This is a genomic window from Streptomyces sp. NPDC127114 (assembly GCF_042677525.1).
Taxonomy (GTDB): Bacteria; Actinomycetota; Actinomycetes; order Streptomycetales; family Streptomycetaceae; genus Streptomyces.
This window is the reverse complement of sequence record NZ_JBHXTJ010000019.1, coordinates 1-57,546: the sequence shown is the minus strand read 5'-3', so window position 1 is coordinate 57,546 and position 57,546 is coordinate 1. Positions and strand designations below refer to the sequence as shown.

Genomic DNA, 57,546 nt, shown 5'->3' with positions numbered 1-57,546 from the left:
GTGCCCTCGCGGGCGGCCATGATGGAGCCGGCCACGTCGCCGTCGGAGATGAACTTGATGCGGGCGCCGGTCTCGCGGATCTCCTTGACGATGCCCTCGTGGCGGGGGCGGTCGAGGATGACCACGGTGACGTCCTCGGCCTGCATGCCCTTGGCCTTGGCGACCCGGCGGATGTTGACCGAGACCGGCGCGTTGATGTCGACGAAGTCGGCGGCCTCCGGGCCGGTGACCAGCTTGTCCATGTAGAAGACCGCGGACGGGTCGAACATGGCGCCACGGTCGGCGGCGGCGAGCACGGCGATCGCGTTCGGCATGCCCTTGGCGTTGAGCGTGGTGCCGTCGATCGGGTCGACCGCGATGTCGACCTCGGCGCCCGTGCCGTCGCCCACGCGCTCCCCGTTGAAGAGCATCGGGGCCTCGTCCTTCTCGCCCTCGCCGATGACGACCACGCCGTTCATCGAGACGGTGGAGATCAGGGTCCGCATCGCGTTCACCGCGGCGCCGTCCGCGCCGATCTTGTCGCCGCGGCCGACCCAGCGGCCGGCGGCCATGGCGGCGGCCTCGGTCACCCGGACGAGTTCCATGGCGAGGTTGCGGTCGGGGGCCTCGGGGGAGACCTCGAGCTCGGGCGGCAAGTGGTGCTCGGTCATCGGAGCGCACCTTTCTGTACGGCGACGGCCGGAAAAAAGAGGGTGCTGCGACTCTATCGTCAGGTCGACAAATTGAGCAGAGGGGCCCACGTATGAGCACGAACCCTTGATGCGACCATAAGGGACGTGGCAGGTATGCGAGGCAGGCAGACGGTACGCGGGATGTTCCAGTCCCTCGCGGTGATCATGGTCGCCGCGGGCGTGATGTATCTCTTCATCCCGCACGACGAGAAGGCGGACCCGGTCCAGGTGAAGGACTACCGGGTCGAGCTGCTGACGGCACAGCGGGCGGCGCCGTACCCGGTGCTGGCCCCCGAGGGCCTGGGCGACGACTGGAGGGCGACGGTCGTCTCGTACCGGCGCGAGGACCACGACGCCTGGAAGCTGGGCTTCCTCGACCCGGACACCCAGTACGTCTCCGTCCAGCAGTCCACCGAGGATCCGAAGAAGTACGTGCCCAAGGTCACCCTGGAGGCCAAGGACACCGGCCGGACCGAGACCGTGGGCGGCCGGGTCTGGCAGCGCTGGGAGGGCTCGAAGTACGACGCCCTGGTGCGCTCCGAGGGCGGCGCGACGACCGTCGTGACGGGCACGGCCTCGTTCGACCGGCTCGCGCAGATGGCGGGCGCGCTGCAGTCGAAGAAGGTCTGACGGTATGGGGAAGGGCCCCCGGTGCGGTGCACCGGGGGCCCTTCCCTGTGGGCTCACGTCATCAGACGGTGGTGATGACCTCGTCGAAGGCCAGACGCGGGGAGCGCGGGAACCAGGCGTCCTCGCCCGGCTTGCCGATGTTCACGACCATCAGCGGGGTGTGGTCGTCGTCCAGGAACTCCTTCTGGACGCCGGCGAAGTCCAGGCCGGTCATCGGGCCGGCGGCCAGGCCGGCGGCGCGCACGCCGACGATGAAGTACGCGGCCTGGAGGGCGGCGTTCAGCAGCGCGGACTGCTCGCGGACCGGGCGCTCGGCGAAGAACATGTCCTTGGCCTGCGGGAAGTGCGGGAGCAGGGCCGGCAGCTCCTCGTGGAACTCGTTGTCCGCGGCGAGGATCGCGACCAGCGGCGCGGCCTGGGTCTTGGCCTGGTTGCCCTCGGCCATGTGCCGGACCAGGCGCTCGCGGGCCTCGGGGGAGCGGACCAGGGTGATGCGCAGCGGGCTCTGGTTGAAGGCGGTCGGGCCGAACTTGACCAGGTCGTAGATCGCCTGGACCTGCTCGTCCGTCACCGGCTCGTCGGTGAACGTGTTGGCGGTACGGGCCTCGCGGAAGAGGAGGTCCTGGGCGGCGGGGTCAAGGGCGAGAGACATGCTGCGTACCTTCCGGACTGCAAGGGGCTCGCTCGCGGGGTTCGAGCGATGTCACGACAGTACGCCCGGAGTAGGTGAAGTTTCAACTACCTGAACCGGATAGTGATCCGCTTCACAGGCAGTGTACGCGCCCCGCGTCACGACCCCCGCCGTGACCTGCCAGGTCACTCGTCGTCGGCGTCCTCCGCCGCCTCGTCGGCGGCCCGCTCGGCCGCCAGAGAGGCGTCGAGACGTGCCCGGGCCCCCTCGAGCCAGCGCCGGCACACCTTGGCCAGCTCCTCGCCGCGCTCCCAGAGCGCCAGCGACTCCTCCAGCGTCGTCCCGCCCGCTTCGAGGCGCCGGACGACCTCGATCAGCTCGTCGCGCGCCTGCTCGTAGCCGAGGGCGGTCTCCGCGTTGCCCGTGCCCGTTGCCATGAATCCAGTCCTCCGTGTTCGCTCTTCGTCTTCGATCAGGCCGGGTCGGGCAGCCGCCGCACCCGGAACTCGCCCGCGGCCACCCGGGCCCGCAGCTCCTCGTCCGCCGCGACCTCCACCGGGTCCCGCACCACCGAGCCGTCCGCCCGCTGGAGCACCGCGTAACCGCGCTCCATCGTCGCGGCGGGGGACAGCGCCCGGACCCGGGCCCGGGTGTGCGAGAGCTCCGAGTCCGCCCGGTCGAGTAGATGCCCCAGGGTCCGCCGGCTGCGCGCGAGCAGCGCCGCCAGCTCGTCCTCGCGCACCTCCACCATCCGCTGCGGATGCTCCATGACCGGCCGCGCCAGCGCGTGCGCCAGACCCCGCTCCTCACGCTCGAGCAGGCCCCGGACGCACCGCAGCGCCCGGTCCCGGAGCCCCCGCACCCGCTCCAGCTCCTCGCCCACGTCCGGGACCACCTTCTTGGCGGCGTCCGTCGGCGTGGACGCCCGCAGGTCCGCGACCAGGTCCAGCAGCGGCGTGTCCGGCTCGTGCCCGATCGCCGACACCACCGGCGTACGGCAGTCGGCGACCGCCCGTACCAGCTGCTCGTCCGAGAACGGCAGCAGGTCCTCGACGCTGCCGCCGCCGCGGGCCACGACGATCACGTCCACGTCCTCGTGCGCGTCCAGCTCCTTCACGGCCTGGATCACCTGCGGCACGGCCCGCACGCCCTGCACCGCCACGTTCCGCACCTCGAAGCGGACGGCCGGCCAGCGCCGCCGCGCGTTCTCCAGCACGTCCCGCTCGGCCGCCGACGCCCGCCCGCAGACCAGCCCGATCAGCTGCGGCAGGAACGGCAGCGGCTTCTTGCGGTCCAGCGCGAAGAGCCCCTCCGCGGCCAGCGACTTCTTCAGCATCTCCAGGCGCGCCAGCAGCTCCCCGATGCCGACCGGCCTGATCTCCGCCGCCCGCAGCGACAGCTGCCCGCGCGGCGCGTACCACTCCGGCTTCGCGTGCACCACCACCCGCGCGCCCTCCGACACGACGTCGGCGACGGCGTCGAAGACCTGGCGGTAGCACGTGACGTTGATCGAGATGTCGTACGAGGGATCCCGCAGCGTCAGGAACACCACCCCGGCGCCGGGGCGCCGCGACAGCTGCGTGATCTGCCCCTCGACCCACACCGCCCCCAGCCGGTCGATCCAGCCCCCGATCAGCCGGGACACCTCGCCGACGGGCAGCGGCGCTTCCGCTGACGTGTTCAGACCCATGCGCCGAGCGTAACGGGCGGGTCGGACACGGGAGGAGCACCGCGACGGGCCCGCACCGTCGCAGGGGCGCCGGACGCGTACCCAGGTCAGGGCGGCCGGCGCACCCGTGTCGGCCGCCGCCGGGGCACCGGCGGGCACGGCTCACCGCGTCCGCCCGCGCCCCCGCCATCACGGCACCGGCCGTCGCATCCCCTGCAGTGCCAGGACCACCAGCCCGATCCCCAGCCAGATCACGCCCACCACCTGCGCCGACGGCGAGGCCTCCACGATCACCGCGACCAGGATCGCCGCGCCCACCACCGGCGCCACCACATGCGGCAGCCAGCGCGGCGGACCGGCCATGCGGCGTACCGCGAACCAGCCCACCACGCTCGCGTGCAGCAGCACGAACGCGGTCAGGGCGCCGATGTCCACCACCGAGACCAGATGGTCGAGACCGTCGTCCTGGCGGGCCGCCCACACCGCCGCGGCCATCGTCACCGTCGCCGACACCAGCAGCGCCACCCGGGGCACGCCCGAGTCGGTGCGCGCCAGCGCGTGCGGCAGCCGGCGGTCGCGGCCCATCGCGAAGAGCAGCCGCCCGCCCGCCGCCTGCCCGGCGAGCGCGGCGAAGGCCGCGCCGATCGCCTTCGACGCCGCCACTAGGTCGTGCAGCCAGTCGCCGACGGCCGTGTCCACCGCGTCGTAGAACGCCGAGCCCTGCGAGGCCGGGTCCGCCGCCAGCTCCGTCGACGAGACGGGCGCGAGCAGCGCCACCAGCCAGGTCTGCGCCACGAACAGCAGGCCCGCGAGCGCCAGACAGAACAGCACCGCCCGCGCCACCTTCGCCGAGCCCCCGGTCACCTCCTCCGCGAACGAGGCGATCGCGTCGAAGCCCAGGTACGACAGGACGGCCACCGACACCGCCCCGATCACGGCCGCCGCCGAGAACCCGGCGTCACTCGTCAGCGGCGACCACCAGTCCCGCGACGCCCCGTCCCGCACGAGCACGACGACCGCCGACACCACGAAGACCAGCAGCACCACGATCTCCATCGCGAGCACCGCGAAGCCGACGCGGGCGGCCGCCCGTACGCCCCACAGGTTCAGCAGCGTCGTCACGACGACCGCGATCCCGGTCCACACCCAGCGGTGCACCTCGGGCACCAGGGCCTCCATCGCGATGCCCGCGAAGAGGTACGCGACCGCCGGGATGAGCAGGTAGTCGAGCATCGCCATCCACCCGGCGACGAAGCCCGGCCCTTCGCCGAGCGCCGTACGGGCGTACGTGAAGACCGAGCCGGCCCGCGGCGCGACCCGCACCATCTGCGCGTAGCTGAAGGCGGTGAACCCCATGGCCACGGTGGCCACCACGTACACGAGTGCGACCGCCCCGTGCGACTTCGCGTCGAGCGTGCCGAAGATGCCGACGGGGGCCATCGGGGCGATGAAGAGCAGCCCGTAGACCACCAGGTCCCGGAAACCCAGACTCCGCCGCAGGCTCTCGTGATCCGGTTCCTCCGGTTCTTCCGGATTCCCCGGTTCCGCCGCCCGCCTCTCCTCAGCCATGGCGTCAGTCTCGGCCACGCCACCGCCGGAACCGCTGACCAAAACGCCGACCGGCGCGGCCTTACGATGGGGACCATGACTGCGACGCCCGCCACCAACCGCCCGAAGCGTGTCCTGCTCGCCGCTCCCCGCGGCTACTGCGCGGGCGTGGACCGTGCCGTGATCGCCGTGGAGAAGGCCCTCGAACAGTACGGCGCCCCGATCTACGTCCGGCACGAGATTGTCCACAACAAGTACGTCGTGCAGACCCTGGAGCGGAAGGGCGCGATCTTCGTCGACCAGGCGACCGAGGTGCCGCCGGGCAACATCGTGATGTTCTCCGCCCACGGCGTCGCCCCGACCGTCCACGAGGAGGCCCGCGTCGGCCGCCTCAAGACCATCGACGCCACCTGCCCGCTGGTCACCAAGGTCCACAAGGAGGCCGTGCGGTTCGCCAACGAGGACTTCGACATCCTCCTCATCGGCCACGAGGGCCACGAGGAGGTCATCGGCACCTCCGGTGAGGCGCCCGACCACATCCAGCTGGTCGACGGCCCCGACGACGTCGCCAAGGTCGAGGTCCGCGACCCGTCCAAGGTCGTCTGGCTCTCCCAGACCACGCTCTCCGTCGACGAGACCATGGAGACCGTGGACGCGCTGAAGGAGAAGTTCCCGCAGCTGATCTCCCCGCCGTCCGACGACATCTGCTACGCCACGCAGAACCGCCAGACCGCCATCAAGGAGCTCGCCACGCAGGCCGAGCTCGTCATCGTGGTCGGCTCCAGGAACTCCTCGAACTCCCAGCGCATGGTCGACGTCGCCAAGCAGGCCGGCGCCCCCGCCGCGTACCTCGTCGACTTCGCCAGCGAGATCGACGAGGCCTGGCTGGAGGGCGTCACCAGCGTCGGCCTCTCCTCCGGCGCCTCCGTCCCGGACGTGCTGGTCCAGGAGGTCCTGGAGTGGCTGTCCGAGCGCGGCTACGCCGACGTCGAGCTGGTCAAGACGGCCGACGAGTCGCTGACCTTCTCGCTGCCGAAGGAGCTCCGCAACCGCGACCTGCGGGCCGAGGCGGCGGCGCTGCTCGAAAAGGAGTAGGGCGGCCCCCGTGCGGTTACGTTGATGTCCATGAACGTCTTCGGAGTGGACATCGGCGGATCGGGCATCAAGGGAGCCCCCGTGGACCTCGAGCGCGGCGACCTCACGGAGCCGCGCCACAAGGTGCTCACCCCCCAGCCCGCGACACCCGACGGTGTCGCGGGCTGTGTCGTGGAAGTCGTCCGGAACTTCGGCTGGACCGGTCCGGTCGGCGTCACCTTTCCCGGTGTGGTCACCGGCTCCACGATCCGCACGGCGGCCAACGTCGACAAGGGCTGGATCGGCGTCGACGCGGGCCGGATGCTCGGCGAACGCCTCGGCGGACTCCCGGTGACCGTCCTCAACGACGCCGACGCGGCCGGCATCGCCGAGATGACCTTCGGGGCCGGGAGGGGCAGGAAGGGCACCGTCATCCTGCTGACCCTCGGCACCGGCATCGGCTCCGCCGTCTTCGTCGACGGAAAGCTCCTGCCCAACACCGAGCTGGGCCACCTGGAGCTCAAGGGCCACGACGCGGAGAAGCGGGCGTCGTCGAAGGCACGCGAGGACGAGGGACTGAGCTGGGAGCACTGGGCGACCCGGCGGCTGCAGAAGTACCTGGCGCACGTGGAGATGCTGTTCTCGCCGGAGCTGTTCATCATCGGCGGCGGCGTCAGCCGCAAGGCGGACAAGTTCCTGCCGCTGATCGAGGGCATCCGGGCCGAGATCGTTCCGGCGGAGCTGCAGAACAACGCGGGCATCGTGGGGGCGGCGATGGCCGCGAAGGCACGGGTCGCCGGGGGCTGAGCCCCGTGGGCGGCGACGGGGTCAGGGGCCGACGCGGTGGTCGGCGGCGGTCGGCCCCTCGGACGTGGACGGGTGGGGCGCCGTCTCGGCCCCCGGCCCCGCCCCTCCCACCGTCGGCTCCGCCCTAGCCCTGCTCGGGGGCCGGGCGGCGGACCGGACGTACGGGGGCTCCGGCGGTGGCGCGCTGGCGGCGGCCCATGTCGCGGACCTTGCGGACGCTGGCGATGAGGCCGGCGACGAGGGTGCCGCCGTACAGCCAGCCGGCGTGGACGGCGAGGGCGGTGACGAGGGCCATGGCCTGGCCGCCGACGCCTCCCGTACCGCCGGAGATGGGCACGACGCCGACGGCGAAGGCGATCGGTACGGAGATCGGCGCGGTGACCAGGTCGGCGGTCCGGACCCAGAGGGCGGTCAGGGCGCTGACGGGCAGGAACAGGAGCCCGAAGACGATGGGGGACCCGTCGAACAGGAGCCAGTCGAGGAAGCCGATCACCAGCATGACGGCGGAGGCGAAGAGGCCGGCGCCCAGTCCGGTGAGCCGGGGGCTGGGCAGCCTGCGCAGGGCGGCGACCACGGGCGGCGCGGCGCGTTCGACGCGGGGCCTGCCCGGGCGGGGCCGGGCGGCGACGCGGTAGACCGCGGCGCCCTCGACCAGCGCGCCGGGCGGCGTCAGAGGGCCCTGCGGCCGGCCCCCGGCGGGGCGGCGGGGCTGCGGCTTGCGTGTCCTGTGCTGCTCCACACCACCAACGTAGGTCGGAAGGGGCCGGGAACCCCCGACGGGACACGCCCTTTGGGTGACCTTGGCGCGAAGAGGGCCGTTCCGGCCGGGTCCGGGCGTAGGCCGTACCACGGGCGCCGGCCCGTAAACTGGGGGATCGCCCCACCTCCACTCCTCCTAGGGAAGTCGCCACCGTGTCGCTCACGATCGGAATCGTCGGCCTGCCGAACGTCGGCAAGTCGACCCTGTTCAACGCCCTGACCAAGAACGACGTGCTGGCGGCCAACTACCCGTTCGCCACGATCGAGCCCAACGTCGGCGTCGTCGGCGTCCCCGACGCCCGTCTGCAGAAGCTCGCCGAGATCTTCGGCTCGCAGCGCGTGCTCCCGGCGACGGTGGACTTCGTCGACATCGCCGGCATCGTGCGCGGCGCGAGCGAGGGCGAGGGCCTGGGCAACAAGTTCCTCGCGAACATCCGCGAGTCGGACGCGATCTGCCAGGTCATCCGGGCCTTCAAGGACGAGAACGTCGTGCACGTCGACGGCAAGGTCTCGCCGAAGGACGACATCGAGACGATCAACACCGAGCTGATCCTCGCCGACCTCCAGACCATCGAGAAGGTCCTCCCGCGCCTGGCCAAGGAGGCCAGGATCAAGAAGGACGTGGCCCCGAAGGTCGCGGCGGTCGAGGCGGCGAAGGAGATCCTGGAGCGCGGCGACACCCTGTTCTCGCAGGGCATCGTCCAGGGCTCGGAGAAGGCGGAGCTCCTCCACGACCTCCACCTGCTCACCACCAAGCCGTTCCTGTACGTCTTCAACGTGGACGAGGACGAGCTGACCGACGACGCCTTCAAGGACGAGCAGCGCGCCCTGGTCGCCCCGGCCGAGGCCATCTTCCTCAACGCCAAGCTGGAGGCGGACCTCGCCGAGCTGGACGAGGAGGACGCCATGGAGCTCCTCCAGTCCGTCGGCGCCGAGGAGCCCGGCCTGGCCACCCTCGCCCGCGTCGGCTTCGACACCCTCGGCCTCCAGACCTACCTGACGGCCGGCCCCAAGGAGTCCCGCGCCTGGACCATCAAGAAGGGCGCGACGGCCCCCGAGGCCGCCGGTGTGATCCACACCGACTTCCAGAAGGGCTTCATCAAGGCCGAGGTCATCTCCTTCGCCGACCTCGTCGCGACCGGCTCGGTCGCCGAGGCCCGCGCGGCCGGCAAGGCCCGCATGGAGGGCAAGGAGTACGTGATGCAGGACGGCGACGTCGTGGAGTTCCGCTTCAACGTGTAGTCGGGAACGTGCGGCACGTCAGGCGTTGAATCACACGCGCACGTCAGAAGGGGTCGGACTCTGTCGAGTCCGACCCCTTCGTCGCCACCGCGCCGGGCGGGTGTGCTGGATGTTCCGACGCGTGGTCAGCAGTGCTCAGTTCGGCCTGCGCCTCGGGGCGGAAGACGCGTGCTGGATGTGCTGGATGTCCTGGATGAACGTGCTCCGCTCACGCGTGCGGGACCGTCGTGGCCAGGATCACCTCGAACTCCTCCAGGCTCCGGGTGGTCACACGGGCCTTGGTCTCGGCCTCTCCGCGGATCGCCGCGACGGCGCCCCGGGACGCCACGAGGGAGTCGCGGTCGGTGTAGAGGGCGCCGACGGCCGCTCTGCCGTGCTCGCGGTCCACGAGGAGGGACATGCCGGCCAGGCCCGGGACCTTCTGGACCTTGGGGAGGGCCGTGTCGCGGAAGGTGCTCACCAGCAGGTCGATATCGCCCGGGGCGACGTCCAGGCGGACCAGGCGGAAGCACGCGCCGGGGCCCAGCTCCTCCGCGCGCCGGGCGACCGGTGCTTCCCAGTTGTCGATCGCGACGGTCTGCGCGAAGGGCGCCATCATCTCGGCCCGGCGCTTGCTCAGCGCCTCGTCGCTCGCCCGTCGGGAGGCCTCGTCCTCCCACCAGGAACCCACCAGGAGCTTGCCGAGCTCGCGGTCGGCGAACAGGCCCATCCCGCGGAAGCCCGGCTGCGCCGACAGCAGCTCGCGCCCCTCGGTCCTGACCGCCTCGGCGACCCCGTCGAGCTTGGCCGGGTCACCTGTCATGTAGATGCTGCGAACGTACATGGCGCCTCTTCCTGCCTTCCGTGTCCCGCCGGTCCGGGCTCGCGTGCTCCCTTCATGCGATGGCCGGGGCGGAGGCGAGGCAACGCGGCGGGGGACATTCAGGTGACCGGGGTGTGCCCGCGCGGGGAGACGACAGCGGGGCGTTAGCCGCACGCAAGCGGGACGGCAAGGGCGGCCGGGAAGGTAGGTGCAGTCGGCATCCAGATGGGTGCCGGCGACCGACCCGCATGCAGACAGACACACCGACCGACCCACACGCCGGCAGATCGGCCGGCGCACAGCCCGGCCGGCCGATCGACCGCTCAGCTCCACGGGGGAACACCACCATGCGTACGAAGCGCACCAACACCGTCCTGGCCGTCACCGCCGCCGCCGTCCTCTCGCTGGGACTGGCCGCCTGCGGCAGCGTCGAGGGCGGGACGCGGGACGAAGGCGCCGCGCACACCTCGCCCTCGGAGACGTCCTCGTCTTCTTCCGCGCCCTCTTCTTCTTCGCCTTCGTCCTCGTCGTCGTCCTCTTCCTCGGCCTCCGCCTCGGGTGCATCCGCCTCCGGCGGGTCCACCTCCGGCGGCGCCGCCAAGAACGCCGCCAAGAACGCCGCCTCGTCCGGTTCCAAGGCCGCGGCCTCCTGCACGTACAAGGACGTGAAGATCACCGCGGCCAAGGCGGACGAGACGCCCACCGAGCACGTCGTGCTCACCGCCACCAACACCTCCGGGCGGGTCTGCCGCCTCGACGGCTACCCGCTGATCGCCTTCGGCGAGATCCAGACGGCGAAGGACGTCCCGGCCGTGGCCAAGAGCAGGCCGGCCGCGCCCGTCGTGCTCGAGCCCGGCGCCCCGGCGTACGCCAACGTGCGGATCGTCCTCGGCGGAGCCCACGAGGACAACAAGGTCGTCACCTCCTTCAACGTGAACCTCTTCACCGGCAGCGCCCCCGCCGAGGGCAGCGTCGTCGTCAAGGCTCCGGCCGGCGGCCTGGCCGTCGACGAGGCGGCCGCGAGGACCGGTTACTGGACTCCGGAACTCCGCAACGGCGCCGACGAGTTCTGATTCAGGCCAGGCGAAGACCGAACCACCGGGCGAAGGCCGAACCACCGCGCGGAGGTCCGGCGTCCTTCCTCGCGTGAAGAAGGACGGAATCGGCTGCCTGGCCGTGCTCGGCGGGTTCGGTGTCGCGCTCGTGGTGTGGGGCCTCGGCGCGACTCCCGCCCTGACCGGCGGGTTCGAGGGCGAGGGACGGGACTTCGGCGTGGTCTGGCTGGAGCTGCCGGCGATGCTGCTCGGCATCCCGGCCCTCGCCCTCGGAGCCTGGGCGCTGTTCCGCCGACGCTCCCCGGCCGTCCTGGCCCTCGTCGTGCTCGCGACGCTGCTCGCAGAGGGGTGGGTGGGTTCACTGTGGCTGGAGGTGCGGGTGCCGGAGATCGGGTACGAACAGGGAGCGGCCGGACCGGTCGCCTGACGAACGGAGCACCCATGTCGTACCCCGAACCCCGCTACCACGGGGAGAGCGGCGAGATCAGTGCCGCTTTCCGGCCCGCCGGTACGCCCCCGGAGTTCGTGTCCCCGGGCGGGACGCGGACCCACTACCTCGCCACCACCGCCTCCACCGGCGGGGAGTTCGGCCTCTACCGGATCGACATGCAGGCCAAGGCCGGCGGGCCGTCGACCCACTTCCACCGCACCATCTCCGAGACCTTCTTCATCCTCGACGGGACGGTCCGGCTGTACGACGGCGAGCGCTGGGTCGACGCGGAGAAGGGCGACTTCCTGTACGTGCCCACTGGCGGCCTGCACGCCTTCCGCAACGACTCCGACGAACCCGCCTCCATGCTGCTGCTGTTCGCGCCGGGCGCGCCCCGCGAGGAGTACTTCGAGAAGGTCTCGACGGTGGCCGGGATGACGGACGAGGAGCGCACGGAGTTCTTCGTCAGGCACGACACCTACTGGACGGACTGACCGCCGGCCGCGGCCGCCAGGCCGGTCTTCGCTCCCGCGCCGCACAGCGGGACGACAGTCGTGCCCGGGCGCTCGGGCGCGGCCCGTACGGCCGCCCAGCAGGCGACGCCGGTCGGCTCCACGTACAGTCCGCGCCGCGCCAGGTCGAGCTGGGCGGCCCGGAGCTGCTCCTCCGTCACCGTGCGGAAGGTTCCGCCGGAGTCCCGTACCGCCCGCAGGATCTGTGCGGCGCGGGGCGGTGCCGGGATCGCGATGCCCTCGGCGAGGGTGGGGCGGACCTCCGCGGGGCCCGGCAGCTTCTCCGCGCCCGCGTGGAAGGCCGCGGCCAGCGGGGAGACCGCCTCGGCCTGGACGGCGACGAGGACCGGCCGGCGGTGGACGAGCCCGTGGCCGTACAGCTCCTCGACCGCGAGGGCCACGCCGAGCAGCAGCGTTCCGTTGCCGACCGGCAGGACGAGGGTGTCGGGCAGCCGGCCGCCGAGCTCCTCCCACAGCTCGTACGCGTACGTCTTCGTGCCGTGCAGGAAGTGCGGGTTGTACACGTGCGAGGCGTAGAAGACGCCGGGCTCGCCGGCCGCGGCGCGCGCCGCCCGTGCGGTGGCCTCGCGGTCGCCGGGGACGAGGACCGTACGGGCGCCGTGGGCGCGGATCTGCTCCAGCTTCTTCGGGGAGGTCCCCTCCGGTACGTAGACGGAGCAGTCGAGACCGGCCCGTGCGCAGTACGCGGCGACGGCCGTGCCCGCGTTGCCGCTGCTGTCGGCGATCACGGTGCGCGGCCCGAGCCGGCGGGCCAGCTCGGCGAGCATCACGGCGCCCCGGTCCTTGAAGGACAACGTCGGCATGAGGAAGTCGAGTTTGGCCGAAACGGTGTCGGTGAGCGGGACCAGCGGTGTACGGCCCTCGCCGAGGGTCACCGGCGGCGCGCCGGCCGCACCGGCCGTCCCCGCCGCCTCCGTCGCGCCGGTCGCGAGCGGCAGTGCCTCCGCGTAACGCCACAAGGAATTCACACGTGGCGGAAGTGACGTGAGTGACCGGAGTGACACCGGAGCGGCGGCGTACGCGAGGTCCCAGGGCCCGTGGCAGCGCGGACAACACCAGGTGAGCGTGGTGTCGGGCGCCTGCGTACGGCACCGGGGGCACACGTAGTCGGTCATGATCCCCAGCATGGCAGTCGTGTGGCGGCGGCGTTACGGGACGCTCGGAACTCTTGTGTGATTCCTATGGATCGGTCAATCTTTCGCTCGGCGGCCGGACATGACGAGCGGCGAGGAGCCTTTGTCGTCTTGTCATGTCCCTGCTAACTGCTTCATCGCTCAACCAAGCTCGACGACCCCCACAGCAACGCACCACCAATGAGGAGGACCCCTCACATGTCCGTGATGCGTGACTCGCGGCGCAGACTCGCCGCTGCCGGCGCCATAGCCGTCGCGGCCCTCGCGCTCGGCTCCCTCTCCGCCCTCCCGGCCAACGCCGCCGGGACCGCCGCCGAAGGCGTCATCCTGAACGCCGGCGCGGAAGGGACCGTCGCCAACAGCTACATCGTCACCCTCCGCGAGTCCGCCGCCCAGGCGGAGACCGCGCAGGGCCGGGCGATCGCGACCAAGTTCGGCGCCAAGATCAAGCGGACGTACACGGCCGCGCTCAACGGCTACTCGGTCGAGCTGTCCGAGGCCCAGGCGAAGAAGCTCGCCGCCGATCCCGCCGTCGAGTCCGTCAGCCAGAACCGCGTCTTCCACGTCGACGGCACCCAGCCCTCCCCGCCGTCCTGGGGCCTCGACCGGATCGACCAGAAGGCCCTCCCGCTCAACCAGAGCTACACCTACCCGGACAGCGCGGGCCAGGGCGTCACGGCGTACATCATCGACACCGGCGTCCGCATCAGCCACAGCGACTTCGGCGGCCGGGCCTTCAACGGCTACGACGCGATCGACAACGACAACACCGCACAGGACGGTCACGGCCACGGCACCCACGTCGCCGGCACCGTCGCGGGCAGCTCGTACGGCGTCGCCAAGAAGGCGAAGATCGTCGGCGTCCGCGTCCTCGACAACTCCGGCTCGGGCACCACCGAGCAGGTCGTCGCGGGCATCGACTGGGTGACGCGGAACGCCGTGAAGCCGGCCGTCGCCAACATGAGCCTCGGCGGGGGCGCCGACTCGGTCCTCGACGACGCGGTGCGCCGCTCCATCGCCTCGGGCGTCACGTACGGGGTCGCCGCGGGCAACGAGAACTCCAACGCCTCCGGCTTCTCCCCGGCGCGTGTCACCGAGGCCATCACGGTCGGCGCCACCACGTCCACCGACGCCCGCGCCAGCTACTCGAACTACGGCAGCGTCCTGGACATCTTCGCCCCGGGATCCTCGATCAAGTCCGCCTGGAACACCGGCGACACCGCCACCAACACCATCTCCGGTACGTCGATGGCGACCCCGCACGTCGTGGGCGCCGCCGCCGTCTACCTGGGCGACAACCCGACGGCCTCCCCGTCGGCGGTCGCCACGGCGCTCGTCAACGCCGCCACCCCGAACGTGGTCACCAGCCCCGGCACCGGCTCCCCGAACCGGCTGCTGTACGTCGGCGGCGGCACGACCACCCCGCCCGGCCCGCGCTTCGAGAACACCGCGGACTACGCGATCAACGACAACGCGACCGTCGAGTCCCCGGTCACCGTCAGCGGAGTCTCCGGCAACGCCCCGTCCGCCCTCCAGGTCCCGGTGAACATCGTCCACACCTACATCGGTGACCTCCAGGTCCAGCTGATCGCACCCGACGGCACGGCGTACACGCTGAAGGCCTTCGGCTCCGGCGGCAGCGCGGACAACATCAACACCACGTACACCGTCAACGCCTCCTCGGAGGTCGCGAACGGCACGTGGAAGCTCCGGGTCACGGACAACGCGAACTACGACACCGGGAAGATCGACTCCTGGGCGCTGCAGTTCTGACGCCCGTGGGGCGGTGACCCGCGTACGTGAGTGAGGAAGCGAGGGGCGGTCGCCGATCGGGCGGCCGCCCCTCCGTCACTCGTCGTCCCCGTCCTCGTCCTCGTCCCCGTCCCACTCCTGGTCCTCGTCCCAGTCCACGTCCTGATGGACGTACGGGACCGGGTCGTGCACCCAGCCCGCGGTGAGGACCAGCCGCGAGGTGCGGTGCACGGTCAGGAAGCCGAAGGGGCGGTCGATGTCGAGGTCGATCCGCCGGACCACGTAGGGCAGACGGACGACAGGCGCGCCGCCCACTATCCCGAAGGCCGTCACGGCGGCCGACTCGAAGCCCTCGGCGCCGAACCGGGCCATCGCCGCCTGCCGGGCCCCCTGGACGCAGAGCGGGGGACGGTCGGCGATGCCCGGGAAGTGGCCGCGGGTCTCGTCCCGTGCGGTGGTGAGGCCGAACAGCTCGTGCAGCTCGGTGAGGTCGTGGTTCGCCTCGACCGCGAACGGCGAGGTCGTCACGGTGAGGAACGAGTCCCGCGAAGTGCTGCGTACGTTGCGGACGGTCAGGCCCGGGCCCGGCTCTCCCGGCGGCAGCAGGTCGCCCGGCACGGCGCGGAACGTGCCCGCCAGGACGTCGAGTCCGGCCTTCAGGACCGTGCCGCCGTCGGCCTCCTCCGGGCCGAGCAGCAGATGGACGTCGACGCCCGTGTCGCCGAGCACCTTCAGGACCGTCAGCGGCCCGGCGTCCGTCTCCGCCACGCCGACCCGGTCGAGCAGCCCGGTCGTGCGGAAGAGCGCCACGAGCTCACGGTCGGCCCAGGGGCCGTGCTCGGGGCGCATGCAGCCCTCGCGGAACGGGCGCAGCCAGGTCGTCCGTACCGCCTGCGCGGAGGCCAGGACCAGCTCCGTGTCCTCGTCGACGAGGACCGGCATCCCCGGTATCAGCCCACCGGTGTGCTTCTCCGCCCAGGCGTCCAGGAGCCGCTTGCTCTCCTCGTCGTCCTCGCCGAGCAGTCCCAGCGTCGCCTCCGGCAGGCCCGCCGCCCAGTCCTCGCGCAGGGCCACGCGCGGCCGGGTCCACAGGCCGACGGCCGAGCCGACGCCGCGCATCCTCCCGAGACCGGCGAGCAGCTCGCGGGCCGCCTCCGCGGCCGGGCCGGCCGGCAGGCCGAGGGCGTCCTCCAGCTCGCCGCGGGCGGGGCCGTCGGCGGCGTCGGCCAGGAAGGCGAGCAGCGGCCAGACGCCGGTCGCCGACAGGACGGTGTCCTCGCCGTCCCGCAGGGCCCCGGCCCAGCGGGCCGTGAGCCGATTGACCGCGCGCACCGTCGAGCCCCGCATGTCGCCCCCGCTTCCCGACCGCGTACGATGCGCGCGGCCGTTCGATTCCTTGGATCCGGGGCCGAGAATCCGATTGTCCGCATGCGCTCGTCTGCGTCTGAATGTCTGCAGCAGACGGCCTGCGACCGGATGGCCGGCAGTCGATCGCCCGCAGCCGGTCCTCGGACCGTGAACCAGATCCCCGCCCCAACAGGAGCACCGTACTCGTGGACCCCGTCCAGCCGCCCCAGGATTCTCCGAGCCCGGAGCAGCCCCCGCCGCCGCCCCGGCAGGGCTGGCCCACGCCTGGTCAGGGGCCCGTGCCCGGCCCGTACGCGGCCGCCCCGGGGCCGTACACCTCCCCGCCGCCCGGCCCGTACGGGCCCTACGGGCCGGGCGGGCCGGGCCTGCCCGGCGCCGGTCCCTACGGGATGCCGCAGCAGACCACGAACGGCCTCGCCGTCGCCTCGCTCGTCTCCGGCGTCGTCTGCTGCCTGCCGCCGCTCGGCCTGGTCCTCGGCCTGATCGCCCTGCCGCAGGCGCGGAAGAAGCAGCAGAAGGGCAAGGGCATGGCCATCGCCGGCATCGTGCTCTCCGCCGTCTCCAGCCTGCTGCTGATCCTCGGCCTCGTGACCGGCGGGATCGGCGAGGCCTGGCGGGGCTTCAAGAAGGGCATGGACGAGGCCGCCGCCGCGCAGTCGCCGTTCTCGCTGCGCAAGGGCGACTGCTTCCGCGTCGACGGCAAGCTGGAGACCTACACCACCGACGTCGACACCGTGCCCTGCACCACGCCGCACGAGGGTGAGGTCACCGGCAGCTTCAAGCTCTCCGGCTTCACCAGGTGGCCGGGCGAGGAGGCGATCGACCGGATCGCCGAGGACCGCTGCGACCGGGCGAACAACGCCTACGCGCTGGACACCTGGGCGGTGCCGGAGGACGCGCTCGTCTACTACTACATTCCCACCAAGTCGAGTTGGCGGGCCGGGGACCGCACCGTGACCTGCGCCTTCGCTACGGAGAAGGAACCCTTCACCGCGTCGCTGCGCAGCGACGAGTCCACCCTCGATCCGCACCAGCTGCACTTCCTGCGGAACATGAACCCGATCGACGACGTCCTCTTCGAGGAGCCCGAGGAGGACGCGGACACCGACCTCGCGGTCAACAAGGCCTGGGCCGGGAAGGTCCACGAGGCCGTCACGTCCGCGAGCAGCGGTCTGCGCGGGCACACCTGGTCCGGCGCCTCCGCCAAGCCGGTCTCCGAGCTGGCCCGGAAGCTGGACGCCGCGGCGCTGAAGTGGAAGAAGCTCGCCTCGGCCAAGGACGCGGACGCCTTCTGGGACGTCTACGAGGAGGCGTACGACGCGCTGTCGACGGACTTCGAGAGCTCGTCGCGCGCCTCGCTCGGGCTGACGAAGACGCTCGAGGACAGCGGCGAGAAGGTCTAGGAAGTCGAGAAGGCCTGACGGCCTGTCGGTTCGCCGGCGGACAGGCCCGTCGGTGCCGGGCCTGTCGGTGCGGGATGGGAGCCGCGCAGGCCTCGGCGGGCATGAACGCCGGGCATTCCGACGGGCGTTCGGTGGCTATACCTGCGGCAGGGGTTTACGTAAAGACAAGTCATCACTTCGGGTGAAACTCTGGCCCATGCTTGCGGCTGTGCACCCTCGGTTGCCAGGCTGTAGCTCACAGTCAACCTGAGGGGAGTGTCCAGTGACGTTCGGTGAGCAGCCGGCCTATCTGCGTGTGGCGAGCGATCTCCGGGAGAAGATCGCCAACGGCTCGCTTCCCCCGCACACCCGTCTCCCCTCGCAGGCGCGCATCCGCGAGGAGTACGGGGTCTCGGACACCGTCGCACTGGAGGCCCGCAAGGTCCTCATGGCCGAGGGGCTGGTCGAGGGGCGCTCGGGTTCGGGGACCTATGTGCGCGAGCGGCCGGTGCCGCGCCGGATCGCCCGCTCCGGCTACCGCCCGGGCTCCGGCGCGAGTCCCTTCCGCCAGGAGCAGGCCGCCGAAGGGGCGCGCGGTACCTGGGAGTCCGGCAGTGAGCAGGAGCCGGCGAGCGCCGAGGTCGCGGCCCGGCTGGGCATCGAGCCGGGGGAGCGGGTGATGCGCACGCGCTACGTCTTCCGGGACGCGGGCGAGCCGATGATGCTCTCCACCTCCTGGGAGCCGCTCGCGGTCACCGGCCGGACCCCGGTGATGCTGCCCGAGGAGGGGCCGCTGGGCGGCTGCGGGGTCGTCGAGCGGATGGCCGCGATCGACGTGGTCGTGGACAACGTGGTGGAGGAGGTCACCGCCCGCCCCGGCCTCGCCGAGGAACTGCTGACCCTGGGCGGGGTGCCCGGCCATGTGGTGATGGTGATCGAGAGGACGTACTACGCCTCGGGCCGCGCGGTCGAGACCGCCGACGTCGTCGTCCCGGCCGACCGCTACAAGGTCGCCTACCACCTGCCGGTGCGGTGACCGAAACTCCGGCGGCCCGACGGGCGCCGGAGGTGGGGGAGTGCGAGGTGCCGGAGGGGGCTCACCTCGTGGTGACGGGGCGTCGGATGCCCTGACGCGGCGGTGCTTCCGCTGCCGCGAGGGCCCGGCGACCGGTGGTTACCGGCCAGATACATACCTCTTTGTGAAAACCCGTATCCGCTGTGTAAAGGTCAGGCGTAAGCTCGGGCATATGCGCAGTGCGGTTTCCAGGAGATCGTCAGACATGGCCGGAGCGGCGGAGGGGGAAGTCCGATGAGCGACAGCGGTCCCGACCTTGCCTGGCTCGTCATACGCCAGGACGACAACGGCAACCGCTACCGCGTCGGCAGATACGCGACCAAGGACGAGGCCCAGAAGGTCGCCGACAGCCTCGACGACCGCGGACACAAGCAGCTCTACTGGGTCGAGCGCATCGGCCAGCCCGCGCTCTGAACGCCGGGGCCCGGGGGCGGGTTAGGCTCCCGGGCATGACCGATCGCAGTGCCGGCCCCGTCGTCGTGGTCGCCGGGGCCCTGTACGACCGGGGGCGGCTGCTGGCCGCGCGCCGCAGCGCCCCCGCCGAACTCGCCGGCCGTTGGGAACTGCCCGGCGGCAAGCTGGAGCCGGGCGAGAGCCCCGAAGAGGCCCTGGTCAGGGAGCTGCGCGAGGAGCTCGGCGTCGAGACCGAGGCCGTCGGGCGCATCCCCGGCGAGTGGCCGCTCAAGCCCGGCTATGTCCTGCGGGTCTGGACCGCCCGCCTGCTCTCCGGCGAGCCCGAGCCGCTGGAGGACCACGACGAGCTGCGCTGGCTGGCCCGTCACGAACTGGACTCCGTCGACTGGCTCGACCAGGACCGCCCCGCAGTCGCCGAGGCGGCCCGCCTTCTTCCGGCGGTCCCCGGCGCCTCTGACCCCTCCGACGCCCCCGAGGAGCCTGTCGAAGGCGCGCGGGGCTGAGTCCTACGCCGTTCGTGCCACCATGCGCCGACGGGCCTACACGGTGCGATATCCCACTCCGAATATCGGGTATGTCGTGATTAACCCCCCGAAATAGGACGTGGGCCTCGTGATCGACACCGAAGGCGACTGTGCCGAGTGGCACTTTCCGGCGGAGGCCAACGCCGTGCGCACGGCCCGTCACGCGGTCCGCGACACCCTCAGGGCGTGGCGGCTCGATCCCCTGATCGGCGACGTGACCGTCCTCCTCGTCAGCGAGCTGGTGACCAACTCGCTCCGCTACGCCTCCGGGCCCATCGGTGTCCGCCTCGTGCGCCTGAACGCCGACGGAACCCGCCCCGGACCCGGGCCCGCGCTCCTGGTCGAAGTCTCCGATCCGCTTCCGGACGAGCCCACCGAGCGGCCCGCCGGACCGGACGACGAAGGCGGCCGGGGACTCCAGCTCGTGGCCTGTTCCGCCCGCCGCTGGGGCACCAAGGCCGGGCACCACGGGAAAACCGTGTGGTTCGAGCTGGCCCTGCCTGGTGAGTAAACAGGGTGGGACGACGATCAGCGGGGCTCGGCCGGAAACGAACGAGACCACCCTGTGATCGTGAACGTCGTGCCGACGGGGGCCATGGTGCTGAATACTGCCGTCATGGCCGGTCCGGTGCGGTGAGCTGGAGGGGACGGTCGCGTGAGCGAGATACCTGAGACGGCGAGCGGTGTCGTGTGGCAGAGCAGCCCGCCCGGGTCGATCTATGACTACATCCGGGTCGCCTCTTTCTCGATAGGCCCCGACGGGCTCGTCGACCAGTGGAGCAGACGGGCCGTCGAGCTCTTCGGCGTGACCGCCGAGGAGGCCAGGGGCAAGGATCCGGTCGACGCCTTCATGCCCGCCGACCTGCGCGAGCGGGGACACCACAGGGTCCGGGAGATCCTCGACGGCAAGGAGTGGACGGGCCTCGTCCCGTTCCGGATCCCCGGCGAGAACCGACCGCACGGCATCGCCGAGATCTACGTCATGCCCAGCGAGACCCAGACGGGCGAGCGGGCCGCGCTGTGCATCGTGGTCGACGTGCGCGCCCTGCGCCGCATCGAGACCGACCTCGCCGCCTCGCAGGCCATTTTCGGCCAATCGCCGTTCGGCTTCCTGCTCTTCGGCACGGACCTCACCGTGAAGCGGGCCAACCGCCGTTTCGCCACGGTCTTCGGCGGCTCCGCCGACGACCACCGCGGCCGGACCGTCCACGACTACCTGGCCAGGCCCGAGGCCGACCGGATGACCGCCGCGCTCCGCAAGGTCCTGGAGACCGGCGAGTCCGTCGCCGACCTCCAGATCGTCGGCGCCGCGCCCGGCTCCAGCGACCGCCGCCACTGGTCGGTCAACCTCTATCGCGTGCACAGCGGCTCGGGGCGCCCCATCGGCGTCGCCGGGCTCGGCATCGACGTCACCCGCCGGCAGAGCGCCGCCCGCGAGGCCGCCAGCGCCCGCCGCAACCTCGCCCTGCTCAACGAGGCCGGCGCCCGCATCGGCAACTCCCTCGACCTGGAGGCCACCGCCAGGGAACTCCTCGACGTCGCCGTGCCCGGCTTCTGCGACCTCGCCGCCGTCGACCTCTACCAGGGGCTGCTCACCGGCGACGAGGCCCCGCCGGGACGCTGGGGCAGCTCCCACGACGTCGGCTACGGCTCGGGCAGTGCCGAACTCCGCCGCGTGGCCGTCGCCAGCGCCGTTTCCCACACCCCCGTACGGGTCGGCAAACCGCGGCCGAGCGAGGACGACGAGCCCACCCGAAGCGCCGGACACGCCGCAGGCGCCGGAAGCGCCGGGCACGCCGGGTCCGCCGGGCACGCCGCGCCTGGCGGATCCGCCGGGCACCCCGGAACCGCCGCGCACTCCGGATCCGCCATGAGCACCGGTTCGGTCACCGCGACCGGCGAGCTCTGTTGCGACGAGAGCCCCATCGAGGTCGGCTCCGTCCACCGCTACGCCTTCAACTCGGCGTGCGCCGGAGCCCTGCGCACCGGCCGGGTGCGCACCGTGCCCGGCGCGGACGGCAGTCTCGTCCAGTCCACGCTCGTGGTGCCGATGGTCGCCCACGACACCGTCGTCGGTCTCGTCCAGTTCTCCCGGGCCAAGGGCAGCGAACCCTTTGGGGAACGCGACCGCGCACTCGCCGTCGAACTCGCCGCCCGCGCCGCCGTCTGCATCGACAACGCCCGCCTCTACCGCCGCGAGCACGAGCGCGCCCTCATCCTCCAGCGCAGCCTGCTGCCCCCGGGCGACCCGGAGGCCGCCGGACTCGACATCGCCTGCCGCTACCTCCCCGGCACCGTCGGCTCCGAGGTCGGCGGCGACTGGTTCGACGTCATCGAACTGCCCGGTCACCGCACCGCGCTCGTCATCGGCGACGTCATGGGCCGCGGCCTGCGCGCCGCCGTCGCCATGGGCGAACTCCGCACCGCCGTGCGCACCCTCGCCCAGCTCGACCTCGAACCCGCCGAGGTCCTCTCCCACCTCGACGAGATCGCCCGCGGCCTCGGCGCCCCGTCCGGGGCCCAGCAGTCCGCCCGCGCCCACAAGGCCCGCGGTCCCGAACTCTCCGAGGTCTACCTCGCCACCTGCGTCTACGCGGTCTACGACCCGGTGACCCGGCGCTGCACCTTCGCCAACGCGGGCCATCTCCCGCCCGTGCTCGTGGAACCGGGCGGCGAGGCCCTGCTCCTCGACGTGCCTCCCGGGATGCCGCTCGGCGTCGGCGGCGAGCCCTTCGAGGAGGTCCAGGTCGACCTGCCCGAGGGCGCGCTCCTCGCGCTCTACACCGACGGTCTCGTCGAGTCCCGCGACCATCCGCTCGACGAGGGGCTGAGCGCCTTCCGCAGCGCCCTGACCGACCCGGGCCGGCCGCTGGAGGACGTCTGCGACCACGTCCTGACCACCCTCGACACCCGCCATGGCGAGGACGACATCGCCCTGCTCATGGCCCGCATCCAGGGGCTCCCCAGCGAGGCGGTCGGCGACTGGCGGCTCCCCAGGGAACCCCGCTCGGTCGGCCGCGCCCGCGAGCTGGCCCGCGCCCAGCTCACCGCCTGGGAGCTCGAACCCCTCGTGGACACCGTGGAGCTGCTGGTCAGTGAGCTCGTCACCAACGCCCTGCGCTACGGCGAGGGCGAGATCAGGGTGCGGCTGCTGCGCGACCGCACCCTGGTCTGCGAGGTGTGGGACGCGGGTCTGGTCCAGCCTCGGCGCCGCCGGGCCAAGGACACCGACGAGGGCGGCCGCGGGCTGCAGCTGGTCGGACTGCTCAGCGCCGCCTGGGGCTCGCGCCGCACGCCGCGCGGCAAGACCGTGTGGTTCGAACTCGAGCTGCCGGACGGCGACGGCGCCGCCGAGCCCACCGTCGACCAGTTGCTCAGCATGTTCTGAGGCGTCGGTCAGGCGGCCTTGAGGGCGGCGAGCCGGGCCTCGATCTCCGCCTGGTCGCCGAGCGCGTCCAGCTGCTCGAACTGGGCGTCCAGCGAGGAGGCGGCGAGCTCCTGCCTGCCCAGGGCCTTCGCCTCCTCCCGGCGCACCTTGTCCTCGAAGCGGCTCAGCTCGCTCGTCGGGTCCATGAGGTCGACGCTCTGCACCGCGTCCGTCATCCGGTTCTGCGCCTGGGCGGACTTCGCCCGTGCGACCAGCTCGTCCCGCTTGGCCCGAAGCTCGCTCAGCTTCGCCTTCATCTGGTCCAGGCCGGACCTGAGCTTCGTCACGACCTCGGTCTGCGCGGCGATCGTCGGCTCGGCCGTCCGCGCCTCCTTCTCCGACTGGAGCTGCCGGCCCAGCGCGACCTTCGCCAGGTTGTCGAAGCGGTCCGCCTCCTCGGCCCGGCCGCCGGCCCGCAGCTCGTCCCCCTTGCGGCTGGCGGCCAGGGCCTTCTCGCCCCACTCCTTCGCCGCCTCCAGGTCCTCCTGGTGGTCCTGCTCCATCAGCCGCAGGTTGCCGATGGTCGAGGCGACCGCCTCCTCCGCCTCCGCGATGTTGTTCGCGTAGTCGCGGATCAGCTGGTCCAGCATCTTCTGCGGGTCCTCCGCCTGGTCCAGCAGCGCGTTGATGTTGGCCTTCGCGAGCTGGGCCACCCGGCCGAGGACGGTCTGCTTGCTCATGGTCGGACTCCTTGCGTGCACCACGTACGAGACGTACGAGACGGGTCGTGAGAGACAGGACGGCGTCAGAAGCGGCCGCCACCGCCCAGCCGGCCGCGCGTGCCACCGCCGCCGAAGCTGCCGGGCCCGCCGCCGAAGCCTCCGCCCCCGAAACCACCACCGAAACCGCCACCACCGTGACCACCCCCATGACCTCCGCCGAACAGTCCGCCGAGGATGATGCCGCCGAGCACGGCTCCTCCGAGCCCGCCGCCTCCGGCACCTCCCACTCCTGTTACACCGCCCAGGCCGTTCGGGTTCCCGTACGCCCGCACGTCCTGCTCCGCCAGCTCCTGCGCCCGGCGGGCGAGCGCGTCGGCCTGCTGCGCCTCGGCGAGCGCCGACGCCGGGTCCTCGTCGGCCAGCTGCCCGGCCCGGTCGAGCCGCCGCCGCGCCTCGGCCAGGCGGGTGCGGGCCTCGGCACCGACCGCGCCGCGGTGCGTCGTGACGTAGTCGGCGGCGGCGCCGATCGCGGACCGGGCCGTCAGCGTCGTCTGGTCCAGGAGCGCCCGGGCGCGCCGGTTGCCCGACTCGCGTTCCCGCGCGCCCTCCAGGGCCTCGTCGAGCGCGGTGTCGGCCTCCTCGACCCGGCGCAGCGCGTCGATCGGGTCGTAGCGGCCCGACTCCACCGTGGTCCGCACGGCGGCGAGCACCGACTCGGCCCGGCCGATCCGGCCCCGCAGGTCCGCCGTCGGCACGTCCTCGGCGGTGCCCTGGAGCAGCCCGCGGGCGTCGGCCAGGTCCGCCTCGGTCTCGGACAGCGCGCCGGACAGCTTGCCCACGGCCTCCGCGAGCTCCTGGGCCCGCCGGTCCACCGCCTCGATCAGCCGGGCCGCCTGGTCGACGGCGCCCTCGGCGGCCCGGATCTGCACGGCCGCGCCGCCGTTGTCGCCGCCGTCGATGAGCTGCCGGGCCTGGTTGATCGTGCCGGTGGCGAACACCAGGCGGTCCTTCGCCTGTTCGACGTCCCCGGACACCGGGGCCGCGGCGGCCTCGGTGTAGCGCTCGCGCATCGCCGTCAGCGCCGCCTCCGCGGTGCCGACCCGGCCGGTCTGCTCGCGGAACGCCTCCTCGACCGCGGCCAGGGCCTGCGGGGCGCTGCGCTCCAGGTCCCGCAGCCGGTCGAAGCCGGCGGACTCGGCGTCGAGGCGGGCGTTGGCGTCGGCGCAGCGCCGCAGGATCTCCTCCAGCATGGACCTGCGGGTCGCGTCGTCCTCGGGGACGGCGTCGTCGAGCTGCTGGCGCAGCCGGAACGCGGTCGTGAGCTCGCCCTCCGCGTACCGCAGGGCCTCGGTGAAGGGCGTCACCGCCTCCTCGCCGAACTGGGCGGTCGCGAAGCCCAGTTCCTCCTGACTGGTGCGCACCGCGTCGTCGGTGGCGACCAGCGCCTGGCGGGCCTTCCCGTCCAGCTCGTCGAGCGGAGGCAGCGGGGGCAGCCCCTTCGGTGCGCCCCAGCCGGTGCCTCCGGCGGCGGAACCCCAGCCCCCGCCGCCGGGCGTGGTGCGGGTGGCGGTCCTGCGGCGGCGTCGGGCGTACGTGTACGCGGCGAGGGCGCCCGCGCCGCCGACCAGGGCGACGGGCAGGATGAGGTCGGACGCGGAGGTCGAGTCCTCGGGCGCGGCGCCGCCGGGGTCGGCGGGGCCGGGGGTGATCGCGGGAGCGGGCACGGGCTGTCCGGCGAGCACGGCGGTGTAGCCGTCCGCGGCGCCGATGGCGGCGCCGGCCCAGTCGTTCTGCCGCAGGGCGGGTTCGATCGCGGTGCGTGCCACGTCGTCGAGCTGGGCCTGGGTGAAGCGCGAGTCCGGGTCGGCGGTGTAGCCGTACTGCCGGTCGTGGGTGGCGACGGCGAGGAGGACGTCGTCGTCGCCGAGTCCGTTCCGTTCGGCGGTGGCGTCGGCCCAGCTCTGTGACCCGCGGCCGGAGAAGTCCCGTACGTAGACGACGAAGAGCTGCACCCGCCGGGCGTCGTAGAGCCCGTCGAGGGCCTCCGCCACCTCGGCGCGGCGGTCGCCGAGCGCGCCCACCCGGTCGGTGATCTGCCCCTCGCGGGACAGGACGACGGGGTTGTCGGCGTGGGCGCCGTGCGAGCCGGGCACGATCAGCCACCACGCCGCCGTCAACGTCGACAGCAGGACTCGGGCGGCTATTCGCGTCACGAAAGTGAGGTTATGTCCGGGCTTGGGTGCCCGCGACCGGGCCGGGTCCGGACGGGAACGCGGCGGAACGGAATCCGGCGGTCCGTGCGGAAACCGTTCTCCACAGGCTCGCGTCACTGTCGGTAGCCATCGCTACGGTGGTTCCAGTGACACGACGACCCTCGGGGGGCCCAGGTGACCGGACGGTGGAAGCGCGCGTGGCGGCGGGGGCGCTGGTTCGCCCTCGGACTCGCCCTCGTGCTCGTGGTGCCCGTGCTGGCCGCGGGCACGGCGCTCCGGCTCAACTACACGGGGGAGCTCCGCGAGGACGCCAGGTCCCGCGGCAAGGACGCGATATGGCTGGGCCACGCGTGGGTCGACGGCCGGAAGAAGGACGCCGACCTCACCGCGTTCGCCGCGCGGATCAAGGGCACCGGCATCCGCGACCTGTACGTCCACGCGGGGCCGCTGGAGCATGACGGCACCCTGCCCGCCGAGCGCCATCCGCGGGCGGCCTGGCTGATCGGCGCCGTGCACCGCACCATGCCGGGCATACGGGTGCACGCGTGGCTGGGCGACGTCCTCGCCACCGAGGGGCCGAACGGACTGCGCCTGGAGGACGCCGGCTCGCGGGCCGCCGTGGTGACCTCGGCCCGCCAGGTCCTCGACGCGGGATTCGACGGCGTCCACTTCGACCTGGAGCCGCTGCACTCGGACGACGCCCACTACCTGTCCCTGCTCGACGACCTGCGGACGCTGACCCGCGCCCGCAAGGCGCCGCTGTCCGTCGCCGCGCACCAGATAGACCCGCTGCCGGCCGCCCACTCGGCCCTGGGGGCCGTCAGCGGCAGCGAGAAGTGGTGGTCGCAGGAGTTCTTCGGCCAGGTCGCCCGTCGCGTCGACCAGATAGCCGTCATGTCGTACGACACGTGGATGCCGCTGGAGGGCCTGTACGGCGGCTATGTCGCCCAGCAGACCAGCCTCGCCCTGGAGGTGACCCCCGAGGAGACCGATCTGCTCATGGGCCTGCCCTTCTTCCACGAGGACGACCTCGGCCACCACGAGTCGGCCGAGACCGTCGCCGCGGCCGTCCGCGGCGCCCGCCTGGGCCTCGGCCGCACCGACCCGGCCCGCGAGCGCTTCGGCCTCGCGCTGTACGTCGACTTCGCGGCGGAGGAGCGCGACTGGGCGGCCTACCGGGAGGGCTGGCACTGACCCGGGGCCGAACCGCTCCGGGCTCAGCCGCCGCTCCGGTCCCGGCTCAGCCGCCGCTCCGGCGCCGGATCTTGTCGCCCAGCCACACCAATGGGTCGTACTTGCGGTCCACGACCCGCTCCTTCATCGGGATCAGGGCGTTGTCCGTGATCTTGATGTTCTCCGGGCACACCTCGGTGCAGCACTTGGTGATGTTGCAGTAGCCGAGGCCGTGTTCGTCCTGGGCGGTGCGGCGGCGGTCCAGGCCGGTGTCCTCCGCCGCGTCGAGCGGGTGCATGTCGAGTTCGGCGATCCGCATGAGGAAGCGCGGGCCGGCGAAGACGGCCTTGTTCTCCTCGTGGTCGCGGACCACGTGACAGGTGTTCTGGCACAGGAAGCACTCGATGCACTTGCGGAACTCCTGCGAGCGGTCGACGTCCTCCTGCCGCATCCGGTACTCGCCGGGTGCGAGCCCGGCGGGCGGCACGAAGGCCGGGATCTCCCGTGCCTTCGCGTAGTTGAAGGAGACGTCCGTGACCAGGTCGCGGACGACCGGGAAGGCCCGCATCGGCGTGATCGTGACGGTCTCGTCCCGTGCGAAGACCGACATCCGGGTCATGCACAGCAGCCGCGGCCGCCCGTTGATCTCGGCCGAGCAGGAGCCGCACTTGCCGGCCTTGCAGTTCCAGCGGACGGCCAGGTCGGGCGCCTGGGTGGCCTGGAGGCGGTGGACGATGTCGAGCACCACCTCGCCGTCGTGGACCTCGACCGTGTAGTCGGTGAGTCCGCCGCCGTCGGCGTCACCCCGCCAGATCCGGAACCTCGCGTCGTACGTGCTCATGTGTCCCGCCTCATGACTCGAGCTCCTCCTCGGCCAGGTACTTCGCCAGTTCCTCCTTCTCGAACAGGGCGAGCAGGTCCGCCCTGATCGGTTCGGTGCGCACCCGCTCCAGCTCGATCCCGCCGTCGGCGACCGTCCGGCACAGCAGGTTCACCGGGCGCCAGGCCCGGTCCATCGACGGGCAGTCCTCGCGGGTGTGGCCGCCGCGCGACTCGGTGCGCTCCAGGGCCGCCCGGGCCACGCACTCGCTCACGAGCAGCATGTTGCGCAGGTCGAGGGCGAGGTGCCAGCCGGGGTTGAACTGCCGGTGGCCCTCGACGGAGACCCGTCGCGCCCGCTCGCGCAGCTTCGCGATCCGCTCCAGGGCCTCGGCCATCTCCCCTTCCCGCCGGATGATCCCGACGAGGTCGTTCATGGTCTGCTGGAGTTCCTGGTGGAGCGTGTACGGGTTCTCGGCGGCGTCGCCGAACGACTCGCCGTCGAACGGGGCCAGCGCCTCCGCCCGGGCCGCGGCGACCGCCTCCTCGCCGACCTCGTCGACGACGACCCCGGCCGCGTACTCGGCGGCGTGCAGCCCGGCCCGGCGCCCGAACACCAGAAGGTCGGAGAGGGAGTTGCCGCCGAGCCGGTTGGAGCCGTGCATGCCGCCCGCGACCTCACCGGCCGCGAAAAGCCCCGGAACGCCGGCCGTGGCCGCGGTCTCCGAGTCGACGGCGACGCCGCCCATCACGTAGTGGCAGGTCGGGCCGACCTCCATCGGCTCGGCCGTGATGTCGACGTCGGCGAGTTCCTTGAACTGGTGGTACATCGACGGCAGCCGCCGCCGGATGACGTCCGCCGGCATCCGGGTCGACACGTCGAGGAAGACCCCGCCGTGCGGGGAGCCGCGGCCCGCCTTGACCTCGGCGTTGATGGCCCGGGCCACCTCGTCGCGGGGCAGCAGCTCCGGCGGCCTGCGGTTGTTGTCCGGGTCCTCGTACCAGCGGTCGCCCTCCTCCTCCGACTGCGCGTACTTCTCCTTGAAGACCTCGGGGACGTAGTCGAACATGAAGCGCCTGCCCTCGGAGTTGCGCAGCACGCCGCCGTCGCCGCGCACCGACTCGGTGACGAGGATGCCCTTCACCGACGGCGGCCAGACCATCCCGGTCGGATGGAACTGCACGAACTCCATGTTCACCAGCGGCGCCCCGGCGAGCAGCGCGAGGGCGTGTCCGTCGCCCGTGTACTCCCAGGAGTTGGACGTCACCTTGAAGGACTTGCCGATGCCGCCGGTCGCGAGGACGACCGCGGGCGCCTGGAGCACGAAGAAGCGCCCGGACTCCCGCTCGTAGCAGAAGACGCCGGCGACCCGGCCGAAAGCGTCCTTGAGGACGCGGGTGACCGTGCACTCCTGGAAGACCTTGAGGCCGCTCTCGTAGTCGCCGGTCGCACGGAAGTCCTCCTGCTGGAGGGAGACGATCTTCTGCTGGAGCGTACGGATCAGCTCCAGGCCGGTGCGGTCGCCGACGTGCGCGAGCCGCGGGTACTCGTGACCGCCGAAGTTGCGCTGGGAGATCCGTCCGTCGGGCGTGCGGTCGAAGAGCGCGCCCCAGGTCTCCAGCTCCCACACACGTTCCGGGGCCTCCTGGGCGTGCAGCTCGGCCATGCGCCACTGGTTGAGGAACTTCCCGCCGCGCATGGTGTCGCGGAAGTGGATCTGCCAGGTGTCGTGCGGGTTGGCGTTGGCCATGGAGGCGGCGATGCCGCCCTCGGCCATCACCGTGTGCGCCTTGCCGAAGAGGGACTTGCAGATGACGGCGGTACGGGCGCCGCGCTGCCGTGCCTCGATCGCCGCGCGCAGGCCGGCGCCGCCGGCGCCGACCACGATCACGTCCCACTGCTGTCGTTCCACAGGACTCACCGGAGTCACAGGAGTCATCTCAGAAGAACCTCGGGTCGTCGAAGGCGCCGGTGGCGAGGAGGTACACGTACAGGTCGCACACGGCGACGCTGATCAGCGAGGACCAGGCGAGGAGCATGTGACGGCGGTTCAGCCGGCCCGCCCAGGTCCACAGCCGGTAGCGCACCGGGTGTTTCGAGAAGTGCCGCAGCCGGCCGCCGACGACGTGCCGGCAGGAGTGGCAGGACAGCGTGTACGCCCAGATGAGGACGATGTTGACGAGGAAGACCAGCGTTCCGAGGCCCGCGTGGCCCCACGCGTAGTGCTCGTCGCGGAAGGCCAGCACGGTGTCGTAGGTGAGGACGCCGGCGACCGGCAGGGCCAGGTAGAAGAAGTACCGGTGGATGTTCTGCAGGATCAGAGGGAAGCGCGTCTCGCCGCTGTACGCCCCGTGGGGTTCGGCCACCGCGCAGGCCGGCGGAGAGGCCCAGAAGCCGCGGTAGTAGGCCTTGCGGTAGTAGTAGCAGGTCAGCCGGAAGCCGAGCGGGAAGATCAGGATCAGCAGGGCGGGGGAGAGGGTCCACCAGCTGCCGAAGATCTCCCAGTTGGGGCCGCCGCGCATCGGTACGCAGTTCTCCGCGAGGCAGGGCGAGTAGAAGGGCGAGACGTAGGGCGCGGCGTAGTAGTCGGCGTTCGCGAAGGCCCGCCAGGTCGAGTACGCGACGAAGGCGAGCAGCCCCGCCGCGGTGCCGGCGGGCGCCAGCCACCAGCGGTCGGTGCGCAGATGGCGGGCGGCGAGGGAGGCGCGCCCCGGAGAGCGCACCCCCGTCGCCGCCGCAGGGGGTTCGGTACCTGTGGCCAACAGGGCCTCCTCGGCTCTACGGCGCGTGGCGGTCGCGTGCTCCCAGGCCCTCGTCGTCGATGTCCGTCCACTTCTGGGAGTCGTACGGGGTGTCGGGGATCGTCACCATGTTCTCGGCGCGCCCCTTGGTCGGCATTCCGGGTGTGCTCCGCTCCGCCCCGACGCGGCGTTCCAGTTCTTCGACCGTGTGTTCCAGGTCCTGCAGACGGCGCCTGACGGCCGCCAGATCGTCCTGAACGGACATGGTTGCCCTCACTTCCGCGAGCGCGGGTACACGCGAGTGTCGCGCGTCACATCCCGCTTGTGAAGCCGTGTGCACGTGATTCCACTCGTCCGGAGCGCCCCGGCGTGCGGGTGATTGGGCCGCACGAGTGGGGTTTGCCCGCCGTGCCGCCGTGTCGCCGTCGCCGGATCCGCTCCGTCCTTTTCAGTGTATGAGCAATAGGTGTGATCATCTCCAAATGGCAGGAAACTGGACGAAGGGGTACAAGTCATGTCCCAGGTCGGCGCCCCTCGCGGGAGGACATGCTCCAGGAGCCCCCGCTCCCGCACGCTCCGCTCCGTCGCCTCCCTCGGCAGCGCGGTCCTCGCCCTCGCCGTCCTCGCCGGATGCAGCTCCGGCGACAGCGGCGACGAGCCGCCCACCGCCGCCCAGGACAACGCGCCGGCCGCACGCGACCGGGTCGCCGACGGCGGGACCCTGCGCTGGGCCGTCGACGCGCTGCCCACCACGCTCAACGCCTTCCAGGCGGACGCCGACGGCGCCACCGCCCGGGTCGCCGGGGCCGTGCTCCCCGCCCTGCACACCCTCGACGAGCGCGGCCGGCCCCGGCTCAACCCGGACTTCCTGGAATCCGCGCAGGTCGTCGAGACCGAGCCCCGCCAGGTCGTCCTCTACAAGCTCAATCAGCAGGCGGTGTGGAGCAACGGCCGGGAGATCGGCGCACCGGACTTCGTCGCCCAGTGGCGCGCGCTCAGCGGCCGCGACACCGCGTACTGGACCGCACGCAACGCCGGCTACGAGCGGATCGAGAAGATCGAGCGCGGCAAGAACGACCTGGAGGTGCGGGTCACCTTCGCCAAGCCGTACGCCGACTGGCGCGCGCTCTTCACCCCGCTCTACCCGAAGGAGGTGATGGGCTCCCCGAACACCTTCAACGACGGCGCGCGCACCACGCTCAAGACCACAGCAGGACCGTTCCTTCTCAAGGCGATCGACCGCAAGGGCGGCAACGTCACCCTCGCCCGCAACCCCCGCTGGTGGGGCCAGAGCGCCAAGCTCGACAGCCTCGTCCTCACCGCCGTCCCGCGCGCCGACCGGGCCGGCGCGCTGGCCGCGGGCAAGCTGGACCTCGCCGAGATCGACCGGGCCACCGCCGAGCGGATCGCCCTCGCGGTACGGGACGCCCAGGCCGCCAGGAGCGGATCGCGGGGCGCGGTCGCCCACGGGCCCGGTGCCGGGATCACCCCCGCCGCGGCCCTCAGGTCCTGGGCGCTCGCGTACGGCTCCGACGAGGAGAAGGCCGGGGAGGTGCGGGCGGCCCGCGAGAAGAACCAGAAGGCCGTCTCCGCGTATGCCGCCGAACAGAAGGGCCTGGCGAAGTTCGTCGTCCGCAAGTCCCTGGAGCCCGCCTACACCCAGCTCTCCCTCAACGGAGAGTCGGGACCGCTCGCCGACGAGCGGGTGCGCCGGGCCGTGGCCCGCGCCATCGACCGCCAGGAGCTGGCCGAGACCGTGCTCAAGCCGCTCGGGCTGCCGGCCAGGCCGCCGGGCAGCCACCTCGCGCTCGCCGGGCAGGCCGCGTACGCCGACAGCAGCGACGCGCTCGGCGACCAGGACACCAAGGAGGCGCGGGCACTGCTCGCCGACGCGGGCTGGGTACCGGGCGGCGCACTGAAGAAGCCCCCGGCGGCGGGGACGAAGGCGGGCAGCGAGGCGGAGAAGAAGGCAGCCGAGAAGGCCGCGGAGACGGCGAAGCAGGACGCCGCGAAGAAGAAGGAGGACGCGGCGGCCTCCGACGAGGAGAAGTCGACCGAGGAGAAGTCGGCCGAGGAGAAGGCCGCGGAGAAGAAGGCGGCCGACGAGAAGGCGCGGAAGAAGGAGGCCGACGCCGCCTCCGACGAGGGCATGTACATCGTCGGCGACGACAAGCCCGGTGACCGCAGGATCAGCCCGCTGATCGGCGCCGGCGGGCCGGAGAACGGCACCAACATCCTCGCCCCGGCCCCCGTCGCCGCCTTCCAGAGCGCCGCCCTGCTCAGCCAGGCCGAGGCCCTCGACACCGGCTCCGGCACCGCCACCGGCACCCAGGCGCACTCCCGGCTCCAGGCCCACCCGGCCAAGCCGGTGGCCGGCGCCTACGCGCCGCGCGGCTCCGCCGCGCCGGCCGTGGCGGACGCGGCCGCGCAGGCGCTCGGCAAGGACGGCAAGCCGCTCAGCCTCCGCTTCGTGCTGCCCTCGGGGCCGGGCTCGGAGTCGCTGCGGGCGGTCGGCGACCGGATCGTCCGGATGCTCGACGCGGTCGGCATCCGCACCGAGGTGACGAAGGTCTCCGACGAGAGCTTCTTCAAGGACCACATCGCCTCCGGCGCGTACGACCTGGCCCTCTACTCCTGGCCCGCCACCGCCTTCCCGGCGACCGACGCCCGGCCGATCTACGCCAAGCCGGAGCCGGCCTCCGACGGCTCGCTGCTCGTCGAGCAGAACTACGCCCGGGTCGGCACCGACCGCATCGACCAGCTCTTCGACCAGGCGGCGAGCACCCTCGACGAGGAGGAGGCCCGTGACCTGGTCCGCCAGGCCGACGCCCGGATCTGGGCCGCGGCCGGTTCCATCCCGCTCTACCAGCGCCCCCAGCTGGTGGCGGCCAAGTCCGAGGTGGTGAACGCCGGAGCCTGGGGCTTCGCGGCCCCGCGCTACCAGGACATCGGCTTCAAGAAGCCGGAGACCGCGCAGGGCGCCGAGCGCAACAGGCGCTAGGCCGCCCCCGCGGCCGCCCGCCCGCGGCGGAATGCGGGGCTCCGCGGCCGCACGGGCCGCGCGCAAACCGCCCCATTACCCGAAAGCGGCCGAAACTCCAAGTCACAAGCTCAGAACCAGCTCAAGTTCCTTGCCCGCCGGTGATCCCGGCGGGCAGGATCGCGACGGCCCTTTGACCCGGTCGCATGATCTTCCCCACACCCTGAAATCTCCCAGTAGACCCTCTCGGATCCCTCCGGGGAAGCCCCTTGCACGGCAGCCCCGTACCATAGGACATAGCCGTGGCGCGTCCGCCCGGCGGGCGTAAGAGGAACTGACGCCGATTCCCACGATCCGAGAGAAGCGCAAGCCACCCATGCCCACGCGCCACGACATCCGTAACGTCGCCATCGTCGCCCACGTCGACCACGGCAAGACGACCATCGTCGACGCCATGCTCAAGCAGGCCGGTGCCTTCGCCGCCCACCAGCAGGTCGACGACCGAGTCATGGACTCGAACGACCTGGAGCGTGAGAAGGGCATCACGATCCTCGCCAAGAACACGGCGGTGAAGTACCACCCCAAGGACGGCGGGGCCCCGATCACGATCAACATCATCGACACCCCCGGCCACGCCGACTTCGGTGGCGAGGTCGAGCGCGGTCTGTCGATGGTGGACGCGGTCGTCCTGCTCGTCGACGCCTCCGAGGGCCCGCTTCCGCAGACCCGCTTCGTGCTGCGCAAGGCCCTCCAGCAGCGCAAGCCCGTCATCCTCTGCATCAACAAGACGGACCGCCCGGACTCCCGGATCGACGAGGTCGTCAACGAGACCTACGACCTCTTCCTCGACCTGGACGCCGACGAGGACCAGATCGAGTTCCCGATCGTCTACGCCTGCGGCCGTGACGGCATCGCTTCGCTGACCAAGCCGGAGGACGGCACCGTCCCGGCGGACTCCACCAACCTGGAGCCGTTCTTCTCCACGATCCTGGAGCACGTCCCGGCCCCGGCCTACGAGGAGGACGCGCCGCTCCAGGCCCACGTCACCAACCTCGACGCCGACAACTTCCTCGGCCGTATCGCGCTGCTCCGCGTCGAGCAGGGCGAGCTGCGCAAGGGCCAGACCGTGGCCTGGATCAAGCGCGACGGCTCGATCCAGAACGTCCGCATCACCGAGCTGATGATGACCGAGGCGCTCACCCGCAAGCCGGCCGAGGTGGCGGGCCCCGGTGACATCTGCGCCGTCGCCGGTATCCCCGACATCATGATCGGCGAGACCCTGGCCGACCCCGAGAACCCGGTCGCCCTCCCGCTCATCACGGTCGACGAGCCGGCCATCTCCATGGTCATCGGCACCAACACCTCCCCGCTGGTCGGCCGCGGCGGCACCGGCAAGGGCGCGGACGCCAAGGCCGCGGTCAAGGACCGCAAGGTCACCGCCCGTCAGGTGAAGGACCGCCTGGACCGCGAGCTGATCGGTAACGTCTCGCTGCGCGTCCTCGACACCGAGCGCCCGGACGCCTGGGAGGTGCAGGGCCGCGGCGAGCTGGCCCTGGCCATCCTGGTCGAGCAGATGCGCCGTGAGGGCTTCGAGCTCACCATCGGCAAGCCGCAGGTCGTCACCAAGGACGTCGACGGCAAGGTCCACGAGCCGGTCGAGCGCATGACGATCGACGTGCCCGAGGAGCACATGGGCGCCGTCACCCAGCTCATGGGCGTCCGCAAGGGCCGCATGGACAACATGTCGAACCACGGCTCCGGCTGGGTCCGCATGGAGTTCGTCGTCCCGTCCCGCGGCCTCATCGGCTTCCGCACGGAGTTCCTGACCCAGACCCGCGGCACGGGCATCGCCCACTCCATCCACGAGGGCCACGAGCCGTGGTTCGGCCCGCTCCAGACCCGTAACAACGGCTCCCTGGTCGCCGACCGCGCCGGCTCGGTCACCGCGTTCGCGATGACCAACCTGCAGGAGCGCGGCGTCCTCTTCGTGGACCCGGGCACCGAGGTCTACGAGGGCATGATCGTCGGCGAGAACTCGCGCTCCGACGACATGGACGTGAACATCACCAAGGAGAAGAAGCTGACGAACATGCGGTCGTCGTCGGCCGACTCGTTCGAGGCGATCGTCCCGCCGCGCAAGCTCTCCCTGGAGCAGTCCCTGGAGTTCTGCCGCGACGACGAGTGCGTCGAGGTGACCCCGGAGGCCGTCCGCATCCGCAAGGTCAACCTGGACCAGCGCGAGCGCGCCCGCGCCGCCTCCCGCGCCAAGAACGGCTGACGCACCGACAGCACACGCGTCGACAGCGGCTGACGCCGCACGCCGCCGGCCCCTACGGGGGTCGGCTGAGCGGAACATCACACTCCGGGTCCGGCCCCTCGTACGACGTGCGAGGGGCCGGACCCTTCTTCGTGCGATCGTCAACTTTTCGTCAACCTGATTTCGGAGGGGCGACGTCCGGATATCGGTCGTCGCTCTCCGGAACGTGTGTTAACGGTCCGTTTCGTCGGTGTCTGTCTGTGCTCGCTTTGTCCGGATTTCGGTCTTACGGCCCCTGCTGATGTTGTCAAACCGAGACCACTTAAGTGTGGTTTACAGCCCGGACGTACTTAATAGTTGGCTCCATTGAGCTCGGGTCAATGGGTCACGCACTGTGGGGAGTGCCGACTCACGAGCACACTCGGGGTACATGGGTGAAACGCCGTCAGGGGTGTCGGCAGCACCCGAAGTGCCCCTCTTGTAGTGACAAGTGGACTCATGAGGAGGAACTCCCATGCGCGGTGCCAAGAGCGCCAAGTGGGTAGCGGGCGCGATCGTCGTCGCCCTGGCAGCGACCGCCTGTGGCGGGGGCAAGAGCGACGGGGACAAGGGTGCCGCAGGCGCCGTCGACCCCAACGGCATCTTCTCGATGGACCTCGGTGAGCCGGAGAAGCCGCTGCTCACCGGTGACACGATGGAGTCCAACGGCGCCTCCGTCATGGCCGGCCTGTTCTCGACCCTGGTCGACTACAAGGCCGACGGTTCGCTCGAGATGATCAACGCCGAGTCGGTCACGACCACGGACTCCAAGACCTGGACCGTCAAGCTCAAGCCGGGCTGGACCTTCCACGACGGCACCCCGGTGACCGCCAAGTCCTACGTGGACGCGTGGAACTGGAACGCCAACATCGCGAACGCCCAGGGCCTCGCGTCCTGGTTCGCGGACATCAAGGGCTTCGAGAAGGTCCACCCCGAGGAGGAGGGCGCCAAGGCGACCGCCGACAAGCTCGAGGGCCTCAAGGTCGTTGACGACAACACGCTCACCATCGAGCTGAAGACGGCCGTTCCGTACTTCGCCCACAAGCTGGCCTACATCGTCTTCGCGCCGCTGCCGGAGTCCTTCTTCAAGGACCCGAAGGCCGCGGGCCAGTCGCCGGTCGGCAACGGTCCCTACAAGTTCAAGAGCTGGGACCACAAGAAGCAGATCGAGATCGTCCGCTACGACGGCTACAAGGGCCCGAACAAGGCGAAGAACGGCGGTGTGCTCTTCAAGAACTACACCACCGTCGAGGCCGCGTACGAGGACCTGAAGTCCGGCAACCTGGACGTCATCCGCCAGGTCGGCCCGAAGGACCTGCCGGTCTACCGCCAGGACCTCGGCGACCGCGCCGTGGACCAGCCGTACTCCGCGATCCAGACCATCGCCGTCGCCTTCTACGCCGACCAGTGGTCGAAGCCGAAGCCGGTCGACCCGAAGGTCATCCAGGGTCTGTCGATGGCGATCGACCGCGCCACCATCACCAAGACGGTGCTGAACGGCACCCGTGAGCCCGCGACGGGCTGGGTGGCCAAGGGCGTCCTGGGCTTCCAGGAGAACGCGGCGGGCGACGTCACCAAGTTCGACCCGGCCAAGGCCAAGGAGCTCATCAAGGCCGGCGGCGGCGTCCCGAACAACAAGATCTTCATCCAGTACAACGCCGACTCCGGTCACAAGGAGTGGGTGGAGGCCGTCTGCAACTCCATCCAGCAGGCGACCAGTGTCCAGTGCGTGGGCGACGGCAAGCCGGACTTCCAGGCCGACCTGACTGCTCGTAAGAACAAGCAGGTCAAGTCGTTCTACCGCTCCGGCTGGGTGCTCGACTACCCGGTGAACGCCAACTTCATCTCCGACCTGTTCCGTACGGGTGCGGGTGGCAACCAGGGTGGCTTCTCCAACAAGGAGCTGGACGCGAAGATCGCGGCCGCCGACTCGGCCAAGACCCTCGACGAGTCGGTGAAGGCGTACCAGGCCATCGAGAAGGACCTGGTCAACTACATGCCGTCGATCCCGATGTGGTACTACAAGGTCAACGCGGGCTACTCCGAGAAGGTGACCGGCGTGCAGTTCGGCCAGGACGGTGACCCGATCCTGACCGGCGTCGAGGTCCACAAGTAAACCCACAAGCGTAGTCCGCATGCCGTGAGGGGAGCCGGCCGTCCGCCGGCCGGCTCCATCCGGCGCCTTACGCAGTGGCTGGGGGGCCCTTCCGCGACCTGACCGTGCCCGAATCCGGGTGCGGTGTCGAGGAAGGGCCCGTCCGGCTGCCGCTGTGACATCTCAACGGAGGCATGATGGGGCGTTATGTCGCACGACGACTGCTCCAGATGATCCCGGTTTTCTTCGGGACAACCCTGCTGATCTTCCTGATGGTCTACAGCCTGCCCGGCGACCCCGTGGCGGGTCTGTTCGGCGACAAGGGCGTGGACCCCGCGACCCTCGCGAAGATCAAGCATGAGCTCGGACTCGACCAGCCGATTCTCAAGCAGTACTGGGACTACATGTCCGGCATCATTCTTCACTTCGACTTCGGGACGCAGATCCGCAACGGGCGCCCGGTCACCGAAGTGCTGGGTGACGCCTTCCCGGTGACGCTCCAACTGGCCGCACTGGCCTTCGCCTTCGAGTTGGTCTTCGGTGTCACGCTCGGCATCATCGCCGGCCTGAAGGCCGGTCGCCTGGCTGACAACGCCATCCTGATCTTCACGCTGCTGATCATCTCGGTGCCGGTCTTCGTCCTCGGCTTCATCATCAAGATGGTGTTCGCCTTCCAGCTGGGCTGGATCGAGCCGAACGTCAGCAACGACCAGCTGTTCTCGGAGCTGATCGCCCCGGCGATCGTGCTCGGCGGCCTCTCCCTCGCGTACGTGGCCCGGCTGACCCGTACCTCGATGGCCGAGAACCTGCGCGCCGACTACATGCGCACCGCGGTCGCCAAGGGCCTGCCGAAGAGCAGGGTCATCGGCGTCCACCTGATGCGCAACTCGATGATCCCGGTCGTGACGTTCCTCGGCACCGACATCGGCTCCCTCATGGGCGGTGCGGTCGTCACCGAGGGCATCTTCAACATCAAGGGTGTCGGTGGCCTCATCTACGAGTCCATCTCCCGTCGTGAGGGCAGCACCCTCGTCGGACTCGTCACCATCCTGGTGATCGTCTACCTCGTCACCAGCCTGCTCATCGACCTGCTGTACGCGGTCCTGGACCCGAGGATCCGTTATGCCTGACGTGACCAAGACCGCCACCGTGGCAGACGAAGCCGTCGACACCCCCTCCGTCGTCGCGGACACCGGGGCGCCGAAGCAGGAGAAGGCCCGCTCCCTGTGGGGCGACGCCTGGCGTGACCTGCGCCGCAACCCGTACTTCATCGTGTCGTCGGTGCTGATCTTCTTCCTGCTGCTGATCGCCGCGTTCCCGGGCCTGTTCACCAGCGCGTCGCCGACCGCCGGTGACCTCGTGAAGCACTACGTGGGCAAGCCCGAGCTGGGCAACATCGGTTCCGAGGGCTGGCTGGGATACGACATCCAGGGCCGCTCCGTCTACGCCCGACTGATCCACGGCACCCGTGCCTCGATCATCGTCGGCATCGCCGTCACCCTGATCGTCACCATCGTCGGCGGCATCATGGGCATGATCGCCGGCTACTTCGGCGGCCTGATCGACGCGGTGCTGTCGCGGGTCACCGACATCTTCTTCGGCATCCCGTTCCTGCTCGGCGCCATGGTCGTCCTGCAGTCCTTCACCGACCGCACCATCTGGGTCGTCGTCTTCGCCCTGGCCTTCCTCGGCTGGACGCAGATCACCCGCGTCATGCGCGGTGCGGTGATCACGGTGAAGCAGGCCGACTACGTGCACGCCGCGAAGGCGCTGGGCGCCGGCACGACCCGGATCCTGTTCCGGCACATCCTGCCGAACGCCATGGCCCCGGTGATCGTCGTCGCCACCATCGCGCTCGGCGGCTACATCTCGGCCGAGGCCACCCTGTCGTACCTCGGTCTGGGCCTCGCGTCCCCGACCGTCTCGTGGGGTGTCGACATCTCCGCCGGTGTTCAGGCGATCCGTACGTCGCAGCACATCCTGCTGTACCCGTCGATCATGGTGAGCATCACCGTCCTGGCGTTCATCATGCTCGGCGAAGCCGTCCGTAACGCCCTCGACCCCAAGCTGCGCTGAGGAGGGCGTACACGTGAGCACTATCGACAAGACCGCGACCGTCCCCGCGCCGCGCGGCGGCGACGACTACAACGGGCCGCTGCTCGAAGTCCGTGACCTGCACGTCGAGTTCCACACCCGCGACGGTGTGGCCAAGGCCGTCAACGGCGTCAACTACTCGGTGAACGCCGGTGAGACGCTGGCCGTGCTCGGCGAGTCCGGTTCCGGCAAGTCCGTGACGGCGCAGGCCATCATGGGCATCCTCGACATGCCTCCCGGCAAGATCCCGCAGGGCGAGATCCTGTTCCGCGGCCAGGACATGCTGAAGATGTCCCAGGAGGAGCGCCGGAGGATCCGCGGCCGCAAGATCGCGATGATCTTCCAGGACGCGCTGTCCTCGCTGAACCCGGTCCTCTCCGTCGGCTACCAGCTCGGCGAGATGTTCCGGGTCCACCAGGGCCTGTCCAAGAAGGAAGCGACGGCCAAGGCCGTCGAGCTGATGGACAGGGTCAAGATCCCGGCCGCCAAGGCCCGGGTCACCGACTACCCGCACCAGTTCTCCGGCGGTATGCGCCAGCGCATCATGATCGCCATGGCGTTGGCCCTGGAGCCGGACCTGATCATCGCGGACGAGCCCACCACGGCGCTCGACGTGACCGTCCAGGCCCAGGTCATGGACCTCCTCGCGGAGCTCCAGCAGGAATACAACATGGGTCTGATCCTGATCACCCACGACCTCGGCGTGGTCGCCGACGTCGCGGACAAGATCGCGGTCATGTACGCCGGCCGGATCGTCGAGCAGGCGCCGGTGCACGAGCTGTACGCGCGCCCGGCCCACCCGTACACCCGGGGTCTGCTGGACTCGATCCCGCGCCTGGACCAGAAGGGCCAGGAGCTCTACGCGATCAAGGGTCTGCCGCCCAACCTGCTGCGGATCCCGTCGGGCTGTGCCTTCAACCCGCGCTGCCCCAAGGCCACCGACCTGTGCCACACCGAGGTTCCGGCCCTGGTGCCGGTCACCGAGCAGGACGGCGCCGAGCTGCCGGGCCGCAAGAGCGCCTGCCACTTCTGGAAGGAGACGATCCATGGCTGAGCTCAGCAAGAACGATGAGGCCGGGGCCGTGTCCGAGGCGGAGGCCGTAGCCGCCATCGAGGCGCCGATCCAGCGCGGCGAGCCGATCCTCCAGGTGCGCAACCTGCAGAAGCACTTCCCGCTGACGCAGGGCATCCTCTTCAAGAAGCAGGTCGGCGCGGTCAAGGCCGTGGACGGGGTCTCCTTCGACCTCTTCCAGGGCGAGACCCTCGGCATCGTGGGCGAGTCCGGCTGTGGCAAGTCCACGGTCGCCAAGCTCCTGATGAACCTGGAGCGCGCCACCGCGGGCGAGGTCTTCTACAAGGGCCAGGACATCACCAAGCTGTCCGGCCGCGCCCTGAAGGCCGTGCGCCGGAACATCCAGATGGTGTTCCAGGACCCGTACACCTCGCTCAACCCGCGCATGACGGTCGGCGACATCATCGGCGAGCCCTTCGACATCCACCCCGAGGTGGCCCCGAAGGGCGACCGGCGCCGCAAGGTGCAGGAGCTGCTCGACGTCGTCGGTCTCAACCCCGAGTACATCAACCGCTACCCGCACCAGTTCTCCGGCGGTCAGCGCCAGCGCATCGGCATCGCCCGCGGCCTCGCGCTCAACCCGGAGATCATCATCTGCGACGAGCCGGTCTCCGCCCTGGACGTCTCCGTCCAGGCGCAGGTCATCAACCTGATGGAGAAGCTGCAGGAGGAGTTCAACCTCTCCTACATCTTCATCGCGCACGACCTGTCGATCGTCCGGCACATCTCGGACCGTGTCGGCGTGATGTACCTGGGCAAGATGGCCGAGATCGGTACGGACACCCAGATCTACGACCACCCGACCCACCCGTACACGCAGGCGCTGCTCTCCGCGGTGCCCGTGCCGGACCCGGAGGCCCGCGCCAACCGCGAGCGGATCATCCTCACCGGTGACGTGCCCTCGCCGGCCAACCCGCCGTCGGGCTGCCGCTTCCGCACCCGCTGCTGGAAGGCGCAGGACAAGTGCGCCACGGAGGTTCCGGTGCTCGCGATCCCGGAGCGCTTCCGCGGGCTGGACACGCCCGCCGCGCACGAGTCCGCGTGCCACTTCGCGGAGGAGAAGGACGTCGTGCACGCGAGCTGAGCCGTGTGACGTGACCTGAAGGCCCCGGCACCCCAGGGGGGGAGCCGGGGCCTTCGTGTGCCCCGGCACCCCGGGAGGGAGCCGGGGCCTTCGTGCGTCCCCGGCCGTTCATCCGGACGCCGTAAAAGTGCACTCCCCTCCGTATCGGGTGATATTGGGGCCTAAGTCACACAGAGGACATCGGGAGGCACTCCATGCGCGGAGCCACGCACGCCAAGTGGGCCGCACTGGCCACCGCAGTCGCCCTCGCGGCGACCGCCTGCGGTGGTGGCGACGACAGCGGCGGCGGGGGCGCGGACGGCGTCGTGACCTCCTCGTGGGGCGACCCGCAGAATCCGCTGGAGCCGGCGAACACCAACGAGGTGCAGGGCGGCAAGGTCCTCTCGATGATCTTCCGCGGGCTCAAGCAGTACGACCCGAAGACCGGCGAGGCCAAGGACATGCTCGCCGAGAAGATCGACACCACGGACTCGACGAACTTCACCATCACGGTCAAGGACGGCTGGACCTTCTCCAACGGCGAGAAGGTCACCGCCAAGTCCTTCGTCGACGCCTGGAACTACGGCGCCAACCTGAAGAACAACCAGAAGAACGCCTACTTCTTCGGCTACATCGAGGGCTACGACAAGGTCCACCCCGACAAGGGCACGCCCAGCGCGGCGACCATGTCCGGGCTCAAGGTCACCGGCGAGCGGACCTTCACCGTCAAGCTGACGCAGAAGTTCTCCACCTTCCCCGACACCCTCGGCTACGCGGCCTTCTCCCCGCTGCCCCAGGCCTTCTACTCCGACCACGCGGGCTGGCTGTCCAAGCCGATCGGCAACGGCCCGTACACCGTGGACTCCTACTCCAAGGGCTCCCAGATGGTCCTCAAGAAGTGGGACGGCTACCCGGGCACCGACAAGGCGCAGAACGGCGGCATCACCCTCAAGGTCTACACGGACAACAACACCGCCTACACCGACCTCGTGGCCGGCAACCTCGACCTCGTCGACGACGTGCCCGCCTCGCAGCTCAAGAACGTCTCCGCCGACCTCGGCGACCGCTACATCAACACCCCGGCCGGCATCATCCAGACCCTCGCCTGGCCCTTCTACAAGCCGGAGTTCAACAAGCCCGGCCAGGAGAAGCTGCGCACGGGCCTGTCGATGGCCATCGACCGCAAGCAGATCACCGAGACGATCTTCCAGAACACCCGCACCCCCGCCAAGGACTGGACCTCCCCGGTCCTCGGCGCCGACGGCGGCTACAAGGAACTCTGCGGCGCCGCCTGCGAGTACAACCCGACCGAGGCCAAGAAGCTGGTCGCCGAGGGCGGCGGCATCCCGGGCGGCACCCTCAAGATCTCGTACAACGCCGACACCGGCTCCCACAAGGAGTGGGTGGACGCCGTCTGCAACTCCATCAACCGCGCCCTCGGCAACAACAAGGCCTGCGTCGGCAACCCGGTGGGCACCTTCGCCGACTACCGCAACCAGGTCACTACGCAGAAGCTCGACGGACCCTTCCGGGCCGGCTGGCAGATGGACTACCCGCTGATCCAGAACTTCCTCCAGCCGCTGTACTACACGAACGCCTCGTCCAACGACGGCAAGTACAGCGACCCGGAGTTCGACAAGCTCGTGAACCAGGCCAACGCGGAGACCGACACCACGAAGGCCGTCGGGCTCTTCCAGCAGGCCGAGGAGGTCCTCCGCGACGACATGGGGGCCATCCCGCTCTGGTACCAGAACGGCAGCGCCGGCTACTCGGACCGCGTGGAGAACGTGACGCTCAACCCGTTCAGCGTCCCGGTCTACGACCAGATCAAGGTCAAGTGACGCCGTAGCAGGTCGGCGGCGTACGGCCCGGCCCGCGGACCTCCGCGCCGGGCCGTAGGTCTTCCTTCAACCCCCGGAGCCTGACATGGGTCGATATGTGATCCGGCGGCTGCTGCAGATGATCCCGGTCTTCTTCGGCGCCACGCTGTTGATCTTCCTGATGGTGAACGTGATGGGCGACCCCATCGCCGGCCTGTGCGGCGACCGCCAGTGCGACCCGGCGACCGCCGCCCAGCTGAAGAAGGAGTTCGGCCTCGACAAGCCGGTCTGGCAGCAATACCTGACCTACATGGGCAACCTGTTCACCGGCGACTTCGGCACCGCCTTCAACGGACAGCCCGTCACCGAGCTGATGGCCGACGCCTTCCCGGTCACCATCCGGCTCACCATCGTCGCGATCTTCTTCGAGATCGTCCTCGGCATCACCCTCGGCGTCCTCACCGGCCTCAAGCGCGGCCACCCCGTCGACACCACGGTGCTGCTGCTGACCCTGATCGTCCTGTCCGTCCCGATCTTCGTCATCGGCCTGCTGGTCCAGCTCCTCCTCGGCGTGAAATGGGGCTGGATCGACCCGGCCGTCTCGCCCGAGGCACCGTTCGACGAGCTCATCGTGCCCGGTCTCGTCCTCGCCTCCGTCTCCCTCGCGTACGTCACCCGGCTCACCCGCACCTCGATCGCCGAGAACAAGCGCGCCGACTACGTCCGCACCGCCGTCGCGAAGGGCCTGCCGCGCCGCCGGGTGATCACCCGACACCTGCTGCGCAACAGCCTCATCCCCGTGGTGACCTTCATCGGCGCCGACGTCGGCGCGCTCATGGGCGGCGCCATCGTCACCGAACGGATCTTCAACATCCACGGCGTGGGCTATCAGCTGTACCAGGGCATCGTGCGCCAGAACACCCAGACCGTGGTGGGCTTCGTGACCATCCTCGTCCTCGTGTTCCTGCTGGCCAACCTGCTGGTCGACCTCCTGTACGCCGTACTCGACCCGAGGATCCGCTATGCCTGAGCCGCTCGACCCGTACCACGACGAAGGTGCCGCCATCGCCGCGACCGGCGCCGGCGGGCCGACCGACCTCGCCATGGAAGAGGGCGAGACGCTGGAGAAGAACCTCGACGGCGGCCCCGAGGGCGGCCCCGACAGGAAGCCCCGCTCCCTGTGGTCCGACGCCTGGCGCGACCTGCGCCGCAACCCCGTCTTCATCCTCTCCGGGCTCGTCATCCTCTTCCTCGTGGTCATCTCCATCTGGCCGTCCCTGATCGCCTCCGGAGACCCGCTCGACTGCGACCTGTCCAAGGCCCAGGAAGGCTCCCAGCCCGGCCACCCCTTCGGCTTCAACGGCCAGGGCTGCGACGTCTACACCCGTACGGTCTACGGCGCCCGCACCTCCGTCACCGTCGGCGTCTGCGCCACCCTCGGCGTCGCGCTCCTCGGCAGCGCCCTCGGCGGCCTGGCCGGCTTCTTCGGCGGCGCCTGGGACGGCTTCCTCTCCCGGATCACCGACATCTTCTTCGCCATCCCCGTCGTCCTCGGCGGCCTGGTGCTGCTGTCCGTGGTGACCAGCTCCACCGTCTGGCCCGTTGTCGGCTTCATGGTGCTGCTCGGCTGGCCGCAGATCTCCCGCATCGCCCGCGGCTCCGTCATCACCGCCAAACAGAACGACTACGTGCAGGCGGCCCGGGCCCTCGGCGCCTCCAACTCCCGCATGCTGCTGCGCCACATCACGCCCAACGCGATCGCGCCGGTGATCGTCGTCGCGACCATCGCGCTCGGCACGTACATCTCCCTGGAAGCGACCCTGTCGTTCCTCGGCGTCGGCCTGAAGCCGCCGACCGTGTCCTGGGGCATCGACATCTCCTCGGCCTCGCAGTACGTCCGCAACGCCCCGCACATGCTGCTCTGGCCGGCCGGCGCGCTCGCCGTCACGGTGCTCGCCTTCATCATGCTCGGCGACGCGGTGCGCGACGCCCTCGACCCCAAGCTGAGGTAGCCGACCATGCTGCTCGAAGTGCGCGACCTGCACGTGGAGTTCCACACCCGCGAGGGCGTGGCCAAGGCGGTCAACGGCGTCAACTACTCCGTCGACGCGGGGGAGACCCTGGCCGTCCTCGGCGAGTCCGGTTCCGGCAAGTCCGTCACCGCCCAGGCCGTCATGGGCATCCTCGACATGCCGCCCGGGAAGATCACCGGCGGCGAGATCCGCTTCCAGGGCCAGGACCTGCTGACGCTCAAGGAGGACGAACGGCGGAAGATCCGCGGCGCCAGAATGGCGATGATCTTCCAGGACGCGCTGTCCTCCCTCAACCCGGTGCTCAGCGTCGGCGAGCAGCTCGGCGAGATGTTCCAGGTCCACCGGGGCATGTCGAAGAAGGACGCCCGCGCACAGGCGATCGAACTGATGGACCGGGTCCGCATCCCGGCCGCGAAGGAACGCGTCGGCCAGTACCCGCACCAGTTCTCCGGCGGCATGCGCCAGCGCATCATGATCGCCATGGCGCTCGCCCTCGAACCGGACCTGATCATCGCCGACGAGCCCACCACCGCCCTCGACGTGACCGTCCAGGCCCAGGTCATGGACCTGCTCGCCGAACTGCAGCGCGAGCTCAACATGGGCCTCATCCTCATCACCCACGACCTCGGCGTGGTCGCCGACGTCGCCGACAAGATCGCCGTCATGTACGCGGGGAAGATCGTCGAACAGGCGCCGGTCCACGAGATCTACAAGGCCCCCGCCCACCCCTACACCCGCGGCCTGCTCGACTCCATCCCCCGCCTCGACCAGAAGGGCCAGGAGCTCTACGCCATCAAGGGCCTGCCGCCCAACCTCCTCGCCATCCCGTCCGGCTGCTCCTTCAACCCGCGCTGCCCGCTCGCCCGGGACCGCTGCCGCACCGACGTGCCGCCGCTGTACGAGGTCACCGAATCGCCCGTGCCGCGCACCAGCGCCTGCCACTACTGGAAGGAGTGCCTCCATGGCTGAGGCGATTCTCCAGGTCCGCGACCTGGTCAAGCACTATCCGCTGACCCAGGGCATCCTCTTCAAGAAGCAGGTCGGCGCGGTCAAGGCGGTCGACGGCGTCGACTTCGACCTCCGCCAGGGCGAGACCCTCGGCATCGTCGGCGAGTCCGGCTGCGGCAAGTCGACCGTCGCGAAGATGCTGGTCAACCTCGAACGGCCGACCTCCGGCACCATCTCGTACAAGGGCGACGACATCACCAGACTGTCGCCCCGGGCGCTGCGGGCCGTGCGCCGCAACATCCAGATGGTGTTCCAGGACCCGTACACCTCGCTCAACCCGCGCATGACCGTCGGCGACATCATCGGCGAGCCGTACGAGATCCACCCCGAGGTCGCGCCGAAGGGCGACCGGCGGCGCAAGGTGCAGGACCTCCTCGACGTCGTCGGCCTCAACCCCGAGTACATCAACCGCTACCCGCACCAGTTCTCCGGCGGCCAGCGCCAGCGCATCGGCATCGCCCGCGGCCTCGCCCTCCAGCCCGAGATCATCGTCGCCGACGAACCGGTCTCCGCACTCGACGTCTCCGTGCAGGCCCAGGTGGTCAACCTGCTCGAACGGCTCCAGGACGAGTTCCGGCTCTCGTACGTCTTCATCGCGCACGACCTGTCGATCGTCCGGCACATCTCCGACCGGGTCGGCGTCATGTACCTCGGCCGGATCGTGGAGATCGGCACCGACGCCGAGATCTACGACCACCCCACCCACCCCTACACCCAGGCGCTGCTGTCCGCCGTGCCCGTCCCCGACCCGGAGGCGCGCGAGCACCGCGAGCGGATCCTCCTCGCCGGCGACGTGCCCTCGCCGGCCAACATCCCCTCCGGCTGCCGCTTCCGCACCCGCTGCTGGAAGGCCCAGGAGCGCTGCGCCCTGGAGGTCCCCCTGCTCGCCGTCCCGGCCGTCTTCCGGCTCACCGACAGCCCGGCGAGGCACGACTCGGCCTGCCACTTCGCCGAGGAGAAGCAGGTGGTCCCGCCCGAGGAGGACACCACGCCGGAGCAGACCCCGCTGCGCAAAGGGCCCGCCCTGCCCGAGGAGCCCACGCTGCCCGAGCAGCCCCACTCGCCCGAACAGCCTCCCCCGCCGCACGGGCCCACCCCTCCCGAAGGTCCTTAACACGCAGGCAACTCGACGGAATCGGATCCGATATACGGACGCGGCAGGCTGCACAGCGTACGGCCGTGCGGGTGCCGTTGCACCGGCCGGGGCGCGCCATGTCGCCCCGGCCGGTCACCCCCGGCAGCCTGACTTGACGCACAAACCCCGCGCATATGCGGAACCGCTTGTTTCGGCCGATGGCGACCGTGAGTATCTGCCCCGTGACTGTGACACGAACGGCACGTCTCACCGGCGCCGCCCTGTGCGCCGCGCTCGCCCTCGTCGGCATCGTCTGGCTGCTGCGCGACCTCGCCGCCTTCGGTCCGACCACCGAACTGCTCTGGTACTGGGCCGGCGACCACGGCTTCCGCGTCCACCAGACCGCCGCCACCACACTCGTCGACCCGCTGCTGCTCGTCGCCTACGTCGTCACCGCCTTCGCCGCCCTGCGCTCCCCGCTCGCCGCTCCCGCGCTCGCCGTCACCGGCCTCACCACCGTGGCACTGCGGCTGCCCGGACTGTGGGCCTCCGGCATCGAGGCCCTCGTCACCACCCTGCTCACCCTCGGCCTCGCCGCCGGGCTCGTCGTCACCGCCGCCGCCGGACGCCGCGACGAAGGCAGCGGCCACGACCGCGGCCGCCACGCCGCCGGCGGCGAGCCGTACGGACCGGAACGGCCCCGCACCGGACCCGCCGTCACCGCCGGCATCCTGTGCGCGCTCGCCGGACTGATCTGGGCCGCCTGGGAGCTCCGCTGGGCGACGCTGCTGCCGGTCGAGTACACCGTCGGCCGCTACACCGGCGGGCGCTCCCTGATGCTGCCCACGCTCGCCGTCCCGCCCGGCTGGCTGAACGCCGTCCTCGTGCTCCTCCTCCTCACCGCCGCCGGAAGCGCCTTCGCCCGCGCCCGGCACACCCGGCCGCTCGGCCTGCTCGCCGGGCTCCTCCTCGCCGGCGTCGGAGCCGGCGGGACCGCGGCCGCCCTGCGCCCGAACTGGCACACGTACGTGCCCGAACTCGACATCTACTCCGTCGCCTACGACCTCGGCTGCTTCTACGCGCTGGCCGCCGGGCTCGCCGTCCTGCTCCTCCTCGGCCGGCCGGGGCGCCGCCGCCGGGTCCCGTACCGCCCCGCCGCCGCCCTGCCCCCGGCCCCGCCGACGCGCCGCCCACCCGGCTGGTGAGCGCCCGCCTCCGACCGGCGCCGAGGAACAGGGCCCGTCCTGCGGATCACCGGCCTACCCCGTCAGCCCCAGCGACCTCCTGAGGAAGTCCACCTGGAGCAGCAGCAGGTTCTCCGCGACCTGTTCCTGGGGGGTCATGTGCGTGACGCCCGACAGCGGCAGCACCTCGTGCGGGCGGCCCGCCGCGAGCAGCGCGGAGGACAGCCGCAGGGTGTGCGCCATCACCACGTTGTCGTCGGCCAGGCCGTGCACGACCATCATCGGCCGGACCGGCTCCTGCGGATCCGTCAGACCGTCGTCCGTCAGCAGGGAGTTCGCCGCGTACACGGCCGGCTCCTCGTCCGGGTGGCCGAGGTAGCGCTCGGTGTAGTGGGTGTCGTAGAGCCGCCAGTCCGTCACCGGGGCGCCCACCACCGCCGCGTGGAAGACGTCAGGGCGGCGCAGCACCGCGAGACCGGCGAGGTAGCCGCCGAACGACCAGCCGCGGATCGCGACCCGCCCCAGGTCCAGCGGAAAGCGCCCGGCCAGCGCGTGCAGCGCCTCGACCTGGTCGTCCAGCGCGAGCGTCAGGTCGCGCCGGATCGCCTTCTCCCACGCGGGGGAGCGGCCCGGCATGCCGCGCCCGTCGGCGACGACGACGGCGAAGCCCTGCTCGGCGAACCACCGCGACGTCAGATGCGGATTGTGCGCGGCGACCACCCGCTGCCCGTGCGGGCCGCCGTACGGGTCGAGGAGGACCGGCAACGGCCCGTCACCCTCCCGCCAGGACGACGGCAGCAGCACGGCGCACGGGATCCGCCGCTCGCCCGCCTCGGTGAGCCGTACGTCCGCGGACAGCACGGGCCGCAGCGCGTGCGAGGCGACCTCCGCCACCCGCTTGCCGTCCCGCAGCACCCGCACCACGCTGCCCGGCGCGTCAGGCCGGGCCGAGGACAGCACGGTCACCGGGCCGGAGCGCACCGCCGCGTGCACGCCGACGCCCTCCGACACCCGCTCCGCGCCGTGCGGGCCGACCCGGTACACATGGATCTCACCCGTCTCGGCGGACTCGGCCGCCTCACCCGCCGCCGCCGAGATCAGGACATCTTCCGCACCGACGTCGAGGACCGCCCGCACCTGCAGCCGGGCGTCCGTGAGGACCCGGTCCCCGACCGCCAGCACCCGGGCGCCGCCCGTGTCCGCGATCCGCACCAGCTCCCCGCCCGCGGTCCACGCCGGCACCCCGCCGAACAGGTCGAGCCACACCGGGTCCTCGTCGACCCGCACGGCCTCGGTCGCCCCCGTGTCCGGGTCCACCGTCAGATACGCCTGACTCCGCTGGTCCCGCGCCTGGACGAGCAGCAGCGGGGCGCCGGCCGCCGACCAGTGGACCCGGGCCAGATAGGGGAAGGCGGCCCGGTCCCACAAGACCTCGGTGCGATTTCCGGTCAGATCCACGACGAACAGCCGTACGTCCGCGTTCGCCGTCCCCGCCGCCGGGTACGCGACGGCCTGCGGCTCACGGCCCGGGTGCGCCGGATCCGCGATCCACCAGCGGTTCACGGGCGACTCGTCCACCCGTGCGACCAGCAGCCGGTCCGAGGTCGGCGCCCACCAGAAGCCCCGGCCGCGGTCCATCTCCTCCGAGGCCACGAACTCCGCGAGCCCGTACGTCACCCCGTCACCGTCCGCGTCCGGCTCCGGCCCGGCCAGCGCCCGGTCGCCCGAGCCGTCCGCGCCGGTCACCCGCAGCGCGCCGCCCGCCGCGTACGCGACCCACCGCCCGTCGGGCGACGGCCGCGGGTCGACCACCGGGCCCGGCACCCGCAGCTCCCGCGCCGTGCCGGCCCGCAGCTCCGCCACGAACAGCCGCCCCGACAGCGCGAAGGCGGCCAACTCCACCGCCCCGTCCACCGCGTAGCCCACGATCCCGGCCGAGCCCTCCCGGCTGCGCTCCCGGCGGGCCCGCTCCTCCGGCGACAACTCCTCCTCGGCGCCGCCGAGCAGCACCGCCGGATCGGCCGCGAGCCGCTCCCCGCCCTCGTCGAGGTCGAGCACCCAGAGCCGGTGCGAGCGGTCCGTCCCCGAACCCGAGCGGAGGAACACCACCCGCCCGCCGTCCGGAGCGACCGAGAAACCGCGCGGGGCGCCGAGCGTGAAGCGCTGCGTCCGCGCGTACTGCCGGGGGAACGAGACCCGGGACGACTGCTGTTGGGGAGACGGCTGCTCCAATGGCGAAGTCATGTGACCGAAACTAGCGTCCGTGCGCCCCCTCATGCCTCCGTACACCGATCGATGCGATCGCACGGATAGTTATGATCCGTAGCGCTAGGTGGGTATGCATCCACTGGCACATGCCATCCGAACGTCCGACCGATTTGTCCGACAGGCAAGTCCGACCGAAGAAGTGTGGAGGTGAACCGCCGTGGCACTCTCGATTTCGGTGGTTGTGCTGCTGGCGATCGTCGTCTTCCTTCTGATCAAGAAATCCGGACTCAAGGCCGGACACGCGGCGGTCTGCGCACTCCTGGGCTTCTACCTCGCGAGCTCGTCCATCGCCCCGTCCATCAGCACCCTCACCACCAACGTGGCGAGCATGATCGGCGGCCTCAAGTTCTGACGGAGCCCTGACAGCGCCCTGTCGGAGCGCCGCCGGAGCTCCCACGGAGTTCCGGTCAAGGTCCGGCCTGCCGCTCCGCCGAGGGCCCCGCCTCGTAGGGTGGGGCCATGACGGTTCTCCCAGCCCGTCGTCTGCTCCTGGTGCACGCGCACCCCGACGACGAGTCGATCAACAACGGCGCCACCATGGCCAGGTACGCGGCCGAGGGCGCCCTCGTGACCCTCGTGACCTGCACCCTGGGCGAGGAGGGCGAGGTCATCCCGCCCGCGCTCGCCCATCTCGCGCCCGACCGCGAGGACCGGCTCGGCGAACACCGCGTCGGCGAACTCGCCGCCGCGATGAAGGAACTGGGCGTCACCGACCACCGCTTCCTCGGCGGCCCCGGCCGCTTCCGCGACTCCGGCATGATGGGCGCCCCGCAGAACCGGCGCGAGAACGCCTTCTGGAACACCGACGTCGACGTCGCCGCCCCGTACCTGGTCGAGGTCGTCCGCGAGACCCGCCCCCAGGTCCTCGTCACCTACGACCCCGACGGCGGCTACGGCCACCCGGACCACATCCAGGCCCACCGGGTCGCCATGCGCGCCGCCGAACTCGCCGCCGACCCCGCGTACCGGCCCGAGCTCGGCCCGGCCCACGCCATCGCCAAGATCTACTGGAACCGCGTGCCGCGCCCGGTCGCCGAGGCCGGCTTCGCCCGGCTCAGCGCCGAGGGCTCCGTCTTCCCGGCCGACGCCACCATCGACGACGTGCCCGGAGTGGTCGACGACTCGCGCATCACGGCGGAGATCGCCGGCGACGAGCGGTACGCCGTCCGCAAGAGCGCCGCCATGGCCGCCCACGTCACCCAGGTCGCCGTCGACGGACCGTTCTTCGCGCTCTCCAACAACCTGGCCCAGCCGGTCTTCACCACCGAGTACTACGAGCTGGTCCACGGCACGCCCGGCGCGCCCGCGGGCGAACGCGAGACCGACCTCTTCGCGGGCCTCCCCGCGGATCCGGCGGACCCCACCGCGCAGGAGAAGGACGCATGACCGGCCCGCGCAGCCGCGCCTCCGGCTCCGGAGCCACGCCCGCCCCCGCTCCCCGGCCCGCGTCAGGCGCCGAACACGGCCACGCGCCCCTCACCCCGATCGCCCGATACGTCTGGTACGCGGCGCTCCTGGTACTCGGCGCCCTCGTCGGCACGGCAGGCTCCCTCGTCCAAGCCGCCTGGTTCCCCGCCGGGTTGCTGCTCGGGCTGCTCGGCTCCGCCGCCCTCTTCTACGGTGCCCGGCGGGCCACCGGGAACCAGGTCGGCGTCGCCGCGGCCGGCGGCGGCTGGCTCCTCGCCGTCGTCCTGCTCAGCTTCGGACGCCCGGAAGGCGACGGTCTGTTCGGCGGCGGGCTCGGGGAGATGGTCTTCCTGCTCGGCGGCATGGCCGTCGCTGTGATGTGCGCCACGATGCACCGGCCGCTCCGACCGCCCCTGTGAACAGGCCGACTTGACGCAGGAGTGCCTTGACTTCGGCCGGATTGCCCTTGGCGGATCCACGCCGGGTCGGGTACGGATCGGCGGCGGCCAGTATGGTGGTGCGCGCCGCCGACCGCCCGGATCACCACGAGCATCAGCAAGAGCGGGCGGCGGAGCCAACCGGGAGATCCTGCTTTGAGTCGTGAAACTGGTCGAGAGACTGACAGTTCGTCCTCCGGCGCCCAGGCGCGCGGCGGGGCCGCGTACCCCTCGGGCACCCCGCCGTACGGCCTGCGCGGCGGTCAGGAGGCGGGCCAGGACGGTACGGGCGCCGTGCCGCCCGAGGAGCCCAAGACCGAGACCACGCTGACCACCCGTATCCGGATCAACATCCCGGGTTCGCGTCCGATCCCGCCCGTGGTCGTCCGCAAGCCGGTGGGCGAGGCCCAGGCGGCCGACACCCCGGCCGACGAGCCGCGCGCCGCCGCCGGGCCCGCCCGCCCGGCCGCCGCGCCGGCCCCGGCCCCGGCGCCCGCACCCGCGCCCGAGCCGGAGCCGCCGGCCCCGGCCGAGCCGGCCCCGGCGGAGGAGAAGACCAGCGACTGGTTCGCCCCGCGCAAGCCCGCCGCCGCGCAGAAGCCCGCGCCGGCCCCGTCGGCGCCCCCGGCCCTCGACGGCCCGGGCGCACCGTCGGCGCCGACCGCCCCGGGCGCACCGACCCCCGGCTTCGCGGGCTCCGCGTCCGACGGCGTCCCGTCGGTGGGCAGCACGACCCAGAGCATGCCCGTCGTCACCCCGCTGACCGGCGGCGGCCCGTCGTACGACGGCGGCGGCGCGGGCCAGGCGCCCGCCGGTGGCAGCCCGATGTACGACGGCGGCGGTCCGGGTCACACGCCGGCCGGTGGTACGCCGATGTACGACGGCGGCGGCGCGGGTCACACGCCGGCCGGTGGTACGCCGATGTACGACGGCGGCGGCGCGGGCCACACGCCGGCCGGTGGTACGCCGATGTACGACGGCGGCGGCGCGGGTCACACTCCCGCCGGCGGCAGCCCGATGTACGGCGGCGGCGGTCCGGCTCACACCCCCGCCGGCGGCACGCCGCTCTACGACGGACCCGTGCCCGGCAACCCGCTCTACGACAGCGGCCCCGGCCACACCCCGGCCGGCGGCACGCCCGTCGTCGACGCCGCCGGACGCCCCGCCGGTCCGACCACGGGCCCCGTCACCGGCAGCAGCCCGGTCGTCGGCCCCGGCCGGCCGCGCGGCGGCGCGCCGCGCACGCCGGCGGCGCCGCGGATGTCCGACGACACCGCGGTCCTCACGCCCCAGCCGCCCGCGCCCTCGGGCGGCCCCATGGGCGGCCCTGCGGGCGGCGGTGACCGGGGGCACGTCTCCGGCTCCACGCTCACCAGCGGCATGCCGGTCGTCCCGCAACCCGGACAGACGCCCGGACCGCGGTCCGGACCGGACCTGACGCCGCGCATCCCGGAGCGGGGCGAGCGCCCCGCACCGGCCGCGGCCGCCTCGTCCGCCGCCCCGAAGCCCGCACCGGCTCCCAGGCCGACGCCCGCCAAGAAGGGCCGCTCCAAGCTGGTCCTGCTCGGTGTCGGCGTGTTCGGCCTCGCCGGTGTCGCCTACGGCGCCGGACTCCTCCTCAACCACTCCGACGTCCCGAAGGGCACCACCGTCCTCGGCGTCGACATCGGCGGCGGGACGAAGGAGGAGGCCGTCGCCAAGCTGGAGTCGGCCCTCGGCAAGCGCGCGAACTCTCCGCTCCAGCTCGAGATCGGCGGCAAGAAGGCCGAGCTCGCCCCGGACAAGGCGGGCCTCGCCCTGGACGCCCAGGAGACCGTGCGCGCCGCCGCCGGCAGCGACTACAACCCGGTCTCCGTGATCGGCTCGCTCTTCGGCGGCGAGCGCGTCGCGCAGCCGGTCTTCCCGGTCGACGAGGAGAAGCTGGGCGTCGCCCTCACCGACCTGGCCGGCACGTCCGGCTCGGTGACCGAAGGCACCATCGTCTTCGCGCCGAACAAGGTCACCGCGGTCGAGGGCAAGCCGGGCAAGGGCCTGGACGTCCAGCGCTCGATGATCGCGGTCAAGGACGCGTACCGCGCCCAGGTCGAGACGGGCAAGGCGAACACCGTCGAGCTGCCCGTCGTCACCCGGCAGCCGACCATCACCAAGGACGAGCTCGACCGGGCCATGGAGGAGTTCGCCGAACCCGCCATGTCCGACAAGATCACCATCAAGGCCGGTGCCAAGCAGATCGACTTCGGTCCGGCCCGCTCGCTGCCGAAGATCCTCTCGATGAAGGCGATCGACGGCCGTCTGGTCGAGGTCTACGACAAGAAGGCCATCAACGACCTGCTCGACGGCGTCTTCGACGGCATCATGATCACCAAGGCGGACGGCTCCAAGCACCAGGTGAACGCCGACGACGTGGCCTTCGTGATGCGCGACGCGCTGCGCGGCAAGACGAAGGCCGAGCGGACGAAGGAGATCGACCTGAGCGGCGAGGGCTGACGACCGCGGGTCCGCTCGCGTCACGCGCGCCACGCATCACTCGCGAACCGCTCCTCCCCTGAGAGCGGCCCCGGCCGGGGCCGGGCCGAAGGCGACGGGGGAGGGGCGGTCGAGCGGGGGAGCGGGGGAGGCGGGCGTGACGTGACGGCCATGGGGTGCGGGTGTCACCACTCGCCGCCGTAGCGCTGCTTCTTCGCCCGCAGCCACTCCTTGACCTGGCGGGTCTCGCTCGCGGTGGCGGGGCGGAGGTCGGACACCCTGATGGTCCCGGCGAAGTGCACGAACCGGACGCGGCGGTGCTGACCGTCCACGCCGATGACCTTGCCGGGGCCGTAGACGTCGGTACCGGTGTGGGCGACGAAGCTGCCGAGGCCGTGAGGGGTTCCCATGGAGCGCCTTTCGGTGAGGGGCCTGTGGCTGTGCCTGTGGCTGTGTGCGGTTCCGTCACACAGTGACGCGCGGCGTGCCGGCCTCGGCGGGGGGACACGCGGGCTCTGCGGGACACCGGTGCAAGGTCTCTGGCCCGTACGGGTGAACGCCCTGAAACGGGCACCGTGCGGCCGCCCTTGATCCGAGTGTGGCTCCCTCCACCGCCGCGTCAAGGGCGCTCCCTTCGGTCGCGTCGCTTCGCGATGGCCTGCGGCCACCCTTGACCCGGCGGCTCCGGGAGCCTGTTCACACTCGGAGGGCGGCCGGGGGCCCGGCCACGCGGACCGGCCCGGGCAGCCCGCCGCGCCGTGGGCGGCGCGCGGGCCGGTGGGGTGGGGGCCCGGGTATCGCTCCGGACGGCTTGGGCAGTGGCACGCCGGTGGGGTGGGGCTCGGCCAGTGGCGAGGGCGGGGGAGTCTGTTTCCCTTGGTTGGGGGTGCGCGGTCGTGGAATGGGGTGCCCATTGCGGGCTTGGCGGCTGACGGCCGTCGTTCGGCTGGGGCTCATGCCCCGCTGGTCACTGACGGTGGGTGGCAGGGGTGGGTGGGCGCTGGGTGGCGGGGTCGGTCGCGTGCAAACGTGGATCTCGCGGCCCGCCGTGTGACGGAAGAGCACGGATGGGACGAGAGAGGTGTCCACCGCCCCTCGCGATCCACCTTTGCTCGCACCGGTCGCGTCAACGGGCATGTTCGCCGCGTCCGTTGAGGGGTGACGTGCCGGGAGTGACGTGTGTGACTCCAGAAGCGCCGCAAACACCCTTCCCACCGGGTGGGGTCGGCCCGGGCGTGCAAAGTGGGATCTCGCGGGCCTCGGTGTGACGAATGGTGCTCGTGTGACGTGAGAGGCGAGACCGGAGACTCCCCGGCCCCGCGAGCGCACACTTTGCATCGCCCCCGGCCCTCCCCGCCCACCGGGAGTGACCAGCGGGGCATGAGTCCCAGCCGGACGACGGCCGACAGCCGCCGAGATCGGAATGGGCACCCCATTCCACGACCGCGCACCCCCAACCAAGGGAAACGGTCCCACTCGCCCCCGCCACTGGCCGAGCCCCACCCCACCGGCGTGCACTGTCGGATCCCGTCCGGAGCGATACCCGGGCCCCCCACCCACGCAGCGGCCATCCGCCTACGGCGGGAATGGCTGCCCGGAGCGGTCCGCGTGGCCGGGCCCCCCGGCCGCCCTCCGAGTGTGAACAGGCTCCCGGAGCCGCCGGGTCAAGGGTGGCCGCAGGCCATCGCGAAGCGACGCGACCGAAGGGAGCGC

49 protein-coding genes (1 of these 49 only partly in view) are annotated in these 57,546 nt (G+C 71.5%); 32 read left to right on the top strand and 17 right to left on the bottom strand.

The genetic code is table 11. From position 1 onward, the window contains the following. Positions 1 to 650, bottom strand: partial view of a class II fructose-bisphosphatase gene (glpX, locus tag ACFVGS_RS20385; protein WP_384420020.1) — the 5' portion only. Its footprint begins 382 nt before the window's first position; only the first 650 of its 1,032 coding nucleotides appear in the window; its start codon is at positions 648 to 650; its stop codon lies off the left edge, out of view. 126 nt (positions 651 to 776) lie between these two features. Here glpX and ACFVGS_RS20380 point away from each other — a divergent pair, with 126 nt between their 5' ends. Further along, a complete protein-coding gene (locus tag ACFVGS_RS20380) occupies positions 777 to 1,301 on the top strand; it encodes a DUF4245 domain-containing protein (protein WP_384420023.1) in 525 nt (174 codons plus the stop codon). A gap of 61 nt (positions 1,302 to 1,362) precedes the next feature. Here ACFVGS_RS20380 and ACFVGS_RS20375 read toward each other — a convergent pair whose 3' ends face one another. The 4 genes from ACFVGS_RS20375 to ACFVGS_RS20360 all read right to left on the bottom strand — a co-directional run bounded on the left by ACFVGS_RS20375 (position 1,363) and on the right by ACFVGS_RS20360 (position 5,170). Continuing rightward, positions 1,363 to 1,953, bottom strand: a complete 591-nt coding sequence (locus ACFVGS_RS20375; RefSeq protein ID WP_384420026.1) for a malonic semialdehyde reductase — start codon at positions 1,951 to 1,953, stop codon at positions 1,363 to 1,365. A gap of 164 nt (positions 1,954 to 2,117) precedes the next feature. Continuing rightward, positions 2,118 to 2,369 (bottom strand): exodeoxyribonuclease VII small subunit, encoded by a 252-nt coding sequence (locus ACFVGS_RS20370; protein ID WP_385693245.1) that lies wholly within the window; start codon positions 2,367 to 2,369, stop codon positions 2,118 to 2,120. A gap of 35 nt (positions 2,370 to 2,404) precedes the next feature. Continuing rightward, complete coding sequence (gene xseA, locus ACFVGS_RS20365) at positions 2,405 to 3,622, bottom strand: exodeoxyribonuclease VII large subunit (protein ID WP_384420031.1); 1,218 nt, start codon at positions 3,620 to 3,622, stop codon at positions 2,405 to 2,407. A gap of 168 nt (positions 3,623 to 3,790) precedes the next feature. Next, complete coding sequence (locus ACFVGS_RS20360; protein ID WP_384420034.1) at positions 3,791 to 5,170, bottom strand: APC family permease; 1,380 nt, start codon at positions 5,168 to 5,170, stop codon at positions 3,791 to 3,793. Between the two features lie 66 nt (positions 5,171 to 5,236). On the opposite strand from ACFVGS_RS20360, the gene ACFVGS_RS20355 reads away from it, so the two are divergent. Beyond that, positions 5,237 to 6,244: a 4-hydroxy-3-methylbut-2-enyl diphosphate reductase gene (locus tag ACFVGS_RS20355; protein WP_384420037.1), complete on the top strand. Its 1,008-nt coding sequence runs from the start codon at positions 5,237 to 5,239 to the stop codon at positions 6,242 to 6,244. Between the two features lie 30 nt (positions 6,245 to 6,274). Next, positions 6,275 to 7,030 carry a polyphosphate--glucose phosphotransferase gene (gene ppgK / locus ACFVGS_RS20350; protein ID WP_384420040.1) on the top strand — a complete coding sequence of 252 codons (756 nt, stop codon included), beginning with the start codon at positions 6,275 to 6,277 and terminating at the stop codon, positions 7,028 to 7,030. Positions 7,031 to 7,154: 124 nt separating this feature from the next. Here the strand turns inward: ppgK and ACFVGS_RS20345 are convergent, their stop codons facing one another. After that, positions 7,155 to 7,769: a DUF6542 domain-containing protein gene (locus ACFVGS_RS20345; RefSeq protein WP_384420043.1), complete on the bottom strand. Its 615-nt coding sequence runs from the start codon at positions 7,767 to 7,769 to the stop codon at positions 7,155 to 7,157. 173 nt (positions 7,770 to 7,942) lie between these two features. Here ACFVGS_RS20345 and ychF point away from each other — a divergent pair, with 173 nt between their 5' ends. Continuing rightward, entirely contained in the window at positions 7,943 to 9,031 is a 1,089-nt protein-coding gene (gene ychF, locus ACFVGS_RS20340) for a redox-regulated ATPase YchF (protein WP_384420045.1), read from the top strand. A 208-nt stretch (positions 9,032 to 9,239) separates the two neighbouring features. Here the strand turns inward: ychF and ACFVGS_RS20335 are convergent, their stop codons facing one another. Further along, entirely contained in the window at positions 9,240 to 9,854 is a 615-nt protein-coding gene (locus tag ACFVGS_RS20335; protein ID WP_385693244.1) for an antibiotic biosynthesis monooxygenase, read from the bottom strand. A 326-nt stretch (positions 9,855 to 10,180) separates the two neighbouring features. On the opposite strand from ACFVGS_RS20335, the gene ACFVGS_RS20330 reads away from it, so the two are divergent. The 3 genes from ACFVGS_RS20330 to ACFVGS_RS20320 all read left to right on the top strand — a co-directional run bounded on the left by ACFVGS_RS20330 (position 10,181) and on the right by ACFVGS_RS20320 (position 11,812). Continuing rightward, on the top strand, positions 10,181 to 10,906 hold the full coding sequence (locus tag ACFVGS_RS20330; protein ID WP_385693243.1) for a DUF4232 domain-containing protein: 726 nt from the start codon (positions 10,181 to 10,183) through the stop codon (positions 10,904 to 10,906). A 73-nt stretch (positions 10,907 to 10,979) separates the two neighbouring features. Beyond that, entirely contained in the window at positions 10,980 to 11,315 is a 336-nt protein-coding gene (locus ACFVGS_RS20325; protein WP_385693242.1) for a hypothetical protein, read from the top strand. A 14-nt stretch (positions 11,316 to 11,329) separates the two neighbouring features. Next, a complete protein-coding gene (locus ACFVGS_RS20320) occupies positions 11,330 to 11,812 on the top strand; it encodes a cupin domain-containing protein (protein ID WP_385693241.1) in 483 nt (160 codons plus the stop codon). Here the strand turns inward: ACFVGS_RS20320 and ACFVGS_RS20315 are convergent. Continuing rightward, positions 11,797 to 12,978 carry a threonine synthase gene (locus ACFVGS_RS20315; RefSeq protein WP_385693240.1) on the bottom strand — a complete coding sequence of 394 codons (1,182 nt, stop codon included), beginning with the start codon at positions 12,976 to 12,978 and terminating at the stop codon, positions 11,797 to 11,799. The genes ACFVGS_RS20320 and ACFVGS_RS20315 overlap by 16 nt on opposite strands. 204 nt (positions 12,979 to 13,182) lie before the next feature. Between ACFVGS_RS20315 and ACFVGS_RS20310 the strand changes: the two genes are divergently transcribed. Next, a complete protein-coding gene (locus ACFVGS_RS20310; RefSeq protein WP_384420062.1) occupies positions 13,183 to 14,757 on the top strand; it encodes a S8 family serine peptidase in 1,575 nt (524 codons plus the stop codon). Between the two features lie 75 nt (positions 14,758 to 14,832). Here the strand turns inward: ACFVGS_RS20310 and ACFVGS_RS20305 are convergent, their stop codons facing one another. Next, a complete protein-coding gene (locus ACFVGS_RS20305; protein WP_385693239.1) occupies positions 14,833 to 16,068 on the bottom strand; it encodes a serpin family protein in 1,236 nt (411 codons plus the stop codon). A gap of 221 nt (positions 16,069 to 16,289) precedes the next feature. Between ACFVGS_RS20305 and ACFVGS_RS20300 the strand changes: the two genes are divergently transcribed. From ACFVGS_RS20300 to ACFVGS_RS20275, 6 genes are all read left to right on the top strand, one after another. Further along, entirely contained in the window at positions 16,290 to 17,507 is a 1,218-nt protein-coding gene (locus ACFVGS_RS20300; RefSeq protein ID WP_384420068.1) for a DUF4190 domain-containing protein, read from the top strand. Between the two features lie 262 nt (positions 17,508 to 17,769). Beyond that, complete coding sequence (locus ACFVGS_RS20295) at positions 17,770 to 18,522, top strand: GntR family transcriptional regulator (RefSeq protein WP_385693238.1); 753 nt, start codon at positions 17,770 to 17,772, stop codon at positions 18,520 to 18,522. 273 nt (positions 18,523 to 18,795) lie between these two features. Beyond that, positions 18,796 to 18,975, top strand: coding sequence for an SPOR domain-containing protein (locus ACFVGS_RS20290; RefSeq protein ID WP_128975943.1), 180 nt, complete (start codon positions 18,796 to 18,798; stop codon positions 18,973 to 18,975). 35 nt (positions 18,976 to 19,010) lie between these two features. Next, complete coding sequence (locus tag ACFVGS_RS20285) at positions 19,011 to 19,478, top strand: (deoxy)nucleoside triphosphate pyrophosphohydrolase (RefSeq protein WP_385693237.1); 468 nt, start codon at positions 19,011 to 19,013, stop codon at positions 19,476 to 19,478. A gap of 109 nt (positions 19,479 to 19,587) precedes the next feature. Next, positions 19,588 to 20,010, top strand: a complete 423-nt coding sequence (locus ACFVGS_RS20280; RefSeq protein WP_384420077.1) for an ATP-binding protein — start codon at positions 19,588 to 19,590, stop codon at positions 20,008 to 20,010. Between the two features lie 144 nt (positions 20,011 to 20,154). After that, complete coding sequence (locus ACFVGS_RS20275) at positions 20,155 to 22,887, top strand: SpoIIE family protein phosphatase (protein WP_385693236.1); 2,733 nt, start codon at positions 20,155 to 20,157, stop codon at positions 22,885 to 22,887. 8 nt (positions 22,888 to 22,895) lie between these two features. On the opposite strand, the gene ACFVGS_RS20270 is transcribed toward ACFVGS_RS20275, so the two are convergent. Together ACFVGS_RS20270 and ACFVGS_RS20265 are read right to left on the bottom strand one after the other, a co-directional pair. Continuing rightward, complete coding sequence (locus tag ACFVGS_RS20270) at positions 22,896 to 23,606, bottom strand: PspA/IM30 family protein (protein ID WP_384420082.1); 711 nt, start codon at positions 23,604 to 23,606, stop codon at positions 22,896 to 22,898. Between the two features lie 65 nt (positions 23,607 to 23,671). Continuing rightward, positions 23,672 to 25,801 (bottom strand): TPM domain-containing protein, encoded by a 2,130-nt coding sequence (locus ACFVGS_RS20265; protein WP_385693235.1) that lies wholly within the window; start codon positions 25,799 to 25,801, stop codon positions 23,672 to 23,674. 174 nt (positions 25,802 to 25,975) lie between these two features. Here ACFVGS_RS20265 and ACFVGS_RS20260 point away from each other — a divergent pair, with 174 nt between their 5' ends. Further along, positions 25,976 to 26,995 (top strand): hypothetical protein, encoded by a 1,020-nt coding sequence (locus tag ACFVGS_RS20260; RefSeq protein ID WP_384420088.1) that lies wholly within the window; start codon positions 25,976 to 25,978, stop codon positions 26,993 to 26,995. A 46-nt stretch (positions 26,996 to 27,041) separates the two neighbouring features. Here ACFVGS_RS20260 and ACFVGS_RS20255 read toward each other — a convergent pair whose 3' ends face one another. From ACFVGS_RS20255 to ACFVGS_RS20240, 4 genes are read right to left on the bottom strand one after another with little or no spacing between them, the layout of a single operon-like run. Continuing rightward, a complete protein-coding gene (locus ACFVGS_RS20255) occupies positions 27,042 to 27,815 on the bottom strand; it encodes a succinate dehydrogenase/fumarate reductase iron-sulfur subunit (protein ID WP_384420091.1) in 774 nt (257 codons plus the stop codon). A 10-nt stretch (positions 27,816 to 27,825) separates the two neighbouring features. Then, positions 27,826 to 29,715, bottom strand: a complete 1,890-nt coding sequence (locus ACFVGS_RS20250) for a fumarate reductase/succinate dehydrogenase flavoprotein subunit (protein WP_385693285.1) — start codon at positions 29,713 to 29,715, stop codon at positions 27,826 to 27,828. Positions 29,716 to 29,734: 19 nt separating this feature from the next. After that, positions 29,735 to 30,556 carry a hypothetical protein gene (locus ACFVGS_RS20245; protein WP_384420093.1) on the bottom strand — a complete coding sequence of 274 codons (822 nt, stop codon included), beginning with the start codon at positions 30,554 to 30,556 and terminating at the stop codon, positions 29,735 to 29,737. Between the two features lie 16 nt (positions 30,557 to 30,572). Further along, the gene (locus tag ACFVGS_RS20240; RefSeq protein WP_384420095.1) at positions 30,573 to 30,800 is read right to left on the bottom strand and encodes a hypothetical protein; all 228 of its coding nucleotides are present in this window, start codon (positions 30,798 to 30,800) and stop codon (positions 30,573 to 30,575) included. A 249-nt stretch (positions 30,801 to 31,049) separates the two neighbouring features. On the opposite strand from ACFVGS_RS20240, the gene ACFVGS_RS20235 reads away from it, so the two are divergent. The 13 genes from ACFVGS_RS20235 (at position 31,050) to ACFVGS_RS20175 (ending at position 49,276) form a co-directional block, all read left to right on the top strand. Beyond that, the gene (locus tag ACFVGS_RS20235) at positions 31,050 to 33,536 is read left to right on the top strand and encodes an ABC transporter family substrate-binding protein (RefSeq protein WP_385693234.1); all 2,487 of its coding nucleotides are present in this window, start codon (positions 31,050 to 31,052) and stop codon (positions 33,534 to 33,536) included. A gap of 355 nt (positions 33,537 to 33,891) precedes the next feature. Next, entirely contained in the window at positions 33,892 to 35,793 is a 1,902-nt protein-coding gene (gene typA, locus ACFVGS_RS20230) for a translational GTPase TypA (RefSeq protein WP_384420101.1), read from the top strand. A gap of 493 nt (positions 35,794 to 36,286) precedes the next feature. Continuing rightward, on the top strand, positions 36,287 to 37,927 hold the full coding sequence (locus ACFVGS_RS20225; protein WP_384420104.1) for an ABC transporter substrate-binding protein: 1,641 nt from the start codon (positions 36,287 to 36,289) through the stop codon (positions 37,925 to 37,927). A gap of 176 nt (positions 37,928 to 38,103) precedes the next feature. Next, a complete protein-coding gene (locus ACFVGS_RS20220; protein WP_384420143.1) occupies positions 38,104 to 39,036 on the top strand; it encodes an ABC transporter permease in 933 nt (310 codons plus the stop codon). Continuing rightward, complete coding sequence (locus ACFVGS_RS20215) at positions 39,029 to 39,982, top strand: ABC transporter permease (protein ID WP_384420106.1); 954 nt, start codon at positions 39,029 to 39,031, stop codon at positions 39,980 to 39,982. The genes ACFVGS_RS20220 and ACFVGS_RS20215 overlap by 8 nt, the downstream gene beginning before the upstream one ends. 13 nt (positions 39,983 to 39,995) lie before the next feature. Beyond that, positions 39,996 to 41,054 (top strand): ABC transporter ATP-binding protein, encoded by a 1,059-nt coding sequence (locus tag ACFVGS_RS20210; protein ID WP_384420108.1) that lies wholly within the window; start codon positions 39,996 to 39,998, stop codon positions 41,052 to 41,054. Next, positions 41,047 to 42,156: an ABC transporter ATP-binding protein gene (locus tag ACFVGS_RS20205; protein ID WP_384420110.1), complete on the top strand. Its 1,110-nt coding sequence runs from the start codon at positions 41,047 to 41,049 to the stop codon at positions 42,154 to 42,156. The genes ACFVGS_RS20210 and ACFVGS_RS20205 overlap by 8 nt, the downstream gene beginning before the upstream one ends. Positions 42,157 to 42,350: 194 nt before the next feature. Beyond that, on the top strand, positions 42,351 to 43,976 hold the full coding sequence (locus tag ACFVGS_RS20200; RefSeq protein ID WP_384420113.1) for an ABC transporter substrate-binding protein: 1,626 nt from the start codon (positions 42,351 to 42,353) through the stop codon (positions 43,974 to 43,976). Positions 43,977 to 44,061: 85 nt separating this feature from the next. Beyond that, positions 44,062 to 44,985, top strand: coding sequence for an ABC transporter permease (locus ACFVGS_RS20195; protein WP_384420116.1), 924 nt, complete (start codon positions 44,062 to 44,064; stop codon positions 44,983 to 44,985). Beyond that, entirely contained in the window at positions 44,978 to 45,967 is a 990-nt protein-coding gene (locus tag ACFVGS_RS20190; RefSeq protein WP_384420119.1) for an ABC transporter permease, read from the top strand. The genes ACFVGS_RS20195 and ACFVGS_RS20190 overlap by 8 nt, the downstream gene beginning before the upstream one ends. Before the next feature lie 6 nt (positions 45,968 to 45,973). Continuing rightward, on the top strand, positions 45,974 to 46,957 hold the full coding sequence (locus tag ACFVGS_RS20185; protein ID WP_384420122.1) for an ABC transporter ATP-binding protein: 984 nt from the start codon (positions 45,974 to 45,976) through the stop codon (positions 46,955 to 46,957). After that, complete coding sequence (locus ACFVGS_RS20180) at positions 46,950 to 48,110, top strand: ABC transporter ATP-binding protein (RefSeq protein WP_385693233.1); 1,161 nt, start codon at positions 46,950 to 46,952, stop codon at positions 48,108 to 48,110. Before ACFVGS_RS20185 ends, ACFVGS_RS20180 begins: the two co-directional genes overlap by 8 nt. 203 nt (positions 48,111 to 48,313) lie before the next feature. Beyond that, positions 48,314 to 49,276 (top strand): hypothetical protein, encoded by a 963-nt coding sequence (locus tag ACFVGS_RS20175; RefSeq protein ID WP_384420128.1) that lies wholly within the window; start codon positions 48,314 to 48,316, stop codon positions 49,274 to 49,276. Positions 49,277 to 49,330: 54 nt separating this feature from the next. Here ACFVGS_RS20175 and ACFVGS_RS20170 read toward each other — a convergent pair whose 3' ends face one another. Next, a complete protein-coding gene (locus tag ACFVGS_RS20170) occupies positions 49,331 to 51,499 on the bottom strand; it encodes a prolyl oligopeptidase family serine peptidase (protein WP_385693232.1) in 2,169 nt (722 codons plus the stop codon). Positions 51,500 to 51,680: 181 nt separating this feature from the next. On the opposite strand from ACFVGS_RS20170, the gene ACFVGS_RS20165 reads away from it, so the two are divergent. The 4 genes from ACFVGS_RS20165 (at position 51,681) to ACFVGS_RS20150 (ending at position 55,854) form a co-directional block, all read left to right on the top strand. Next, entirely contained in the window at positions 51,681 to 51,875 is a 195-nt protein-coding gene (locus tag ACFVGS_RS20165; RefSeq protein WP_128975920.1) for a hypothetical protein, read from the top strand. Positions 51,876 to 51,982: 107 nt separating this feature from the next. Then, entirely contained in the window at positions 51,983 to 52,909 is a 927-nt protein-coding gene (gene mshB, locus ACFVGS_RS20160) for an N-acetyl-1-D-myo-inositol-2-amino-2-deoxy-alpha-D-glucopyranoside deacetylase (protein ID WP_384420134.1), read from the top strand. Continuing rightward, positions 52,906 to 53,349 carry a DUF6113 family protein gene (locus ACFVGS_RS20155; protein ID WP_384420137.1) on the top strand — a complete coding sequence of 148 codons (444 nt, stop codon included), beginning with the start codon at positions 52,906 to 52,908 and terminating at the stop codon, positions 53,347 to 53,349. The genes mshB and ACFVGS_RS20155 overlap by 4 nt, the downstream gene beginning before the upstream one ends. 939 nt (positions 53,350 to 54,288) lie before the next feature. Then, positions 54,289 to 55,854, top strand: coding sequence for a hypothetical protein (locus ACFVGS_RS20150; protein ID WP_385693284.1), 1,566 nt, complete (start codon positions 54,289 to 54,291; stop codon positions 55,852 to 55,854). A gap of 164 nt (positions 55,855 to 56,018) precedes the next feature. Here ACFVGS_RS20150 and ACFVGS_RS20145 read toward each other — a convergent pair whose 3' ends face one another. Continuing rightward, complete coding sequence (locus tag ACFVGS_RS20145; RefSeq protein ID WP_384423604.1) at positions 56,019 to 56,243, bottom strand: hypothetical protein; 225 nt, start codon at positions 56,241 to 56,243, stop codon at positions 56,019 to 56,021. Positions 56,244 to 57,546: the final 1,303 nt, after the last annotated feature.

Coding starts and splice junctions, on each gene's coding strand:
- ACFVGS_RS20375 (WP_384420026.1), bottom strand. CDS start 1,953: ATGTCTCTCGCCCTTGACCCCGCCGCCCAGGACCTCCTCTTCCGCGAG.
- ACFVGS_RS20370 (WP_385693245.1), bottom strand. CDS start 2,369: ATGGCAACGGGCACGGGCAACGCGGAGACCGCCCTCGGCTACGAGCAG.
- xseA (WP_384420031.1), bottom strand. CDS start 3,622: ATGGGTCTGAACACGTCAGCGGAAGCGCCGCTGCCCGTCGGCGAGGTG.
- ACFVGS_RS20360 (WP_384420034.1), bottom strand. CDS start 5,170: ATGGCTGAGGAGAGGCGGGCGGCGGAACCGGGGAATCCGGAAGAACCG.
- ACFVGS_RS20355 (WP_384420037.1), top strand. CDS start 5,237: ATGGGGACCATGACTGCGACGCCCGCCACCAACCGCCCGAAGCGTGTC.
- ppgK (WP_384420040.1), top strand. CDS start 6,275: ATGAACGTCTTCGGAGTGGACATCGGCGGATCGGGCATCAAGGGAGCC.
- ACFVGS_RS20335 (WP_385693244.1), bottom strand. CDS start 9,854: ATGTACGTTCGCAGCATCTACATGACAGGTGACCCGGCCAAGCTCGAC.
- ACFVGS_RS20330 (WP_385693243.1), top strand. CDS start 10,181: ATGCGTACGAAGCGCACCAACACCGTCCTGGCCGTCACCGCCGCCGCC.
- ACFVGS_RS20320 (WP_385693241.1), top strand. CDS start 11,330: ATGTCGTACCCCGAACCCCGCTACCACGGGGAGAGCGGCGAGATCAGT.
- ACFVGS_RS20315 (WP_385693240.1), bottom strand. CDS start 12,978: ATGCTGGGGATCATGACCGACTACGTGTGCCCCCGGTGCCGTACGCAG.
- ACFVGS_RS20310 (WP_384420062.1), top strand. CDS start 13,183: ATGTCCGTGATGCGTGACTCGCGGCGCAGACTCGCCGCTGCCGGCGCC.
- ACFVGS_RS20290 (WP_128975943.1), top strand. CDS start 18,796: ATGAGCGACAGCGGTCCCGACCTTGCCTGGCTCGTCATACGCCAGGAC.
- ACFVGS_RS20285 (WP_385693237.1), top strand. CDS start 19,011: ATGACCGATCGCAGTGCCGGCCCCGTCGTCGTGGTCGCCGGGGCCCTG.
- ACFVGS_RS20270 (WP_384420082.1), bottom strand. CDS start 23,606: ATGAGCAAGCAGACCGTCCTCGGCCGGGTGGCCCAGCTCGCGAAGGCC.
- ACFVGS_RS20255 (WP_384420091.1), bottom strand. CDS start 27,815: ATGAGCACGTACGACGCGAGGTTCCGGATCTGGCGGGGTGACGCCGAC.
- ACFVGS_RS20240 (WP_384420095.1), bottom strand. CDS start 30,800: ATGTCCGTTCAGGACGATCTGGCGGCCGTCAGGCGCCGTCTGCAGGAC.
- ACFVGS_RS20235 (WP_385693234.1), top strand. CDS start 31,050: ATGTCCCAGGTCGGCGCCCCTCGCGGGAGGACATGCTCCAGGAGCCCC.
- typA (WP_384420101.1), top strand. CDS start 33,892: ATGCCCACGCGCCACGACATCCGTAACGTCGCCATCGTCGCCCACGTC.
- ACFVGS_RS20225 (WP_384420104.1), top strand. CDS start 36,287: ATGCGCGGTGCCAAGAGCGCCAAGTGGGTAGCGGGCGCGATCGTCGTC.
- ACFVGS_RS20220 (WP_384420143.1), top strand. CDS start 38,104: ATGGGGCGTTATGTCGCACGACGACTGCTCCAGATGATCCCGGTTTTC.
- ACFVGS_RS20215 (WP_384420106.1), top strand. CDS start 39,029: ATGCCTGACGTGACCAAGACCGCCACCGTGGCAGACGAAGCCGTCGAC.
- ACFVGS_RS20205 (WP_384420110.1), top strand. CDS start 41,047: ATGGCTGAGCTCAGCAAGAACGATGAGGCCGGGGCCGTGTCCGAGGCG.
- ACFVGS_RS20200 (WP_384420113.1), top strand. CDS start 42,351: ATGCGCGGAGCCACGCACGCCAAGTGGGCCGCACTGGCCACCGCAGTC.
- ACFVGS_RS20195 (WP_384420116.1), top strand. CDS start 44,062: ATGGGTCGATATGTGATCCGGCGGCTGCTGCAGATGATCCCGGTCTTC.
- ACFVGS_RS20190 (WP_384420119.1), top strand. CDS start 44,978: ATGCCTGAGCCGCTCGACCCGTACCACGACGAAGGTGCCGCCATCGCC.
- ACFVGS_RS20185 (WP_384420122.1), top strand. CDS start 45,974: ATGCTGCTCGAAGTGCGCGACCTGCACGTGGAGTTCCACACCCGCGAG.
- ACFVGS_RS20180 (WP_385693233.1), top strand. CDS start 46,950: ATGGCTGAGGCGATTCTCCAGGTCCGCGACCTGGTCAAGCACTATCCG.
- ACFVGS_RS20170 (WP_385693232.1), bottom strand. CDS start 51,499: ATGACTTCGCCATTGGAGCAGCCGTCTCCCCAACAGCAGTCGTCCCGG.
- mshB (WP_384420134.1), top strand. CDS start 51,983: ATGACGGTTCTCCCAGCCCGTCGTCTGCTCCTGGTGCACGCGCACCCC.
- ACFVGS_RS20155 (WP_384420137.1), top strand. CDS start 52,906: ATGACCGGCCCGCGCAGCCGCGCCTCCGGCTCCGGAGCCACGCCCGCC.
- ACFVGS_RS20150 (WP_385693284.1), top strand. CDS start 54,289: ATGTACGACGGCGGCGGCGCGGGCCACACGCCGGCCGGTGGTACGCCG.
- ACFVGS_RS20145 (WP_384423604.1), bottom strand. CDS start 56,243: ATGGGAACCCCTCACGGCCTCGGCAGCTTCGTCGCCCACACCGGTACC.